This is a genomic window from Streptomyces sp. CC224B (assembly GCF_030010595.1).
Lineage (GTDB): Bacteria > Actinomycetota > Actinomycetes > Streptomycetales > Streptomycetaceae > Streptomyces > Streptomyces longispororuber.
Genome location: NZ_JASCXL010000038.1, coordinates 1 through 57,671 on the forward strand (window position 1 = coordinate 1; position 57,671 = coordinate 57,671).

Below are 57,671 nucleotides of genomic sequence, written 5' to 3' on the forward strand. Positions count from 1 at the left end.
CAAGGGGCTATAGCTCAGTTGGTAGAGCGCTTGCATGGCATGCAAGAGGTCAGGAGTTCAATTCTCCTTAGCTCCACAGGTTGCAGGAACACATTGTAGGAATCGGTCCCGTCCCCGTCAGGGGGCGGGGCCTTTTTCGTCGTGGGGTTTGGTTTGTCGCGAGGGGCTTCGTTGAGAGGCTTCGTTGGGGTGAGGGCCGGGGGCCCGGCGGGAGCTGCCCGGTGGGGCTGCCGTCACCCCGGGGCGCGCTCCGCGCGGCGCAGCTCCCGGAGCCGGAGGACCCTGTCACCGGTCTCCTCGTCGTCCGGGGTGTACGCCACGATCCGGCACTCCGGCATGCCGTTCACGGACAGCGAGACCGATGTCATCCGCAGCTCACCGACCGCCGCGTGCCGGAACGTCTTCACGCGGGGGCCCGGGGGTATGACGTCGCCGCTCGCCCACAGCCGTGCGAAGTGGGGGCTGGCCGCCGACAGGTCGCGGACGAACTTCTCCCAGGCGGGCTCGCCCACGTGCCGGCCGTACGCGCCGCGCAGCGTCGCCACCATCACGGGCAGCTCCGAGTCCCGGAAGACCACCGGGCAGTACCGCTCGGGCACCACGAACAGCGACCACAGGACGTTCGGCACGCCGATCGCCTCTATCTCCGGGATGACGAAGAGGTCGCGGTAGGCCGGGTTCGTGGCGAGGATGTCGTACCGCGCGTTGTAGATCACGGCGGGGTGCGGGTCCAGGGCGTCGATGATGCCCTGGATCTCCTGGCCGACCGTCTCGGCCGCCGCCTCGTACCGCGGGGCGCACGGCACCTCCGCCAGGTGGTACAGGTGCTCGCGCTCGGCCCTGTCCAGGCGCAGGGTGCGGGCCACCGCGTCCAGGACCTGCGCCGAGGCGTTGATAGGGCGGCCCTGCTCCAGCCACGTGTACCACGTCACACCGACGCCCGAGAGCTGCGCCACCTCCTCCCGGCGCAGCCCCGGCGTCCGCCGCCGGGGGCCCGGGGGCATGCCCACGTCCGCCGGGGTCACCCGGGCCCGGCGGCCCCGCAGGAAGGCGGCGAGCTCGGCCCGCCGCCGCGGACGCGCGCCGACGGGGTTCGCGGGAGCGCTGGGGTTTGCGGGAGCCCTGGGGCTTGGGGAGGTGCTGGGGCCTGTGGGCGCACCGGGGCTTGGGGAGGTGCTGGGGCTGGCGGGAGCTCTGGGGCCTGCGGAGGTGCTGGGGCCGGCAGGAGTTCTGGGTCCTGTCGATGCTCCGGACCCGACGGCAGTCGCTCGCTCCATAGGGGCCCGGGGCTCGACGGCAGCCGCTCGCTCCACGGGCGCCCGGGGCCCGACGGCAGCTCCGGACTCCCTGGCCGCTCCACGCCCCACGGGTGCTCCGGGGCGTGCCGCCGGAGCCCCGGTCGGCCTGCTCGTCGTCTCCATCGTCGTCACGTCCCCCATCGTCGACGCCCGCCCGAACCCGTGCCAGGTGCTGTCAGTACCAGCATCCGCAGGCTCTCACTACCTGTACCGGCCGCTCGTCACGCTCGCTGGCATGACCACCACCACCCCGTCGGCACCGAGTCCGTCCTCGGCCCCCACAACCAGTAAAGACCCCGGCACTGACAATCGGCCGGGACGCGTCCTCGCGGCCGTCCTCGCCGCCCAGTTCATGGCGCTGCTCGACGTGTTCATCGTCAACGTCGCGGCCCCCACGATCCGTACGGACCTGCACGCGTCGGGCGCCGGGCTCCAACTCGTGATCGCCGGCTACACCATCACCTACGCCGTCCTGCTCATCACCGGCGCGCGGCTCGGCGAGCGGCTCGGGCACCGGCGCGTGTACCTGGCGGGGCTCGCCGTGTTCACCGCCGCGTCGCTGGCCTGCGGGCTGAGCCAGAGCACCGGCCAGCTCGTCGCGTTCCGGCTGGCGCAGGGCGCGGGCTCCGCGCTGCTGATCCCGCAGGTGCTGAGCATCATCCAGCGCACCTTCAGCGGCGAGGCCCGGGTGCGGGCGCTCGGCGCGTACTCGGCGGTGCTCGCCACCGGCGCCGCCGCCGGGCAGGTGCTGGGCGGCATCCTCGTCAGCGCCGACCTGTTCGCCGCCGGCTGGCGCCCGGTGTTCCTCGTGAACGTGCCGGTCGGCGTGGTCCTGCTGGCCCTCGCGGCCCGCGTGCTCCCCGCCGACAAGCCGTCACCGGCCGGGCGCGCCCGCGGCCTGGACCTGCCCGGTCTCGTCCTGCTCGGCGCGGCTGTGACGCTGTTCACCGTGCCCCTGGTCCTCGGCGAGCAGGAGGGCTGGCCGCTGTGGACCTGGCTCTCCCTGGCCGCCTGCGCGGTGTTCCTCGCCCTGTTCTGCGGCTACGAGTCCCGCCTCGCCCGGCGCGGTGGGGCCCCGCTGATCTCGCCGCGCCTGCTGCGCGCCCCCGGCATGGGCGTCGCCGTCCTCCGCCTCGCCGCGGTCATGGCGGTCAACGCGGGCTTCCTGTTCGCGCTCACCCTGCACGTGCAGGGCGGGCTCGGCTACAGCGCGCTGCGCGCCGGACTCACGTTCGCGCCGTCCGCGCTGGTCTTCGGCGCGGTCGGTCTGACGTGGCGGAAGTGGCCCCGCGCGCTCCAACCGGCGCTGGTGCCGGGCGGGTTCGCGCTCGCGGCGGCGGGGAGCCTCGCGGTGGGCCTGCTGCTGCGGGACGGCGGGGACGGCGGCGTGGGGCTGTACGCGGCGCTCGTCGGCGCGGGCGCCGGGATGGCGCTCGGCTTCAGCCCGGTCCTCACCCGCGCGCTGGCCACGGTCGCGCCCCAGGACGCGGCGGACGCCAGCGGGTTCCTGGCGACCGTCACGCAGCTCGGGCAGGTGACCGGCGTCGCCGTGTTCGGCGCGCTCTTCCTCGGACAGCTCGAGTCACCGGAGGCTCCTGGGGCGTATGCGTCGGCCGACGCGCTCCTGGTGTGCTCCTGTGCGCTCGCCGCGGCGGCCGCCCTGGGGGCCGTGTCCGGACTGGTACGTAGGCGTCGCTGACCGTTCCGCCGCGGTCGTGGCAGAATTCGGTGGGCCGGAAGGGGACTGCACCAGTGCGCCGACGGTGACCCGACGGGAGGGAGAGCGCGATGCCTGCGAGCATCCTCGAGGAGGCCGGCGGCCTCCCCGACGTGGCGGCGAAGATATGGTCCGGCGACGCCACGCTCCTCAACTGCCCTTCCTGCGGCTCGTCCCACGTCGCCCAAGTCCTCGGTGACAACGGCGGAGTCAGTTACGTGTGCACGGCCTGCGGCCACAGCTGGAGCTGATCGATGGGTGCACACAGGCGTAAGTGCGACTGGTGCGGCAGCGGTACGCCGATCGTCCGCGACATGGAACCGGTCAACCCGGAGTACCAGTACTGGTGCGAGGAGTGCGCGCGGGCGCTGATCATAAAGGGCGACCCGATCGAGACGTACCGCGAACTCGAAGGCGAGCCCATCTACGGCCGTCTCCTGGACGAGCACTGCACGCTCAAACGGTTCTACTCCTTCGCCACGGCCTGAGCGGGACGACGACGGCGGCGGTCAGCACGAGGAAGGCGCAGGCGGCCAGGGGATAGAGCGCCGACAGCGCCATCTGGCCGACGTGCTGGTCGAGTTCGGGCCGCCCGGGACGGTGCGGCACCCACCACAGCGCGTACGAACAGAACAGCAGGGCGAAGCCGGCCGCGCCGGCCCGCCGCACCCGCCCGCCCAGCCGCTCGGCCCGCGCCCACCACAGCAGCGCCATCGGCACGCACCACACCCAGTGGTGCGACCACGACACCGGGCTGACGAGCAGCATCGTCGCCGCGCACGCGGCCGCGCCCCAGGCCCGCTCCCCGCACACCGCCGCCGCGACGGCCACCCCCAAGCCCGCCGCGCACACCAGGACGGCACCCGCCGCCCACCACGAACCGGGGTCCCCGGTGTGCAGCAGCCGGGCGAGGACGCCGCGCAGCGACTGGTTCGCGGTCTGCTCCGCGTGCCCGGCCCGGTCCGCCTCGAAGAGCACGCGGGTCCAGAAGCGCCGGGAGTCGTCCGGCAGCACCACGGCCGCGAGCAGCGTCGCCCCCAGGAAGCCGGCGGCGGCCACGCACGCGTGCCGCACGGCGGGCTGCCACAGCTCCCGCCACGCCCCCCGCCGCGCCCCGCGGCGCACGGCCTGCACGGCGCCGACGAGCAACAGGAACACCGCGAACAGCGCGGGCGTGAGCTTGATCGCCGCCGCCACCCCGGTGCCCACGCCCGCCCACCGGTGCCCCGGCCGCCGGGTCAGGTCCCACAGCACCAGCACGGCCAGCAGCAGGTTCACCTGCCCGTAGCGCAGCGTCGTCCACACCGGCTCGGACCAGACGGCGATCGCGGACACCCACAGGGCGCCCTCCACGCGCGCGTGCCCCCGCCGGTCGGCCAGGCGCAGGGACAGGTGCGCGAAGGCGACCAGCAGCGCCAGGTTCCCCGCGGTCGCGAGCGGCCGCAGGGTGGCCGTGTCCGGCAGCGTCAGCGGCGTGAAGAGCAGCCCGGCGAACGGCGGGTACGTCATCGGCAGGCGCGCCTCGGTCGCGCGCAGGGCGTACAGGTCGCCGCCGTCGCGGACCGCCCGGCCCTCCGCGCGGTAGACCATCAGGTCGACCAGCGACACCTCGGCCGCGCGCTGGGCGGCCCAGAAGGCGACGAAGGAGCACAGGCAGACCCCGGCGGCCAGCGGCACACGGCCCCGGGCGGCGACGGACACGGGCACGGTCACGAGGCGGGACAGTAGCGGCCCCGTCCGGCCGGACCGGAAACGATTTGGTGGAGCACGGGGGTGACCGTGTAATGTTGGCGTCGCCGCCGGGGAAACCGGGCGGACACAGCAAGGGGCTATAGCTCAGTTGGTAGAGCGCTTGCATGGCATGCAAGAGGTCAGGAGTTCAATTCTCCTTAGCTCCACAGCAGATGACAGAGCGGGCCACCCGGATCGGGTGGCCCGCTCTTTCGTCGTCCCCCAGCGGCTCCCAGTCTCTCAGGGGCGCCCGCCAGTCCCTCAGGGGCGCCGCTAGTCCCTCAGAGGCGCCCGCTGCCCAGGGCCCTGCGTCCCCGGCCCCGCGGGAGCGCCGGCAGGCCCCGGGGCGTCGCCGCCGGGTCCTCCTCTACGCGCAGGGCGAGCGCGGGACAGCGGCGTACGGCCCGCTGGGCGCGCGCCTCCGAGTATCGCGGCACCGCGGCCTCCGCGGCCGACGGGAAGCCGTCAGGGCCCAACTGGATCAGCTCCGGGACGATGTCCGCGCACAGGCCGTGCCCCTGGCACAGGGTCCAGTCGACGGCGAGCTTGCGGCCGCTGGGCGCCTCCGCGTCCGGGGTCTCGTCCTGGAGCGGCAGCACGCCCTCGACGGGGCGCCCGCAGCCGGTCCCGAGGACATGGGCCGCCAGGTCGTCCGTGAAGGCCGAGACCGCCGACTCCAGGAAGGCGGCCGAGCCGTCCGGGTGCTTGCAGGCGCCGCGCCGCTTCACCGCCCTCGTCACCTCGCGCAGCGCCTCAAGGGCGGTGGGACCGCCGCCCTCCAGGACGTCCGCGAGGCCGCGCGCCGCGGCGGGCAGGCCCAGGTAGCAGGGGCCGCACTGACCCGTGCTCTCGGCCGCCAGCCAGTGCGCCACACGCAGGGACTCGCCCAGCGGACAGGTGCCGGCGCCCAAGGGCAGCACCGCGCCCGCGCCCAGGGAGCCGCCGCAGGCCTCCAGGGCGGCCCGGGAGACGACCGCGTCGTGCGCGGTGGCCGCGTCCAGCCACCTGCCGTGGTAGCCGCCCGTCAGGACGCCCTGGAGCAGCGGGGGAGCGCCCGCGAGCTGGAGCACGTACCGCAGGGGGACGCCGGTGGGAACCTCCAGCACCATGGGGCGTGCGACGGCCCCGGAGAGGGTCAGCAGGACGGTGCCGGGCTCGTCGCGCAGGCCGGTGCGGCGGTAGCGGTCCGCCCCCATGCGGGCGGCCACGGCCAGTTGCGCGAACGTCTCGGCGTTCGACAGCAGGGTCGGCGCGCCACCGACCCCGGAGTCGGAGGTGCGTACCTTGCGCCCCGGGGGCAGCGGCGGGCCGCCGTCGGCGGAGCGGACGAGCGCGGAGGACTCGCCGGTCACCATGCGCACGGGGTTGCGCTGCACGCGCGCGCGAAGGTGCGCGCCGCGGCGGTTGCCGAGGCCCCGTTCGCCGAGCGCGGAGCGCACCGACGCCTCCGTGGAGTCCCGGGTCACCCCCACGACGAGGGTGCGCGCCCCCAGGGCCTCGGCCGCGAGCAGGGCGCCGTCCAGGATGAGGTGCGGCGCGCGGTTGAGCAGGACGGTGTCCTTGCGGCAGGCGGGCTCGTCCTCGCTGCCGTTGACGACCACGACGGGGCGTACGCCGCGGCGGATCGCGGCCTCGGCGACCGCCCGCAGCTTCGCGGCGAAGGGGAAGCCCGCGCCGCCGCGGCCGCGCAGGGCGACCGCCTCGGCGAGCGCGGCGAGGTGCTCCCCGGCCAGCGGCTCCAGCGGTCCGTGGACCTTCAGGTGCATGGCCAGGTCGAGCCGCTCGACCAGGTCGAAGCCCGCGGTCAGCAGCGGCAGCCCCACGACGCGGACCTCGGGGACGTCGGGCAGGGGCGCGTTCACGTGCTGCCTCCGGTGGATGCGGCGTTCCAGGGCTCGCCGCCGCTGGGCGCCTGGAAGGGGGTCGGCAGGGGCTGTGTGGCCGTGCTGTCGCCGTCGTGGACGTGCGTGCGCGGCGGTTCACCGACGCTCCCGTGGGCGGGCGCGTGTTCGGCTGTGTGCCCGGGACCGTGCACAGGGTCGTACGGCGGGACGTACGGAGGCTCGTGCGGAGGCGGTGGACAGACGGGCCGTGCGCCGGTGTCGTACGGGACCTCGGCGCCCGGGAACGGGGCTGCGGTCCCGCACGGGGTGGCCCGGTGGTCGTACCGGGGGTCCCCGTAGCCGTACCGGGTGTCTCCGTAGTCGTGCTGTTCGTCGTGGAGGGCCGTGGAGTCGTACGGGAAGGGGATGTCCGGCGCCTCGGCGGGCGGCGGGGGCGACGGCGTGGGCCAGGGAGGCGTGGCCGTGGGCAGGACCTCGGTGGCCGTGAGGTCCGGCGGCGGGCCGGGGGTATGCCGGTCGGAGGGGGTGGCGAGCGCGCGGTAGGCGGCGGCGATCCCGGCGACGGGCACCGGCTCGGACGGGGCGCCCCGGGGCGGTGGGACCGTACCGGGAAGCGGGGTGGAGGCGGTGTCCCTGGCCGGCCCCGAGGCGTGGCGGCGGGCCGCCGAGGGTGCCCCGCGGCCGTCGGGTTCCAGGACGGCGAGGACGCGGGCGGCCACCTCGCGCTTGACCGGACGCGGCGCCGCGCGCAGCGCCACCGCCCCGGCGACCGCGACGAGGCACAGGCAGTACAGGGCGACGACCCACGGCTTCGGCGGCCGGCCCGCGTACAGGCCGTGGAGCAGGGCCGCGCACCAGGCCGGGTAGGCGAGCATGTGCACCGCACGCCAGCGTCCGGCCACCTGGACCGGTGCGGCGAAGGCGCTGCGCAGGGCGCCGGTGACGCCGGTGGCGACCATCAGCAGCCCGGCGAGCGAGCCCAGGCCGATGAGGCCGGCGGCACCGGTGAAGCCGAGCCCGAAGGGCACCAGGGCGCCCAGGAGGGACACGTGATCCAGGGCGAGCTTGACGGTGCCGTGCAGCAGCAGGAAGCCCACGGAGGCGATCGCGGTGGCCCGGTGCACGGCCTGGGCGAGCAGCCGCTGGCGGGGGCGCAGGAAGAGCCGGTCCGAGGCCACCAGGCCCCAGGCGACGGACGCGGTCAGGGCGACCAGGGAGAGGACGCCGGTGGTGTGGTCCAGGGCGGCGCGGAAGTCGTCGTCTCCCGCGAACACGAGCAGGGGTATCAGGAGCAGGCAGGCCGCGGACACGAGGCCGCGGGCCGCTCTGCCGGGTCCGGCGGACGAACCGTCGAACAAGTCGGCGAACGATCCGGTGGGGGAGCGGAGCGAGGAGGAACCGGGTGCTACGGGGGTCTGGGGGGTTGGGTGGTGCGGGTGCAGACGGCTCATGAGGGCGACTCCGAAATGGTCCGGTCGCCGCATGCTAGGTCGCTCCATACCGGTGGGTACGTGGTTTGAGTTATTGCGTTGTTATCAAAGCGCGACTCGATCTTGGTGTTGCCCCGATAGAGGGCGGTACGCGGGGTAATCCTTGGCCAAGGGTGCGGCGGCTCAGAGGGGCGCGGCGCGTTCCGGACCCGCCCGGCGGAGGGGCGCGGAAGCGGGCAAAGCGCGTCGCCCGGCTCCGGAGGCCTGCGGTACCCTGACGCCATGCGTGCCGTACGCCTTCTGCTTAGCGGGCCGCGCTGATCAGTCCCGACCTCCCAGTGAGCGTGGTCGGAATCGGCGCGGCGTCCCCTCCTGTGCGAGGGGCATTTTTATTTGGCCGCACGGCCGTTTCCGCAGGCAGAGACGATCGATGGAGCTTTGAAGACGATGAGCGAGACGAATTCCTCCGCCACCGCCGAAGGCGCGGGGGGCACCCCCTCGGCCGCCGAGGCGGCCGCGCCGCACCGCTACACAGCCGCCCTGGCGGCCGAGATCGAGGCGCGCTGGCAGGACTTCTGGGACGCCGACGGCACGTACGAAGCACCCAACCCGTCCGGCGGCCTGGCCGGTGACCCGGAGCTGGCGGGGCGCCCCAAGAAGTTCATCATGGACATGTTCCCGTACCCCTCGGGTGCGGGCCTGCACGTGGGCCACCCCCTGGGGTACATCGCCACCGACGTGTTCGCGCGCTTCCAGCGCATGACGGGCCACAACGTCCTGCACTCCCTGGGCTTCGACGCCTTCGGCCTGCCCGCCGAGCAGTACGCGGTGCAGACGGGCACCCACCCGCGCGTGTCCACCGAGGCCAACATCGTCAACATGAAGGCGCAGCTCCGCCGGCTGGGCCTGGGCCACGACAAGCGCCGCTCCTTCGCGACGATCGACCCCGAGTACTACAAGTGGACCCAGTGGATCTTCCTGCAGATCTTCAACTCCTGGTACGACGACGAGCTGCGCAAGGCCCGCCCGATCGCCGACCTGGTCGCCCAGTTCGAGAGCGGTGAGCGCGCCGTACCGGGCTCCACGCGCGCGTGGAGCGAGCTGTCCGCCAAGGAGCGCGCCGACGTCCTGAGCGGCTTCCGCCTGGCGTACGCCTCGGACGCGCCCGTCAACTGGTGCCCCGGCCTGGGCACCGTCCTGGCCAACGAAGAGGTCACCGCCGACGGCCGCTCCGAGCGCGGCAACTTCCCCGTCTTCAAGGCCAAGCTGCGCCAGTGGAACATGCGCATCACGGCCTACGCGGACCGCCTGCTGGAGGACCTGGACGCGCTGGACTGGCCCGAGGCCATCAAGCTCCAGCAGCGCAACTGGATCGGCCGCTCCGAGGGCGCCCGCGTCGACTTCCCCGTGACCGACTCCACCTCGATCACGGTCTTCACGACCCGCCAGGACACCCTGTTCGGCGCCACGTACATGGTCCTGGCGCCCGAGCACGAGCTGGTCGACACACTGGTCCCGGCCGCCTGGCCCGAGGGCACCCGCGAGGCGTGGACCGGCGGCCACGCGACGCCCGCCGAGGCCGTCGCCAAGTACCGCGCCACCGCCGCCGCCAAGTCCGACGTCGAGCGCCAGGCCGACGCCAAGGAGAAGACCGGCGTCTTCACCGGCGCGTACGCCACGAACCCGGTCAGCGGCGAGCGCGTGCCGGTCTTCATCGCCGACTACGTCCTGATGGGCTACGGCACCGGCGCGATCATGGCCGTCCCGGCGCACGACACCCGCGACTTCGCCTTCGCGCGCGCCTTCGAGCTGCCGATGCGCTGCGTCGTCGAGCCCTCGGACGACCGCGGGACCGACCCGTCCACCTGGGACGACGCCTTCTCCTCGTACGACGCGAAGATCGTGAACTCCTCCGGCGAGGAGATCCGGCTGGACGGCCTGGGCGTCGTCGACGCCAAGGCCCGCGTCACCGAGTGGCTGGAGCGCAAGGGCATCGGCCGGGGGACCGTCAACTTCCGGCTGCGCGACTGGCTGTTCAGCCGCCAGCGCTACTGGGGCGAGCCCTTCCCGATCGTCTACGACGAGGACGGCGTGGCCCACGCGCTGCCCGAGTCGATGCTGCCCCTGGAGCTGCCGGAGGTCGACGACTACAGCCCGCGCACCTTCGAGCCGGACGACGCCGACACCCAGCCCGAGACCCCCCTGTCCCGCAACGAGGACTGGGTCAACGTCACGCTGGACCTGGGCGACGGCCCGAAGAAGTACCGCCGAGAGACCAACACCATGCCCAACTGGGCGGGCTCCTGCTGGTACGAGCTGCGCTACCTGGACCCGCACAACGACCAGCGGCTGGTCGACCCGGACATCGAGCGCTACTGGATGGGCCCGCGCGAGGGGCAGCCCACGGGCGGCGTCGACCTGTACGTCGGCGGCGCCGAGCACGCCGTGCTGCACCTGCTGTACGCGCGCTTCTGGTCGAAGGTCCTGTTCGACCTGGGCCACATCTCGTCGGCCGAGCCGTTCCACAAGCTGTTCAACCAGGGCATGATCCAGGCGTACGTCTACCGCGACAGCCGTGGCTTCCCGGTGCCGGCCGCCGAGGTCGAGGAGCGCGACGGCCGGTACTTCTTCCAGGGCGAGCCGGTCAAGCGCGAGCTGGGCAAGATGGGCAAGTCCCTGAAGAACGCCGTCACCCCGGACGAGATCTGCGAGGAGTACGGCGCGGACACCCTGCGCCTGTACGAGATGGCGATGGGCCCGCTGGACGTCTCCCGCCCCTGGGACACGCGCGCGGTCGTCGGCCAGTACCGCCTGCTGCAGCGCCTGTGGCGCCTGATCGTCGACGAGGCGACCGGCGAGGCCACCGTCGTGGACACCGAGCCCGGCGAGGACACGCTGCGCGCGCTGCACAAGGCGATCGACGGCGTCCGCCAGGACCTGGAGGGCCTGCGGTTCAACACCGCCATCGCCAAGATCACCGAGCTGAACAACCACCTGACCAAGGCGGGCGGGGCCGTGTCGCGCACGGTCGCCGAGCGGCTGGTCCTGCTGGTGGCGCCGCTGGCCCCGCACATCGCCGAGGAGCTGTGGCGCCGCCTGGGCCACACCGACTCCGTCGTCCACCAGGACTTCCCGGTCGCCGACCCGGCGTACGTCGTGGACGAGGCCGTGACCTGCGTCGTGCAGATCAAGGGCAAGGTCAAGGCGCGCCTGGAGGTGCCGCCGGCCATCTCCGACGAGGAACTGGAGAAGCTGGCCCTGGCCGACGAGCGGGTCGTGGCCGCGCTGGGCGGCGCCGGCATCCGCAAGGTCATCGTGCGGGCGCCGAAGCTGGTGAACATCGTTCCCGCCTGATCGGCGGGGTGGCGCGAACCTTCCCTGGCTGAGCGGCCGGGTCCCTCCGGGGCCCGGCCGCTCAACTGTTCTCCCCGCTGCCGGTGTTGACGGGGCGCAGGGGGCGTGCGGACCCGGCGTCTCGGGGTAGTCCCCTACGGGCAGGTTCGGGGTTCGGCTGGAACCCTCGACGAGCTTGCTGCGTTTACCGTGGAGAGGCGGACAGCCAGTGGCCGCCCCGACCCCGCCGACCGTCCCGCCGGCCGAAGGAGAAGCATCGTGGAAGCCGTGATCGCAGTGGTCGCAGTGCTCTTCGTGCTGTTCCTGGTGGCCGGGGCGTACGCGGCGGTCAAGGCCGTCGGCGCCGCCAGACGCGGCGTGGACCGGACGCTCACGCAGGCCCGCCGCACGGTCGAGGACACCACGCTGCGCGCGCGGACGTTCGCGCAGCCGGGTGCCGTCGGTGAGCTGGCCCAGCTCCGGCTCAAGCTGCGCACGTCGATGCGCGCCACCCAGGACGCGCTGCGCGCGGGCGTCGCCGCCGACGCCTCACTGCACGAGTCCCTCGCCCTGTTCGAGCGCCTGAGCGCGCACGGCCACGAGCTGGACGACGAGCTGAAGCGCCTGGAGAGCGAGCCGGACCGGATCACCCTGAGCCAGCGCCTGCCCGCCCTGAAGGAGCGCACGGAGCAGATCACGAAGGCCGCGGACTCCCTGCGCTGGGCCGCCCGCGACCGGGCCGACAAGTTCGCGGACGACGACCTCGACCTGCTGAGGTCGCAGATCGACATGGAGGCGGGCGCGCTGCGGCACTGGGCGACGGAGCCGTCCGGGACCCAGCAGCCCTCACCGCCCACGCCGCCTGCCTCGTCCTCCGCGTCCAGCTCGTCCTCGGGTTCGTCCTCGCCTTCGGGTTCGTCCTCGTCTCCGGCGTCCTCCGCTTCCTGGGCCGAGCAGTCGGCAACAGGTGCGGCGACCCCGGCGGAGGGGACCGACCGCGCCGCACAGGAGCCGACGAGACCGGCGATCAGCCCGGTGGCACCGCGGCCGACGTACCCGTGGGAGAAGAAGGCCAAGCCGGAGAACACCACCTGACGCCGACTGCGCGGATGCCGAAGCCGACGCCCCTGTGAGTATCGGCCGTCGCTGGTGCGCGCGCTCGGGCCGTCCGGACCTCGTCGCCCCGGTGACGGGGTCGGCCTGCCGCGTCCGGGTTCCTGCGGGTAATCTCCAGCCCATGTCCCGCCATGTCGCGATCGTCACGGATTCAACGGCCTACCTGCCGCAGGGGACGATGGAGCGGCACGGCATCACCGCGGTGCCACTGACGGTGGTGCTCGGCAACGAGGCGCTCGAAGAGGGCACCGAGATCTCGGCCCGCTCCCTCGCCCTGGCGCTCCAGAAGCGCCGGTCCGTGACCACCTCGCGGCCCAGCCCCGAGGTCTTCGCCCGCACCTACCGGAAGATCGCCGAAGCGGGTGCGACGGGCATCGTCTCGCTGCACCTGTCGGCGGAGTTCTCCGGAACCTACGACGCGGCCGTCCTGGCGGCGCGTGAGGCGCCGGTCCCGGTGCGCGTCGTCGACACCGGCATGGTCGCGATGGCGCTCGGCTTCTGCGCCCTCGCCGCAGCCGATGCCGCCGAGGCGGGCGGCTCCCTGGACGAGGCGGTCTCCGCCGCGGAGAAGCGGGCCGCGGGTACGTCCGCGTACTTCTACGTCGACACGCTCGACTACCTCCGCCGGGGCGGGCGCATCGGCGCGGCCCAGGCGCTCCTCGGCTCCGCGCTCGCCGTCAAGCCGCTGCTCGAACTGGACGGCGGACGCATCGAACTCCTGGAGAAGGTGCGCACGGCGTCGAAGGCCATCGCGCGCCTCGAGGAGATCACGGCCGAGCGGGCCGGGGGCCACCAGGTCGACATCGCCGTCCACCACCTCGCGGCGCCCGAGCGGGCCGCGGCGCTCGCGGACCGGCTCAGGGCCCGGGTGCCGTCGCTCGCGGAGCTGCACGTCAGCGAGGTGGGCGCGGTGATCGGGGCGCACACGGGGCCGGGGCTGCTGGGCGCGGTGGTGTCGCCTCGCTGAGGGGTGCTCGGTGGGGCTGTCGGGTCGGGCTGATCGGCGGGGCGCTCTCGGTGGGGCTGTCGGGTCGGGCTGATCGGCGGGGTGCTCTCGGTGCGGTGTTCTCGGCGGGGTGCTCTAGCTGGGGTGCGAGGTCCGCGGGAGAGGTATTGGGCCTCGTGTGGGTGACGGAGTTTTCCACAACGGCCGGGTAGTCCCCGGGAATTGAGCAAGATCAGCTAGGCGTCCGCTGGGCGCCTAGCGTCTCTGACATGGGACTTCGATCACCTTCACGGGTAGCACGGGATGAATCGCACGACCGTACGCACGCCTCTCCTCAGACGCGTGTGAACCGTCGGCACGTTCGACGACGGGTCCGGCGTCGGCGCGCCGTGTTGGAGGCGACGCGCCTGCGGGCGGAGAGGGTCTTCGCGGGGGTGGGTGGTGTGGGGCTTGGACCTGTTAAGCGGGCGGGACTGAACCCGATAGGGCCTGAGCGCATGGGGCCCGGGCGGTCGGGGCTTGGGCGTACGGGTTCCAGTCCGAGAGGGCTCGGGTCGACGGGGGCGGGCTTGGCGGTGCCTGGCGGGGCGGATCCCGGCTGGGTGGGGCCTGCCTGGGTGGGGTCGAGGGCCGGGCCCGATGGCGTGGACTTCGGCGGCGGGTCGGCAGACGAGACGCCGACGGTGACGGGGGCTCGCGCGACGCTGCCCGGCCGTGCTGCCCTCCCTCCCGTGGCTGTGCCGCCTCGAAAGGGGGCCACAGCGGCGCCGGACCGCGGAGATCATCTGCCTGGGGTGGCCCCGTCGACGCCGGACGACGAAGGCGACCCGTCCGCGAAGGTGGAGCCCTCGCGGCGGGCGCGGTTCGGGCCGGCGGTGCGGGAGCGGCTGCCGGTCTGGCTGCAGGTGAGGTGTGGCCTGGAGCGACGGAGCGTGCTCGCGCTCGGCGTGGTCCTGCTCGTCGCGGCGGTGTTCGCGGCCCAGCACTTCTGGAGCGGTCGGGCGCAGTCGGTGGGGGCACCGGAGGTGGTGGGCGGGGCGGCCGGGTCGGACCGTGCGGCGGGACCGTCCCCCTCGCCCGGGATGCCGCCCGATGCGGGGCTTCCCGCCGGGGCGCAGGGCGTCGGCACGGGGGAGAACGGCGCCGCCGGAGCCACGGGCGGCGCAGCCGGTGCCTCCGCCGACGCGGCGGCCGGAGGGGTCGTCGTGGACGTCAGCGGCAAGGTCCGCAACCCCGGCGTCCAGCGTCTTCCGGCCGGTTCCCGGGTCGCCGACGCCCTGCGGGCCGCGGGCGGAGTGCGCCCCGGCACGAAGACCGACGGCCTCAACCGGGCACGGCTGCTCGTGGACGGCGAGCAGTTGGTGGTGGGTGCCGCAGCGCCGACCGCACCCGCCGTGCCGGGCGCGGCCTCGGGCGGCGCCACGGCCGGAGCTGCCGGACCGGCCAGTGGCCCAGGCCCGACCGGTGGGCCCGGGGCGACCACTGGCCCTGTCGCGCTGAACACGGCCACCGCCGAGCAGCTCGACACCCTGCCGGGCGTGGGCCCCGTCCTCGCGCAGCACATCATCGACTACCGCACGGAGCACGGGGGTTTCCGCTCGGTGGACGACCTCCGCGAGGTCACCGGCATCGGCGACCGGCGCTTCGCCGACCTGCGCGACCTCGTACGGCCATGAGGAGGGAGGGCATGGCCGGGCAGGCGGGCGCGGGGCCCGGGCCTGCGGGGCGCGGCTATGCGGGGCCCGGACCCGCGAGGCCCGCTGTCGGTCAAGCCCCCGCGGCCGGCCGACCCGGCACCGCGAGCCCGCGCTCGGAGGGTCCGGCGGACCTGCGTCTGGTGCCACCGGCCCTGGCGGCCTGGGCGGCGGCCGCACTGGCCCTGGACGCTCCGCCCCGCTGGGTGGCGGGGGCGGTGGCGGCCTGCGTGACGGTCGCCGGTGTTCTCCTGGTGACGTGGACGGCACGGTCGCGGCGGCAGCCATGGACGCGCAGGATCCCTGGGCGACGGGGCGGTGCTGCCTGGGGACGGATCAGCGTGGCGGCGGCCCTGCTGTGCGCGGCGGCAGCGGCGACCTCCGCCGGCCTGCACGGAGCGGACGTGCACCGGGGACCGGTCCCGGCGCTGGCCCAGGAGTACGCCAAGGTGACGGCGGAGCTGGAGGTCACATCGGACCCACGGCGGACGAGACCACGCGTGACCGGGGACCGCCCGATACCACCGGCGGTGCTGGTGAACGCGGACGTGGTGCGGGTCACGAAGGCGGACGGCACAGTCACGAAGACGCGCACACCGGTGCTGGTCATCGTGCGGGATGTGGATGCGGACGCGGACGCGGCGCGGACGACCAGTGCCGCGGGCACCGGAACGGGCGGCACGCAGAAGGGGGACGAGGCGCAAAAGGGAGACGAGACGCAGGAAGGCGACGGTACGCAGGAAGACGACGGTACGCAGAGCGGCGACGGCACCCAGCATGGAGGCGGCCCCGGAAGCGCGAACGTCCCACACACGCGAGGGCGTACGGCGGGCAAGGAGCACATCCCGCCCTGGCTCCGCCTGTTGCCGTCCACGAGGGTGCGCGTACGGGCGGACCTGGTGCCGCCCATGCCGGACAGCGACCGGATCGCGGCGGTGCTGCGGGTGCGCGGGGACCGGGCGCCGCAGGTGATCGGGGAGCCGTCGACGGCGCAGCGGTTCGCGGGGGAGCTGCGTGGCGGGCTGAGAAAGGCCACGGAAGGGCTGTCCCCCGATGCCCGGGCGCTGGTGCCGGGGCTGGTGATCGGCGACACCTCCCGGGTGGTGCCGGAGCTGGAGCAGGCGTTCCGGGCGACCGACCTCACGCACCTTCTGGCCGTAAGTGGAGCCAATTTGACCATCGTGCTCGCGCTGCTGATCGGCCCGCCGGGTACGGCGCACCGGGCCGAGCGGCGCGGCCTCGCCCCGCGGCTGGGCATCCCGCTGCGGACGACGGCGGTGCTCGGGGGCGCGCTGACGCTCGGCTTCGTGATCGTGTGCAGGCCGGAGCCGAGCGTGGTGCGCGCGGCGGCCTGTGGCCTGGTGGTGCTGCTGGCCATCGCCACCGGCCGGCGCAGGTCGCTGATCCCGGCACTGGCCACGGTGGTCCTGGTGCTCGTGCTGTACGACCCCTGGCTGTCGCGGAGTTACGGTTTCCTGCTGTCCGTGCTCGCCACGGGGGCACTCCTGACACTGGCGCCGAGATGGAGCGCCGCGCTGCGACGCCGCGGTGTGCCGGGGCGGCTCGCGGAGGCGCTGGCGGCCGCGGCGGCGGCGCAGGCGGTATGCGCGCCGGTGGTGGCCGTGCTGGCGGCGCGGGTGAGCCTGGTGGCGGTGCCGTGCAATCTGCTGGCGGAGTTCGCGGTGGCACCCGCCACGGTGCTCGGGTTCGCGGCGCTCGCGCTGGCGCCGGTCGCGATGCCGGTGGCCAAGGCCTGTGCGTGGGGCGCCGGTTGGCCGGCCGAGTGGATCGCGAGCATCGCGCGGACGGGTGCGGCGCTGCCCGGGAGCGGCGTGGACTGGCCGGGCAGTTGGAGCGGGGCGCTGCTGCTCGCCGTGGTCACGGTGGTGGTCGTGCTGGTCGGGCGGCGGCTGATACGGCACCCGTGGTGGTGTGCGGCGTGCGCGCTGCTGCTGTGCGTCGTCATCGTGCAGCCTCCGCCGGTCACCCGGGTCATCGCGGGCTGGCCGCCGTCCGGATGGCGTCTGGTCATGTGTGACGTCGGTCAGGGGGACGCGCTCGTGCTGGCTGCCGGGTCCGGGGCCGGGGTGGTCGTGGACGCGGGGCCGGACCCGTTGCTCGTCGACCGCTGCCTGCGGTCGCTCGGGGTGACGAGGGTGCCGTTGGTGCTGCTCACGCACTTTCACGCGGACCATGTGGCGGGGCTGCCCGGGGTGTTGAGGGGCCGTTCGGTGGGGGTGGTCCAGACGACGGGGCTGGGGGAGCCGCCGGGGCAGGTGGCGTTCGTGCGGGCGCAGGCGGCCGCGCACGGCGTGCCGCTGACGCGGGCCGTGGCCGGGGAGCGGCGACGTACGGGCGCGCTCGACTGGCAGGTGCTGTGGCCCCCGCCGGAACCGGCGCCAGACCCCGAGGGCCCGAACGACGCCAGTGTCACGCTGCTGGTTCGCGTCGAAGGCCTCACCCTGCTGCTGCTCGGTGACCTCGAACCGCCCGCTCAGCGGGACCTGTTGCGCACCCCGGCGGGGGCCGCGCTCGGCCGGGTGGACGTGCTGAAGGTCGCTCACCACGGTTCGGCGTACCAGGACCCGGCGCTGCTCCGGCGGGCGGGGCCGCGCCTGGCACTGATCTCCTGCGGGGCGGACAACAGCTACGGGCACCCGTCACCGCGCACGGTCGGCGCGTTGCGCGCGGTGGGGGCGACGGTGCTGCGGACGGACACGGACGGTGCGATCGCGGTGGTCGGCGGGCGGCACGGCGAACGGCCGGGCGAGGGGCCCGGCGGGGCGGCCAGGGGCGGCCTCGGCGGGGAAGAGCAGGCGGAGTTGGGGGTGGTCACGCGGAGGGCATGGGGACGACCGCGGCGGGCTCGTGCGCCAGGGCCGGAGCGGGGGCCGGGTGCCGGGCGCGGGCCTCGGTTTCGATCGGCATGCGGGGGTCGACCAGGCCGCACACCATCATCGTGGCGGCCGGGCGGACCTCGCCGAAGACCTCGCTGAGCCAGCAGGTCCGGGGGCTGAGGGAGGAGGCCGGGCACGCGCTGTTCGGGCGGGAACCGGGGCGGCCCGTCGCGCCCCGGTGGGCCGGGAGCTGTTGCCCGCCGCGCGGCGGGTGCTGGCCGGGCTCGCGGCCGGGCTGGCCGCCGCGCGGGCCGTCGGCAGCGGCCGGGCCGGGTGCCTGCGGATCGGCTGCGCGGTGTCGCTCGCGTGGACCGTGCTGCCCGGGCTGCTGCGCGGCTTCGGCGGATGCGTCTCAAGGGGGTCGCGTTCCGGCGGGTCGCGATCGGTGGCGTCCGCACCCGCGTCGCCGTCGGCCGGTGCGACGGCGACCGTGACCGGAACCCCCTGATCGTGAACCTCCTGGTCGTGAACCTCCTGGCCACGGTCGGCGGAGGAGGGGCGAGGCCTGCCTGAGGGGCGGTCGTGGGGGAGATCGATTCGGGGCACTCGGGGCTGTACCGGCAGTTGTCCTGTTTATGCAATGTTCTTGTTGAAGTAGTCCCGTTTGCATCGAATGCCGCAACGGTGATCGAATGTCTCTTCGTTAGACGTGTTGTCAAGGCCCGCGGGGGTGTGTCGCAGTGTTCGGCCGTTGGCTGGGAGACCGTACGAGCCGGGGAAGGCGGTCCGGACCGCTGTCGGTGGTGTCGGTTCCGCCCTCCGCGGGAGCGCTGAGCTGCCGGGTCCTCGACCCCGTGAACGAGCCGGTGCGGCATGCGGAGCTGTCCGTCACCGACACCATGGGGCGCAAGGTCGTCAGCGGCGGGACGGACCCGTTCGGCTCGTTCGTCACGGCCGTGCCCGCGGGGGAGTACCGGCTCGCGGTGTCGGCGGAGGGCTTCACGCCGTACCGGGCGAACGTCACCGTCGGTGAGGGCGCGCACGCCTCGATGGGGGACGTGACGCTCCAGGTGGCGCAGTTGCCGACGCTGCCGGAGGCGGGCGACTGGGAGATCGACCCGATGCATTCCTCGATCGGGTTCACGGCGCGGCACATCGGGCTCGCGCGCATCCACGGCCGTTTCAACACCTTCGCGGGGGCGATCCGGCTCGCCGACCGGATGGAGCAGTCCGCGATGCACGTCGTGATCGACGCCGCGTCCATCGACACGGCCGTCAAGATGCGCGACGACCACCTGCGGTCGGGTGACTTCCTGGACGTGGCGCGGTTCCCGACGATGGAGTTCTACAGCGACAAGTTCGTGCACAAGGGCAGCAACCGCTGGGCCGTCACCGGCGCGCTGTCGCTGCACGGCGTGACGCGGACGGTCACGCTCGACACGGAGTACCTGGGCGTCGGGCACGGCATCGAGGGCGAGACCCGCGCGGCCTGCCGGGCCACGACCGAGCTGCACCGCGACGACTTCACGATCACCTGGCAGACGATGCTCGCCCGCGGCATCGCCGCCGTCGGCGCCAGCATCACCATCGAGCTGGACATCCAGATCGTGCCGAAGAGCGCCACGGCCGCCGCGGCCGCGTAGCCGTCAGGGGGCCTCCAACCAGCCCTCATACTCCGCCGCCAGGTCGTCGAGCGCCGCCGGGTCCAGGCGCCGCTCCGGGTCCTCGACGACGACCAGCCACTGCGCGTCCTCGGCGTCGTCCTCGCCCGCCAGCGCGTCCCGTACGAGCTGGGGCTCCTCGGGCACCGCGAAGCGGTCGGGCAGCTCTTCGGCGACTTCCTCCGCAGCGTCGCGGTCGGGCAGTACCAGGACATGTCGTACGTCGGTCACCTGGACATTCTCCCCCACGCCTCGCTCGCGCGGTCGGGGCGGTCCGGTCGGCGCCGCCGGCTGTCAGTGGCGCGTGGGATGCTTGACCGCGATGGCCAGGAAGAACGCAACCGACAATCCGCTCGCCCCCGTCACGCTCGCCGTGGGGCAGGAGGACCTGCTGCTCGACCGCGCCGTGCAGGAGGTCGTCGCCGCCGCCCGCGCCGCGGACGCCGACACCGATGTACGCGACCTCGCCCCCGACCAGCTCGGCCCCGGCACGCTCGCCGAGCTGACCAGCCCGTCGCTGTTCGCCGAGCGCAAGGTCGTGGTCGTGCGCAACGCGCAGGACCTGTCGGCGGACACGGTCAAGGACGTCAAGGCGTACTTCGGCGCGCCCGTCGAGGAGATCACCCTCGTGCTGCTGCACGCGGGCGGCGCCAAGGGCAAGGGCCTGCTCGACGCGGCCCGCAAGGCCGGGGCGCGGGAGGTCGCCTGCCCCAAGATGACCAAGCCCGCGGACCGGCTCTCCTTCGTACGGGGGGAGTTCCGGGTGCTGGGGCGCGCGGCCACGCCGGAGGCCTGCCAGGCCCTGGTCGACGCGATCGGCAGCGACCTGCGGGAGCTGGCCTCGGCCGTGACGCAGCTCGTCGCGGACGTCGAGGGGACCATCGACGAGGCGGTCGTCGGGCGGTACTACACCGGGCGGGCCGAGGCCTCCAGCTTCACCGTGGCCGACCGGGCCGTGGAGGGGCGGGCCGCCGAGGCCCTGGAGGCGCTGCGGTGGTCGCTCGCCACCGGGGTGGCGCCCGTGATGATCACGAGCGCGCTGGCGCAGGGGGTGCGGGCGATCGGGAAGCTGTCGTCCGCCCGGGGCGGGCGGCCCGCGGACCTCGCGCGTGAGCTGGGGATGCCGCCGTGGAAGATCGACCGTGTGCGGCAGCAGATGCGGGGGTGGACTCCGGACGGGGTCGCGCTCGCGCTGCGGGCCTGTGCGGAGGCTGACGCCGGGGTCAAGGGGGGCGGGGACGATCCCGAGTACGCGTTGGAGAAGGCGGTTGTCGCTGTGGCTCGGGCGGCGCGGGTTCGCCGTAGCTGACCTTTCCTGGCCGCTCGGCCTCGGGCAGGGCTACGCGCCCTGGCCACGCTGCCCCGCCGACCGCCCTGGCCCCGTCCTGGCCTGCCGGCCGCGCCCTGCCGGGTTGTCCTGACCGTGCTGGCTGCCCTGGCCCGGCCACGCCGGTTGACCTGGCCGTTCTGATGTCCTGCCGGGTTGCCCTGGGGTAGGCGCCGCCGCCCCCTGGTCGCGGGCCGTTCGCGTTCCGTCGCCCGTCGCCCGTCGGCCGTCGTCCTTCCATGGCCCCTCTACGGGTGAGTTCGGCACCGCCGGGCTACTTCGTCGTGGTTGCTCGCCGTCGCGGCGGGGTTTTTCTTCCCCAAGCCCGCCCCTTCCCGAAACTGGGGGCTCCGCCCCCAGCCCCCCGCCCCGGTCGCCCGCGTCGAAGCCCCAGCCCCGGCCTCGCCCCGGCCGCAGGCAGCTCCCGCAGGGTGGGGCGGGTGGACTCAGGCCCCGGCGGCGCCCCAGCCACCACCCCCACCACGCCGAAAACCCCGCCCCCCGCCCCGGAAAAGGGCGAGGAACGGGGTTCCGGTCACGCTGGGTGTGAGCTCGTACCCGCGTGGCGAACGCAGGCCGCGTACGAGCTCGGGGGCCGGTCGGGAGCGGATGAGAGAGGGCCCGCTCTGGTCCTTCCGGCGGTTACATCACGAGTCAGCCCTGGAGGGACGCGACCTTCGAAGCAAGCGCCGACTTCTTGTTGGCGGCCTGGTTCTTGTGGATGACGCCCTTGGAGACGGCCTTGTCCAGCTTGCGCGTGGACTCGCGCAGCGCGGCGGCGGCCTTCTCGACGTCACCCGCGGCAATGGCCTCGCGGGTCTTGCGGATCGACGTCTTCAGCGAGGACTTGACCGCCTTGTTGCGCAGCCGAGCCTTCTCGTTGGTCTTGTTCCGCTTGATCTGGGACTTGATGTTCGCCACGAAAGAGCCTTCTCAGGTTCAGGTACCGCTGGTTTCTCTGACATGCGCCTCGCGCTGAGAGGGCTACGAGACACAGCCGCCCACGATACCAGTCGCCGTCCTGGCGGCCCAAACCGATGTGCGCGGCCCGACCGTGGGACGATGGAGGCTACGTATCGATCCGACCCGAGGCATAAGGCGCCTCAAGAGACAGGACCCTGCGTGCCCGCGACCCCTAAGAATGTGCCCGAGCCGAGCCGCACCGACCCGGCTCTGATCCGCAATTTCTGCATCATCGCGCACATCGACCACGGCAAGTCCACGCTCGCCGACCGCATGCTCCAGCTGACCGGCGTGGTCGAGCAGCGCCAGATGCGCGCCCAGTACCTCGACCGCATGGACATCGAGCGTGAGCGCGGCATCACGATCAAGTCCCAGGCGGTGCGTCTGCCCTGGGCCCCCAGTGAGGGGCCGGACCAGGGCAGGACCCACATCCTCAACATGATCGACACCCCGGGCCACGTGGACTTCACGTACGAGGTCTCGCGGTCGCTCGCCGCGTGTGAGGGGACGGTCCTGCTCGTCGACGCCGCCCAGGGCATCGAGGCGCAGACCCTCGCCAACCTGTACCTGGCGATGGAGAACGACCTCAAGATCGTCCCGGTGCTCAACAAGATCGACCTGCCGGCCGCCCAGCCGGAGAAGTTCTCCGAGGAGCTCGCGAACCTCATCGGCTGCGACCCCGACGACGTCCTGAAGGTCTCCGCGAAGACCGGCCTGGGCGTCGAGGCGCTGCTCGACCGGGTCGTGGCCGAGGTCCCGGCGCCCGTCGGCGTCGCCGACGCCCCCGCCCGCGCGATGATCTTCGACTCGGTCTACGACTCATACCGCGGCGTGGTGACGTACGTCCGTGTCGTTGACGGCCAGCTCAACAAGCGTGAGCGGATCCGGATGATGTCGACCGGCGCGACGCACGAGCTGCTTGAGATCGGGACGAACTCGCCCGAGATGCTCGCCGCCGACGGCCTCGGCGTCGGCGAGGTCGGTTATCTGATCACCGGTGTGAAGGACGTCCGCCAGTCCAAGGTGGGTGACACGATCACCTCACTCAGCAAGGGCGCCACGGAGGCGCTCGGCGGCTACAAGGACCCGAAGCCGATGGTCTTCTCCGGCCTGTATCCGCTGGACGGCTCGGACTACCCGGAGCTGCGCGACGCCCTGGACAAGCTCCAGCTCAACGACGCCGCGCTGGTGTACGAGCCGGAGACCTCCGCCGCGCTCGGCTTCGGCTTCCGCGTGGGCTTCCTCGGCCTGCTGCACCTGGACGTGATCCGCGAGCGCCTGGAGCGCGAGTTCGGCCTCGACCTCATCGCCACCGCGCCGAACGTGGTCTACCGCGTCGTCATGGAGGACGGCACGGAGCACACGGTCACCAACCCGAGCGAGTTCCCCGAGGGGAAGATCGACGAGGTGCACGAGCCGGTGGTCCGGGCGACCATCCTCGCGCCCTCCGAGTTCATCGGCTCGATCATGGAGCTGTGCCAGAACCGGCGCGGCACGCTGCTCGGCATGGACTACCTCTCCGAGGACCGCGTCGAGATCCGCTACACGCTGCCGCTCGCGGAGATCGTCTTCGACTTCTTCGACCAGCTCAAGTCCAAGACCCGCGGCTACGCCTCGCTGGACTACGAGCCCACCGGCGAGCAGAGCAGCTCCCTGGTCAAGGTCGACATCCTGCTGCACGGCGACAAGGTCGACGCGTTCTCCGCGATCACGCACAAGGACCAGGCGTACGCGTACGGCGTGCGGCTCGTCGCCAAGCTGAGGGAGCTGATCCCGCGGCAGGCGTTCGAGGTGCCGGTGCAGGCGGCCATCGGCTCGCGGGTCATCGCCCGCGAGACCATCCGCGCCATCCGCAAGGACGTCCTCGCCAAGTGCTACGGCGGTGACATCTCGCGGAAGCGCAAGCTGCTGGAGAAGCAGAAGGAAGGCAAGAAGCGGATGAAGATGGTCGGCTCCGTGGAGGTCCCGCAGGAGGCCTTCATCGCGGTGCTCTCCAGCGACGAGAGCGCCAAGAAGAAGTAGCGGCGCCGTTCCAAGGGGTGCAGCCGTCCCGCGGGGTGCAGCCGTCCCACCGGCCTCGCGGCCCCGGCCGGTGCCCCTACGCTCAGCGAAAAGCGCTCTAAGCGCTCGTCCGCTCCGCGAAAAGCGCTCGTCCGTCGCCCGGACGGGCGCTTTTCGCGTGCCCGGACGGGCACCGCCGAGCCGCCCGCGCCGTCCCGCGCCGTCCCCAAAGACGGCTCAGAACCGCCGTGGCCAGGCGTTTCCGGCCCGTACGTGTCGGTGCTTCCCGCGGCCGGGGGAGTGCCGGGCCGGCCCGCGCTCCTCGTGGCCGCGGCCGCCGCCCGTGGCCCCTGCCGCGGAAAGTGACAGGCAGCAGCCCCTTACGCCGTGGACGCCTGGGCTCTACCCTGATCACTGCTCGGAGGTTACTCGCAAGTTAAACAACGTGCCTCGAGTGGCATCGGAGCAGAGCAGCCACACGCAGCCAGCCAGTAGGACGCACCGTAGCGGGCCCCGGAGGATGTCGTGAGCGACACACAGACCTTGATCGAGAACCGACCGCCTTCGGTGGCGCACCTCCTGCTGGAGCGCGTCGCGGCCACACCGGACGCCGAGGCGTACCGCTACCCCGTCCCCGCGGCCTCCGGCGAGGGCCCGGACGACTGGAAGTCGCTGAGCTGGGCGGAGGCCGCCGAGCGGGTCCACGCCGTCGCGGCCGGCCTGATCGACCTGGGGCTGCTGCCCGAGGACCGGGTCGCCCTCGCCTCCTCCACGCGGATCGAGTGGATCCTCGCCGACCTCGGCATCATGTGCGCGGGCGCCGCCACGACGACGGTCTACCCGCAGACCAACGCCGAGGAGTCCGCGTTCATCCTCGCCGACTCGGGCAGCCGGGTCCTGGTCGCCGAGAACGCCGAGCAGCTCGCCAAGGCGCGCGCGCAGCGGGAGAAGCTGCCCGAGCTGAGGCACGTCGTCGTCCTCGACGCCGAGGGCGCCGGGCCCGCCGACGACGACCCCGAGGGCTGGGTGCTCACGCTCGCCGAGCTGGAGGCGCGCGGCGCCGCCCACCTGGAGAAGAACCCGGACGCGGTCGAGCAGCGCATCAAGGCCATCCGGGCCGACCACCTCGCGACGATCATCTACACGTCGGGGACGACGGGCCGCCCCAAGGGGGTGCGCCTGCCGCACGACAACTGGTCGTACATGGCCAAGGCCATCGCGGCGACCGGGCTGCTCTCGGCCGACGACGTGCAGTACCTGTGGCTGCCGCTCGCGCACGTCTTCGGCAAGGTGCTCACCAGCGGCCAGATCGAGCTCGGCCACGTCACCGCCGTCGACGGCCGCGTGGACAAGATCATCGAGAATCTGCCGGTCGTGCAGCCCACGTACATGGCGGCCGTGCCGCGCATCTTCGAGAAGGTCTACAACGGCGCCGCGGCCAAGGCCCGGGCCGGCGGCAGCACCAAGTACAAGATCTTCCTGTGGGCGGCGGAGGTCGCCCGCGAGTACGCCAGGACCAGCCAGGACAACTTCCGCAGGACCGGCGTGGCCTCGGTGCCGTTCGGGCTCGGGGCCAAGCACAAGGTCGCCGACAGGCTCGTGTACGCGAAGCTGCGCGAGGCGTTCGGCGGGCGGCTGCGGGCGGCGGTGTCCGGCTCGGTGGCGCTCGCGCCGGACATCGGCTTCTTCTTCGCGGGCGCGGGCATCCACGTCCTGGAGGGCTACGGGCTCACCGAGACCTCCGCGGCCTCCTTCGTCAACCCCGGTGAGGCCTACCGCACCGGCACCGTCGGCAAGCCGCTGCCCGGCACCGAGGTGCGGATCGCGGACGACGGGGAGATCCTGCTGCGCGGCCCCGGCATCATGGAGGGCTACCACGGCCTGCCGGACAAGACCGCCGAGGTCCTGGAGCCCGACGGCTGGTTCCACACCGGGGACATCGGCGAGCTGTCCGCCGACGGCTATCTGCGGATCACCGACCGCAAGAAGGACCTGTTCAAGACCTCCGGCGGCAAGTACGTGGCGCCGACGGAGATCGAGGGCCGGTTCAAGGGCGTGTGCCCGTACGTCTCCAACGTCCTGGTGCTCGGCGCGGACCGGAACTTCTGCTCCGCCCTCATCGCCCTGGACGAGGCGGCCGTCATGGGCTGGGCGAAGGAGAACGGCCTGGACGGCAAGAGCTACGCCGAGGTCGTCGCCGACCCCGCCACCGTCGCCCTCGTCGACGGGTACGTGCAGCAGCTCAACGAGGGCCTCCAGCGCTGGCAGACCGTCAAGAAGTTCAAGCTGCTCCCGCGCGACCTCGACGTCGAGCACGGTGAGCTGACGCCCAGCCTCAAGCTGAAGCGCCCGGTCGTGGAGCGGGAGTTCAAGGGCCTGATCGAGGAGATGTACGCGGGCACGCGCGAGGCCTGAGTCACGCGCGGGGCGCGCACGCCCGCGCCCGGAACCCGGCGGACGCGCGCCACCGGGCCCCGGGCGCGACGCCCGGACGCGACGCCCGCGCGGGCCCCGGCGGGCGGGGTGGTCACGCGCCCCGTCCGCGCCGCATCTCCACGAGCAGTTCCTCCAGGTGCGTGAGCTGCCGCCGCAGGTCCGCCACGTCCGCGAGGGTGTTGTCCGCGAGGCGTCCCTCGATCGCGGACAGGCGCTGGGACAGCTCGTCGAAGTGCTCCTGCTCGCGCACCAGCATGTGTTCGAGCTGCTGGTTCTTGCGGTGCAGCTCCAGGAAGACGGTGACCTTCGCGCGCAGCACCCACGGGTCGAAGGGCTTGGTGAGGTAGTCGGCGGCGCCGGTGGCGTAGCCCCGGAAGGCGTAGCCCGCGTCGTTGTCCGTGCCCGTCAGGAAGATGATCGGGACGTCCTTCGTCTGGTCCAGGCGCTTGATGTTGGACGCGGTCTCGAAGCCGTCCATGCCCGGCATGCGGACGTCGAGGAGGATCACGGCGAACCGCTGCCGCAGCAGCGCCTTCATCGCCTCCTCGCCGGAACGGGCGCGGACCAGCGGTTCGTTGAGGGATCCCAGGACGGCCTCCAGGGCGACCAGGTTGTCCTCCATGTCGTCCACGAGGAGGATGCTGGCGCGCTCACTGACGGTGGCCTGTGTACTCATGGTGACGATGCCTCATTCGGTCGTCGGTGGAGCCGCGGTCTCGCCATGAGTGCCGCGCGGCTCCGCTTCGGTGGGTTCCGTGGGCCCCACGGGTCCCGTGTCGCCCGTGTCGCCCGTGTCGCCGGTGTCGACAGACTGCCCGGGCCCGACGGTCTCCGTGGGGGCGGACGCGTCCCGTACCGCCGGTTCGCCCTCCGGGTCCAGGAGGGCACAGACGACGGTGAGCAACTGGTCCACATCCACCGGTTTCGGTACGTAGTCGGTGGCTCCCTGCGAGATGGCCTTCTCGCGGTCGCCCGGCATGGCCTTGGCGGTCAGGGCCACGATCGGCAGCCCCGCCCAGCGAGGGGAGCGGCGGATGGCGGCGATGGTCTCATAACCGTCCATCTCCGGCATCATGATGTCCATCAGGATCAGGTCGGTGTCGGCGTTGCGCTCCAGCGTCTCGATGCCCTCGCGGCCGTTCTCCGCGTACAGGACGATCAGGCCGACGCGGCTCAGGACGTGGGTGAGCGCGAAGACGTTGCGGATGTCGTCGTCGACGATGAGGACGCGGCGGCCCGGCAGGATCCGGCCCGCGCGCCCGGCCTTCCACGCCTCGAGCTTGGTCGGCGCGGGCCAGTTGTCCTCCGGCTCGGACAGCGCCTGGGCCGACAGGGCCGTCTGGCTCTGCGGCCCGGGCGCCGGGAGCGCGCGCGAGGTCGCGTACGCCACGGCCGCCGCGCCGTGCCCGGGGTGCACCACCGGCACGTACAGCGTGAAGACGGAGCCCTCGCCGGGGCGGGACTGGGCGGTGATGCGGCCGCCGAGCAGGCCCGCGATCTCGCGGCTGATGGACAGGCCGAGGCCGGTGCCGCCGTACTTGCGGTTGGTGGTGCCGTCGACCTGCTGGAACGCCTCGAAGATCACGGGGAGCTGCTCGGGCGGGATGCCGATGCCGGTGTCCTTGACGGTGAAGCTGATCAGGTCGCCGCGGTCGCTGAGCATCGGGTCGGTGGACTGCTTGACGTGCTGGACGCTCAGCTCGACGCGGCCGTTGGCGGTGAACTTCACCGCGTTCGACAGCAGGTTGCGCAGGATCTGCTGGAGCCGCTGCTCGTCGGAGAACATCTCGCGCGGCACGTCCTGGCCGACCGTCACGTCGAAGGCGAGGCCGCGGTCGAGGGTGAGCGGGCGGAACGTGGCGTGCACGTAGTCCAGGACCTTGATCAGCGGCAGCTTCTTCGGGCGGACGTCCATGCGGCCCGCCTCGATCTTCGACAGGTCGAGGATGTCGTTGATCAGCTGGAGCAGGTCGGAGCCGGACCGGTGGATGGTGGTGGCGAACTGCACCTCCTGGTCGGAGAGGTTGCCGTCGGGGTTGTCGGAGAGCAGCCGGGCGAGGATCAGCAGCGAGTTCAGCGGGGTGCGCAGCTCGTGCGACATGTTCGCGAGGAACTCCGACTTGTACTGCGAGGAGGTGGCGAGCAGCGCCGCCTTCTCCTCCAGCTCGGCGTTGGAGCGGCGCAGCTCCGCCTGCTGGCGCTGGAGCTCGTCGGAGCGCTCCTGGAGCTGGGTGGCGAGCCGCTGGGACTCGCTGAGCAGGGACTCCGTACGGGAGTTGGCGATGATCGTGTTGATGGCGACGCCGATGGTGTTGACGAACTGGTCGAAGAACGCCAGGTGGACGTCGGAGAAGCGGGAGAACGTGGCCAGCTCGATCACGCCGAGCAGCTTGTCCTCGAAGAGGATCGGGATGATGACGACGCTCGCCGGGGACGCGTCGCCGAGCCCCGAGTGGATCTTGATGTAGTCGGGCGGCACCTCGTCGAGGAGGATGCGCTTCTTCTCCAGGGCCGCCTGGCGCACCAGGCCGTGCGCGGGCATGCCGCCGGTGTCGACGAGGAAGCCCTCCTCCTCGGTGCCGGAGCCCTGCGCCGAGCCGTACCCGGCGATGAAGGCGAGGCCCTTGGCGGGGGAAGTCTGCAGCGGGGCGGTGCCGTCGGCGTCCGGGTTGGCCAGGAAGAACGCGCCGTACTGGGCGTTCACCAGCGGTGTCAGCTCCCGCAGGATCAGGTCGGCGACCTCCATCAGGTCCCGGTGGCCCTGCATCAGGCCCGCGAGCCGGGCCAGGTTGGACTCCAGCCAGTCCTTGGCGCGGGTGGTCTCGCGCAGGTTGGACACCATCAGGTTGATGTTGTCCTTCAGCTCGGCGACCTCGCCGCGGGTCTCGACGGTGATGGACCGGGACATGTCGCCCTGCGCCACGGCGGAGGCGACCTCGGCGATGGCGCGGACCTGGGTGGTCAGGTTCAGCGCCAGTTCGTTCACGTTCGTGGTGAGGCGCTTCCAGGTGCCGTACACGCCCTCGACGCGGGCCTGGCCGCCGAGCTGCCCCTCGGAGCCGACCTCGCGGGCCACGCGGGTGACCTCCGAGGAGAACGAGGACAGCGTGTCCACCATGGTGTTGATGGTGGTCTTCAGCTCCAGGATCTCGCCGCGCGCGTCCACGTCGATCTTCTTGCTCAGGTCGCCCTGCGCCACCGCCGTCGCGACCTGGGCGATGTTGCGGACCTGCCCGGTGAGGTTGTCCGCCATGTAGTTGACGTTGTCGGTGAGGTCCTTCCACACGCCGGACACGCCGAGGACCTGGGCGCGCCCGCCGAGGCGGCCGTCGGTGCCGACCTCGCGGGCCACGCGGGTGACCTCGTCGGCGAAGGCGCGGAGCTGCTCCACCATCGTGTTGACGGTGTCCTTGAGCTCCAGGATCTCGCCGCGCGCCGTCACGGTGATCATCTTGGACAGGTCGCCGTTGGCGACGGCGGTGGTCACCTGGGCGATGTTGCGCACCTGGGAGGTGAGGTTCGACGCCATGAAGTTGACGTTGTCCGTCAGCTCCTTCCAGACGCCGGACACGCCGCGCACCTGCGCCTGGCCGCCGAGGTTGCCCTCGGTGCCGACCTCGCGGGCGACGCGGGTGACCTCGTCGGCGAAGGCGGAGAGCTGGTCGACCATCGTGTTGATCGTCGACTTCAGCTCAAGGATCTCGCCCTTCGCCTCGACGGTGATCTTCTTCGACAGGTCTCCCTGGGCGACGGCCGTCGACACGAGCGCGATGTTGCGCACCTGCGAGGTGAGGTTGTCCGCCATGAAGTTGACGTTGTCGGTGAGGTCCTTCCACACGCCGCTGACGCCGCGTACGTGGGCCCGGCCGCCGAGGTTGCCCTCGGTGCCGACCTCGCGGGCGACGCGGGTGACCTCGTCGGCGAAGGCGGAGAGCTGGTCGACCATCGTGTTGACGGTGTCCTTGAGCTCCAGGATCTCGCCGCGCGCGTCCACGGTGATCTTCTGGCTCAGGTCGCCGTTGGCGACGGCGGTGGTCACCTGGGCGATGTTGCGCACCTGGGAGGTGAGGTTCGACGCCATGAAGTTGACGTTGTCCGTGAGGTCCTTCCACACCCCGGACACCCCGCGCGCCTGGGCCCGCCCGCCGAGCCGGCCCTCCGTACCCACCTCGCGGGCCACCCGCGTGACCTCGGCGGCGAACGCGGACAACTGCTCGACCATGGTGTTCACGGTGAGCTTCAGCTCGAGCAGCTCACCGGTGGCCTCGACGGTGACCGTGCGGGTCAGGTCGCCCTGCGCCACGGCCGTCGTGACCAGGGCGATGTCGCGGACCTGCGCGGTCAGGCGCGAGGCCATCGTGTTCACCGCCTCCGTCACGTCCCGCCAGCTCCCCGACAGGCCCCGGACCTTGGCCCGGCCGCCCAGCCGGCCCTCGGTGCCGACCTCCCGGGCCACCCGCGTGACCTCGCCGGTGAACAGGGAGAGCTGGTCGACCATGGTGTTCACGGCGCGGCCGAGGCGCCGCAGGTCCCCCCGCAGCTCCCGGGACCCGTCGTGCAGGTCGACGCGCTGGGTGAGGTCGCCGCCCGCCACCGCGTTCAGCACCCGGGTGGCGTTCGTGGCGGGCGCGACCAGGGAGTCCAGGAGCGAGTTCACCTCGATGACCCGGGTCGCCCAGCTCCCCTGGCCCGGGCTCGCCGTGAACCGCTCGTCGAGCCGCCCGTGGCGCACCATCTCGCGGCGCACGCGGTGGAGTTCGGAGTCGAAGTGGGTGGAGCGGTCGACGAGCTCGTTGAAGACGCCGATGAGCTCGGCCGTCAGGCCCGAGCCGATCAGCGGTGCCTTCACGAAGTTCCCGTCCCGCGCGGCCCGCATGGCCGCGAGCAGCGTCCGCAGGTCGGCCGATTCGGCCGAGTCGGTGCCGTCGCCCCGGCCTGCCGCCTCGCCCGCCCGGCCGCCGGGAGCCGGGCCGGACCCGCCCGGCGTACGCGGACCGGGGGCCGGGAGCGCCGCGGACGCCGGGAGTGCCGCGGACGCCGGAGGCGGCGGCGACGCGGCGCCGAGGGCGGCGGGCTGGGACGGAATCCGGCCACGCCGCGACCTGGACGCGCCCGGGGCGTCGGCGGAGGGAGGGTGCGGAAGGGGGCCGGGGGCTTTCGCGGAGGCGGGCGCCGAGGTCCGGGCGGAATCCCCTGTTTCGGCCGATGCCGGAATCTGACCGTGTCCGGCCCCGGGCGTAGCACTGTTCTCACTCATGATGGCCCACTTCGGTGACTCGGCGCTTATGGGCCCAGTCAGTCTGTCACTCTGTCCGTGTCGCCTGAGGCGTATTCGTCCGAACTGCTCAGGAGCCGCACCGTGGGGGCCATTCCGATGCAACGGGAGACCGCGTTCCGCGCCTCCGCCGAGCCCGGGGGGCGCCCCGGGCAGTCGCCGGTGGTCCGCACCTCCCTGCCCGGAAACCCGCTTGCGCCCTCCGCCGCGCGTCGGTTCATGCGCGCGGCGCTCGCCGACTGGGCGGAGCTCGCGGCGCCCGCCGCCGCCGGGATCGGCGACCGGCTCGCCAACGACGCGGTCCTTGTGGTCAGCGAACTGGTGACGAACGCGGTGGTCCACGCGGGCACGTCCGTGGAGATCCTGTGCCGCCTTGACGGGGCGGCGGCGACCGAGGACGCCGTCGACGTCGTGGTCATCGAGGTCTCCGACCACCACCCCGCCCGCGCCGTCCGCAGCACGCCGCGCGCCCCGAAGCCCGACATCCCCGAGTACGGCCGCGGCCTGCACCTCGTCGCCACGCTCGCCGAGTCCTGGGGCATCACGTACCGCTCGGGCACCAAGACGGTCTGGGCGCGGCTGCCCGTGGACGGCGAGCAGATCCTCGCCGGCCTGCCCGAGGCCGAGCCGCACACCGGCGACCGGGCGGTCCAGCGCAGCCTGCGCGCCGCGGAGATCCTCGCCCCGCTCCCCAAGCGCGCCCCGCACGACGCGGAGTGGGTCAACCGGGGTGCGCTGACGTTCCTCGCCGAGGCCTCGGACCTGCTCGCCGGGCAGTTCGACGAGAACCTGGTCGCCGCCCTCGCCGGGCAGCTCCTCGTGCCGCGGCTCGCCGACTGGTGCGCGGTCTGGCTCGACGACGAGGCGGAGTCCGCCGGGCGCCTGGCGGGCGACCGCGCGCCGGGCACGCGCCTCGCGCGCGTGTGGCACACCAGCGAGCAGCGGATAGAGGAGCTGCGCCAGCTCCTGGAGAAGGAGCCGCCGCGCCTCGCCGACCCGGCGGGCCCCGGCGCGGTCCCGGTGCCCTGGCCCGGCGAGGCCGTCGCCGGCACGACCGGCGGCGCGGCCGTCGCCTACCGCCTGCTGGCGGGCGGCCGGCAGCTCGGCACGCTGGTGATAGGGCGGGCCGGGCTCGCCCGCTTCGCCGACGAGGTCACCGGCCTCGTCGAGGACTTCTGCCGCCGCGTCGCCCTCGCCATCGGCGCCGCCCGCCGCTACCAGCGCCAGGCCACCATCAGCCGCGTCCTCCAGCGCGGCCTGCTGCCGAGCGCCGTCGCGGAGATCCCCGGCGTGCAGAGCGGCATCGTGTACGAGCCGCGTGAGCAGGGCGGCCCGGGCGGCGACTTCTACGACGTGTTCCAGGCGGGGCGCGGCCGCTGGTGCTTCGCCCTCGGCGACGTCCAGGGCAAGGGCCCCGAGGCAGCCGTCGTCATCGGCCTCGCCCGGCCCTGGCTGCGGCTGCTCGCCCGCGAGGGCTACGAGGTCGCCGAGGTCCTCGACCGCCTGAACCAGCTCCTCCTCGACGACGCCACCGAGGCCGCGGACGCGGCGGCGGCCGTCATGGCCGTCGCGGGCGGCCAGGGCGTGCCGCCCGAGGGGACCACCGCGCGCTTCCTGTCCCTCCTGTACGGCGAGCTCGTCCCCCACGAGGACGGGGTGCACTGCACCGTGGCGAGCGCCGGGCACCCGCTGCCGCTGCTCCTGGACACCGCGGGGCAGGTGCGGGCCGCGGCCGAGCCGCAGATGCTCCTCGGCGTCGTCGACGACGAGACGTACGTCAGCCAGACCTTCGACCTGCGCCCCGGCGACACGCTGCTGTGCGTCACGGACGGCGTGACCGAGCGCCGCGCGGGCGGGCGCCTCTTCGACGACGGCGACGGCCTCGCCGCGGCCCTCGCGGGGTGCGCGGGCCTGGACGCCGCCCTGGTGGCGGAGCGCGTCCGCCGCCTCGTCCACGAGTTCTCCAGCCGGCCGCCCGACGACGACCTGGCCGTGCTGGTCCTCCAGGCGCGCTGAGCGGTCCCCCAGGCTCCCGGGCCCTCAGGCTCCCGGGCCCTCAGGCCCCCGGCCCCCCAGGCCCGCAGGCCCGCTGCCGGACGCGCAACGGGCCCCGACATCCGGGGTCGCGCGGGCCCCGCGCCCCCGGGAAACGGAGCGGAACAGGGGAAACGCGGCGCGGCCGCATAATGGAACGCATGCCTTCCGCTCTCCCCGACGGGGAACCCGTGCCCCAGGACGGGGCGCTTCCCCCCGCCGCCCTCGCGGGGACGGCACCGCTCGGCTTCTACCTGCACGTGCCGTACTGCGCCACCCGCTGCGGCTACTGCGACTTCAACACCTACACCGCCACCGAGCTGCGCGGCACCGGCGGCGTCCTCGCCTCCCGCGACAACTACGCCGACACCCTCGCCGAAGAGGTCCGCCTGGCCCGCAAGGTCCTCGGCGACGACCCGCGCCCGGTCCGGACCGTCTTCGTCGGCGGCGGCACGCCCACGCTGCTGGCCGCCGACGACCTGGTGCGGATGCTGCGCGCGATCCGGGACGAGTTCGGCCTCGCCGACGACGCGGAGATCACCACGGAGGCGAACCCGGAGTCCGTGGACCCGGCGTACCTCAGCACGCTGCGCGAGGGCGGCTTCAACCGGATCTCCTTCGGCATGCAGAGCGCCCGGCAGCACGTCCTGAAGGTCCTCGACCGCACGCACACCCCCGGCAGGCCCGAGGCCTGCGTCGCCGAGGCGCGCGCGGCGGGCTTCGACCACGTGAACCTGGACCTGATCTACGGCACCCCCGGCGAGAGCGACGACGACTGGCGGGCCTCCCTCGACGCGGCCGTCGGCGCCGGGCCCGACCACGTGTCGGCGTACGCCCTGATCGTCGAGGAGGGCACGCAGCTCGCCCGCCGCATCCGGCGCGGCGAGGTCCCCATGACGGACGACGACGAGCACGCCGACCGCTACCTGATCGCCGAGGAGACCCTCTCGGCCGCCGGGTTCCAGTGGTACGAGGTGTCGAACTGGGCCACCTCCGAGGCCGGCCGCTGCCTGCACAACGAGCTGTACTGGCGGGGCGCCGACTGGTGGGGCGCGGGCCCCGGCGCGCACAGCCACGTCGGGGGCGTGCGCTGGTGGAACGTGAAGCACCCCGGCGCGTACGCCGCCGCCCTCGCCCAGGGGCGTTCGCCCGGGGCCGGGCGGGAGGTCCTGGCGGACGAGGACCGGCGCGTCGAGCGGATCCTCCTGGAGCTGCGGCTGCGGGAGGGGTGCCCGCTGGGCCTCCTCAAAGAGCAGGGCCTGGCGGCGTCGCGCCGCGCTCTGGCGGACGGGCTGCTCGACCCGGGGCCGTACGAGGAGGGGCGGGCGGTGCTGACCCTGCGGGGGCGGTTGCTCGCGGACGCGGTGGTGCGGGACCTGGTGGACTGAGGGGGCTCTCCCACCCGCCCGCCCTCTCGGGGCTGCCGCCCCGGGGCCCGTGTTTCGGCTGGGGCTGCGCCCCTTTCCCCGCTCCATAGGCGCTCCGCGCCTCGTCCTCAAACGCCGGACGGGCTGAGTGCCCACTGGTCGTCCCGCCGTTGCTGATCGCCGGGTGGGCCGACGGTGGCTACGGGGCGGTCACGAAGTCGATCAGCTCCTCCACTCGACCCAGCAACGCCGGCTCCAGGTCCTTGTAGCTGCGCACCGAGCCCAGGATGTGCTGCCAGGCGGCGCCCGTGTTCTCCGGCCAGCCGAGGGCGCGGCACACCCCGGTCTTCCAGTCCTGGCCGCGTGGGACGCGGGGCCAGGACGCGATGCCCAGGGACGACGGCTTCACCGCCTCCCAGATGTCGATGTAGGGGTGGCCGACCACCAGCGCGTGCGGGCTGGAGACCTCCGCCGCGATGCGGAACTCCTTCGAGCCGGGCACCAGGTGGTCGACCAGGACCCCGAGGCGCGCGTCCGGCCCGGGGGAGAACTCGGCCACGATCGCGGGCAGGTCGTCGACGCCCTCCAGGTACTCGACGACGACGCCCTCGATGCGCAGGTCGTCGCCCCACACCTTCTCCACGAGTTCCGCGTCGTGGCGCCCCTCCACGTAGATGCGCCCGGCGCGCGCCACCCGCGCCCGCGCGCCCGGTACCGCGATCGAGCCGGACGCGGTGCGCGCGGGGCGCCGGGGCGCCGCGGCCGTCGGGCGGACGAGGGTGACGACCCTGCCCTCCAGGAGGAAGCCGCGCGGCACCATCGGGAAGACGCGGTGCTTGCCGAAGCGGTCCTCCAGGGTCACCGTCGGGCCCTCGGCGGTCTTCTCACAGCGGACCACGGCTCCGCAGAACCCGGTCCCCACCTCCTCCACCACCAGATCGGCCTCGGCGGGCACCTCCGGGACGGGGGCCGACTTCTTCCACGGGGGAGTGAGATCCGGGTTGTAGCTGCGCATTCGACAGACGGTAGGACATCGGGTGACGTTCCGTCACTCCACGGGGCGGGTGTCCCGTCGTGCAGGACCCGCGGGAGCCCCGGAACCGCCCGGCCCGGTGGCCCGGTGGGTCAGCCCGTGGCGAAGCGCCGCGCCAGTTCCTCCCGTTGGGCGCGGACGAACGCCGCGTCCACCGCCGCCCCGTGCCCCGGCACGTACACCGCGTCCTCGCCGCCCAGGGCGAGCAGCCGGTCGAGGGCGGCGGGCCACCGGCCCGGCACCGCGTCGGGTCCGGCCTGCGGCTCCCCGGACTCCTCGACGAGGTCGCCGCAGAAGACGACATCGGGCTCGCCGGGCACCAGGACCGCCAGATCGTGTCCGGTGTGCCCGGGGCCGGCGTTCGCGAGCAGCACCTGGACCCCGCCGAGGTCCAGCGTCCACTCGCCGCCCACCAGGTGCCGGGGGCGGACCAGCAGGTCGGCGGCCTCGGCGGCGGCGCGCCCGTCCAGGCCGTGCGCGACGGCGTCCGCGCGCAGCTCGTCGCGGCCCCGGTCGAGGACCGCGTCGACGCCGGCCGCGCCGAACACCTCGACCCCCGCGAACGCCGCCGCCCCCAGGACGTGGTCGAAGTGCGGGTGCGTCAGCGCGAGATGCGTCACGCGGCGGCCGCCACCGAGCAGCCGCCGGGCCTCGGCGCGCAGCTCCGCGCCCTCCCGCAGGCTGGACCCGGCCTCGATCATCAGCGCGGCGTCGTCGCCGGCGACCAGGCCGGCGGTGCAGTCCCAGACGGGCAGCCGCCGCCGTCCCACGCGGGGCGCGAGCCGTTCCCAGCCCGCCGTGCGCCAGTCCGGCGCCGGGGTGGCAGGTGCGTTCATACGGCGACGCTAACGCCCTCCGGGACGACGGGCAGCCGTTACCCCCGGCCACACGTGGGCATGACGACAGGGGTCGGCCCTTGCCGGGGCTATACCCACCGGCCGTACACTGGCTCGACGAAGGTTTGGCACTCGCATGTGGTGAGTGCCAGGGTGGGGCCGCCGCGGGGGCTCGGGACGAGGGACGACGCTGGAGGTGTGCGCGATGCTGAGTGAACGCAGGCTTGAGGTGCTGCGCGCCATCGTCCATGACTACGTCGGCACGCAGGAGCCCGTCGGCTCCAAGGCGCTCACCGAGCGTCACAGCCTGGGCGTCTCCCCGGCCACGGTCCGTAACGACATGGCGGCGCTGGAGGAGGAGGGGTTCATCGCCCAGCCGCACACCAGTGCCGGGCGCATCCCCACCGACAAGGGGTACCGGCTGTTCGTGGACAAGCTGGCGGGCGTCAAGCCGCTGAGCGCCCCCGAGCGCCGGGCGATCCAGAACTTCCTCGACGGCGCCGTCGACCTGGACGACGTCGTGGGCCGTACGGTGCGGCTGCTCGCGCAGCTCACCCGGCAGGTCGCGGTGGTGCAGTACCCGTCCCTGACGCGGTCGACGGTGCGCCACGTGGAGTTGCTGTCGCTCGCCCCGGCCCGGCTCATGCTGGTCCTGATCACGGACACGGGGCGGGTCGAGCAGCGCATGATCGACTGCCCGGCGCCGTTCGGTGAAACGTCTCTCGCGGACCTGCGCGCCCGGCTGAACAGCCGGGTCGCGGGCCGTCGTTTCACGGACGTGCCGCAGCTCGTTCAGGACCTGCCCGACTCCTTCGACAAGGAGGACCAGGCCACGGTGGCGACAGTCCTGTCCACCCTCCTCGAGACCCTGGTCGAGGAGAACGAGGAGCGGATGATGATCGGCGGCACCGCCAATCTCACCCGCTTCGGACATGACTTCCCTCTCACGATCCGGCCGGTCCTCGAGGCCCTGGAGGAACAGGTCGTCCTCCTCAAGTTGCTGGGCGAGGCCACGGATTCGGGCATGACCGTGAAGATCGGTCACGAGAACGCCCATGAGGGGCTCAGCTCCACGTCCGTGGTCTCCGTCGGCTACGGTTCGGGAGGCGAGGCAGTGGCCAAGCTCGGCGTGGTCGGACCGACCCGCATGGACTATCCGGGAACGATGGGAGCAGTACGCGCAGTGGCACGTTACGTCGGACAGATCCTGGCGGAGTCGTAAGTGGCCACGGACTACTACGCCGTACTCGGCGTGCGCCGCGACGCTTCCCAGGACGACATCAAGAAGGCCTTCCGGCGGCTCGCCCGCGAGCTGCACCCGGACGTCAACCCCGATCCGAAGACGCAAGAGCGCTTCAAAGAGATCAACGCCGCTTACGAGGTGCTCTCGGACCCGCAGAAGAAGCAGGTCTACGACCTCGGCGGTGACCCGCTGTCCCAGTCGGGCGGCGGCGGTGCGGGCGGTTTCGGAGCCGGTGGCTTCGGCAACTTCTCGGACATCATGGACGCGTTCTTCGGTACGGCGGCGCAGCGCGGGCCGCGCTCGCGCACCCGCCGCGGCCAGGACGCCATGATCCGCCTGGAGATCGACCTCGACGAGGCGGCCTTCGGCACGACCAAGGACATCCAGGTCGACACGGCCGTCGTCTGTACGACGTGCTCCGGCGAGGGCGCCGCGCCCGGCACCTCCGCGCAGACCTGTGACATGTGCCGGGGCCGCGGTGAGGTGTCCCAGGTCACGCGGTCCTTCCTGGGCCAGGTCATGACCTCGCGGCCGTGCCCGCAGTGCCAGGGCTTCGGCACCGTGGTGCCCAACCCCTGCCCGGAGTGCGCGGGCGACGGCCGCATCCGGTCCCGCCGGACGCTCACGGTGAAGATCCCGGCCGGTGTGGACAACGGCACGCGGATCCAGCTCGCGGGCGAGGGCGAGGTCGGCCCGGGCGGCGGCCCGGCGGGCGACCTGTACGTGGAGATCCACGAGCTCCCGCACCCCGTCTTCCAGCGGCGCGGCGACGACCTGCACTGCACCGTCACCATCCCGATGACAGCGGCGGCGCTCGGTACGAAGGTGCCGCTGGAGACGCTGGACGGGGTCGAGGAGGTCGACATCCGGCCGGGCACGCAGTCCGGGCAGTCGATCCCGCTGCACGGGCGGGGTGTCACCCACCTGCGCGGTGGGGGGCGCGGCGACCTGATCGTGCACGTGGAGGTCCTCACGCCCACGAAGCTCGACCCCGAGCAGGAGCGGCTGCTGCGCGAGCTGGCCAAGGCCCGCGGCGAGGAACGCCCCACGGGCCAGTTCCAGCCGGGCCAGCAGGGCCTCTTCTCCCGCCTGAAGGACGCGTTCAACGGGCGGTAGCGCCTCGAACGGGCGGGCCCCGGCTCTTGGGTGCGCAGCACTTGAGGGCCGGGGCCCGCCCTTGTCCCGGCAGACGGCGGTCAAGCGCTCCGCGTCGGGGCCGGGCGGGCGAAAGCCGGGGTGGTACGGGTGGGCGGGTGGGAAAGAATCCGGCCGCGGCAGCGGCAGGGAAGTACCCCGCACAAGGCGCCCCCGCCAGACGTGGCACGATGCCTCCCATGCCCTCCCCACCCCAAGCCCTCTGTCGCCACCCGATCGTGCAGGCCCCGATGGCGGGCGGCGCCTCGACACCGCGGCTCGCGGCGGCCGTCAGCGAGGCCGGGGGGCTCGGTTCGCTCGCGGCCGGGTACAAGACCGCCGACGGGATGTACCAGGAGATCAAGCAGGTCAGAAGCCTGACGTCGCGCCCCTTCGGGGTGAATCTCTTCATGCCGCAGCCGGAGTACGCCGACCCGGCCGCCGTCGAGGTGTACCGCAACCAGCTCGCCGGCGAGGCCACCTGGTACGAGACCGAGCTCGGCGACACCGACGTCAAGCGCGACGACGGCTACGAGGCCAAGCTGGCGATCCTGCGCGACGACCCGGTGCCCCTGGTGTCGTTCACGTTCGGCTGCCCGACGCGCAAGGAACTGCAGGCCCTCGCCCGGGTCGGCACCACGACCGTCGTCACGGTCACCACGCCCGAGGAGGCGCTCGCCGCGCAGGACGCCGGCGCCGACGCCGTGTGCGTACAGGGCGTCGAGGCGGGCGGCCACCAGGGCACGCACCGGGACAACCCGGAGACGGACCGGGCCGGGATCGGCCTGCTGAGCCTGCTCACGCAGGTGAGGGAGGCCGTACGGCTGCCCCTGATCGCCACCGGCGGCCTGATGCGGGGCGCGCAGATCGCCGCGGTGCTCGCCGCGGGCGCGGACCTCGCGCAGCTCGGCACGGCGTTCCTGGTCACCCCGGAGTCCGGCGCGCACGCCCTGCACAAGCAGGCCATGACCGACCCGCGGTTCGTCCGCACGGAGCTGACCCGCGCCTTCTCGGGCCGCCCCGCGCGCGGCCTCGTCAACCGCTTCCTGCGCGAGCACGGCCCGTACGCGCCCGCCGCCTACCCGCAGGTCCACTACCTGACGGCCGGCCTGCGCAAGGCGGCGGCCAAGGCCGGCGACCCGCAGGCCATGGCGCTGTGGGCGGGCCAGGGCCACCGCCTTGCGCGGGAGCTGCCCGCGGCCGAGCTGGTGGAGGTGCTCGTGGCCGAGCTCGACGCGGCGCGGTCCGCCCCGGCGGGGTCCGCCCCGGCCGGGCCCGACGAGGCCGGGCGCGGTGCGGACGGTGCGGCATGACGGCGCCGGTGTTCGTCGTCGACGGCTTCGCGGGCGCCGCGCCGGGACGTACGTACGTACTCGAAGGCCCCGAGGGGCGCCACGCGGTGTCCGTGAAGCGGCTGCGCGCCGGTGAGGACGTCGTGCTCACCGACGGCGCCGGGAGCTGGGCGCACGGCACGGTCGCCGGCACCGAGGGCAAGGACCGGCTGCTCGTCGCCCTCGACGGCGACGGCGTACGGGAAGAGGAACCGCAGAGCCCGCGGATCACCGTCGTCCAGGCCCTGCCCAAGGGGGACCGCGGGGAACTCGCCGTGGAGACCATGACGGAGACCGGCGTGGACGCGGTCGTGCCGTGGGCCGCCGCCCGCTGCATCACGCAGTGGAAGGGCGAGCGCGGCCTGAAGGCGCTCGGCAAGTGGCGGGCGACGGCCCGCGAGGCGGGCAAGCAGTCGCGCCGGGTCCGCTTCCCCGAGGTCGCCGAGCCCGCCACCACCAAGCAGGTCGCCGCGCTGCTCGCGGACGCCGACTTCGCGGGCGTCCTGCACGAGGAGGGCAGCGAGCCGCTGGCCACGGCGGAGCTGCCCGCTTCCGGGCACATCGTGCTCGTCGTGGGCCCGGAGGGCGGCGTGTCCCCCGAGGAGCTGAAGGTGTTCGCCGAGGCGGGCGCCCGGCCGTACCGCCTCGGCCGCAGCATCCTGCGTACGTCGACCGCGGGCACCGCGGCCACCGCCCTGCTCCTCGGCCGCACGGGCCGCTGGTCCTGACGGCGCCCGGCGGGGGCGCCGGGCCGGGGACCGGGGCGCTCGGACAGCGCCCCGCGCCCCGTATCCGGCGCCCCGCGCCCCCGTGCGCCGGGGCCCGCTGGACAGATGGCCGCAAGCGGTCTACCGCGGCGCCCTTACCGGTGGCACCCTGCCGCTCATGGGGGCTGTGAGGCGGTTACCGCGAACGGGCCAACTCCCGCGTGTGGCGGGCCGGTCGGCGAGACGGCGCGCCCTGGCGGCCGTGGCCGCCGCGGGGGCCGCCGGGCTCGCCCTGGTGGCCTGCGACCCCGTCGAGGGCGACATGAGCACCTCCGCCATCGCCGTCACCACCGACAAGACGGGCACCGCCGAACTGGAGCGGCAGCACCTCGACGTGGCCTGGCTCAACTGCACGGCGTCGTTCGTGAACAAGGGGGACGGCGCCGACGACCGCACCGCGAAGGACGAGCCGCGCGAGGCGGAGGTCGACTGCCAGGGCAAGTCCAAGGGCGACGACGGCGAGCAGGACATCACCGTCAAGGGCCGCGTCACCGAGGTCGTCAACGGGCGCTGCGTCCGCGGGAACCTGGTCGCGCGCGTCGAGGGGAAGGAGTGGTTCCGCGCCGACGTGCTCGGCAACTGCGCGGGCGGCGGCGGCAACGACGGCGACCACGGCGACGGCGACCACGGCAACGGCGACCACGGCAACGGGGACAACGGGGACGACGGCCATGACGACCCGCCCGTCACCCACGACCCCGACCCCGACCCGGAGGAGCCGGAGGAGCCCGCGCCCACCGCCACCGTCACCGTGACCGAGCGGCCGGACCCCACGTGCGACTGCTATCCGGGCAAGTGATCCAAAGCGGTGCCCCGGGCGCCTCCGCCTGCTTAGGCTGACGGTGTGACACAGCCTGCCTACCTCCGGTTTCCGCACCCGCACGGCGAGTTGATCGCCTTCACCGCCGAGGACGACGTCTGGGTCGCGCCTCTCGACGGCGGTCGCGCCTGGCGGGTCAGCGCCGACGACACGCCCGTCAGCCACCCGCGGATCTCCCCCGACGGCACCACCGTCGCGTGGACGTCGACCCGCGACGGGGCGCCCGAGGTGCACGTCGCGCCCGTCGACGGCGGCCCCTCCAGACGCCTGACGTACTGGGGCGGCTCCATGACGTCCGTCCGCGGCTGGACACCCGACGGGCGGGTCCTCGTGGTCGGCGCCCACGGCCAGGCCTCCTTCCGCCGCACCTGGGCGCACGCCGTCCCGCTCGACGGCGGGCCCGCCGAGAGGCTCCCGTACGGCGTCGTCGGCGGCGTCGCCCACGGCCCCGACGGCCAGGTCCTGCTGCTGTCCGCGCCGATGGGCCGCGAGGCCGCCTGGTGGAAGCGGTACCGCGGCGGCACCGCGGGCAAGCTGTGGATCGGCACGGCCCCCGGCACACAGCCCGAACCCGGTACGGAGCCCGCCCCCGGCAAGCAGCCCGAACCCGGCGCGAGGAAGCCCGAGCCCGGCACGGACCCCGGCGCGCAGGACGGCACGGACCCCGCCGACGGCCACCGCTTCGTCCGCCTCCACGCCGGCCTGGACGGCAACATCGAGTACCCCTTGTGGGTCGGCGGCCGCGTCGCCTTCCTCTCCGACCACGAGGGCGTCGGCGCGCTCTACTCCTCCCTGCCCGACGGCACGGACCTGCGCCGCCACACCCCGCTCGAAGGCTTCTACGCCCGGCACGCCGCCACCGACGGCACCCGGGTCGCGTACGCCTGCGCCGGTGAGCTGTGGCTCCTGGACGACTTGGCGGACGCCGCGCCGCGCCGCCTCGGCATACGGCTCGGCGGCCAGCGCGCCGACCTCCAGCCGCGCCCCGTCAACGCCGCCCGCTGGTTCGGGGCCGCCGCGCCCGACCACACCGGCCGCGGCAGCGCCGTCTCGGTGCGCGGCGCCGTGCACTGGGTCACCCACCGCGAGGGGCCCGCCCGCGCGCTCGCCGCCGCGCCCGGCGTACGGGCCCGGCTCCCGCGCACGTTCCGCGTGGACGGCGAGGAGCACGTGGTGTGGGTGACGGACGCCGAGGGCGACGACGCCCTGGAGTTCGCGCCCGCCACCGGCCTTGCCCCCGGCGCCACCCCGCGCCGCCTCGCCGCCGGGCAGCTCGGCCGCGTCCTCGCGCTCGCCGTGGCGCCCGACGGCAGCCGCGCCGCCGTCGCCTCCCACGACGGCCGGGTGCTGCTCGTGGAGCGCGAGAGCGGCGAGGTCCGCGAGGTCGACCGGGCCGAACACGGCGACGCCACCGGCCTGGTGTTCTCGCCGGACTCCGCGTGGCTCGCCTGGTCCCACCCCGGGCCGCGCCCGCTGCGCCAGCTCAAGCTCGCCAACACCGGCGACCTGTCGGTGTCGGAGGCCACCCAGCTCCGCTTCCGCGACTACAGCCCGGCGTTCACGCTCGACGGCAAGCACCTGGCCTTCCTGTCCGCGCGCGCCTTCGACCCCGTCTACGACGACCACGTCTTCGACCTCGCCTTCGTCGGCGGCGCCCGGCCGCACCTGCTCACCCTCGCGGCCACGACGCCCTCGCCGTTCGGGCCCCAGCGCCACGGCCGCGCCTTCGACTCCTCCGACGGGCCGCACGCCGAGACCCCCGACAGCGAGGGCTCCCCGGTCACCCGCATCGACCTCGACGGGCTCCCCGAGCGCGTCGTGCCGTTCCCCGTCGAGGCCGCCCGCTACAGCACGCTGCGGGCCGCCAAGGACGGCCTGCTGTGGCTGCGCCACCCGGTGCGCGGCGTGCTCGGCGCCTCCCGCGCCACCCCCTCGCGGCCCGAGCCGTGCTCGGCCCTGGAGCGCTACGACTTCGGCCAGCGCCGCGTGGAGGAACTCAGCGGCGACGCCGACCACTTCGCGGTCACCGGCGACGGCAAGCGCGTCCTGCTGTGGGCCGACGGCAAGTTCAAGGTGGTGCCCAGCGACCGGCGCGCCTCCGGCGACGAGGACAGCGACACGAACATCACCGTCGACCTCGGCCGGGTCCGCCAGGACGTCGACCCGGCCGCCGAGTGGCGGCAGATGTACGCCGAGGCGGGCCGGCTGATGCGGGACAACTTCTGGCGGCCCGACATGGGCGGCGTCGACTGGGACGGCGTCCTGGAGCGCTACCGGCCGGTCCTGGACCGCGTCGCCACCCACGACGACCTCGTCGACCTGCTCTGGGAGGTCCAGGGCGAACTGGGCACCTCGCACGCCTACGTGGTGCCGCGCGGCGCCCGCGGCAGCCGCCAGGGCCTGCTCGGCGCGGACCTCGCGCGCGGCGCGGACGGCCTGTGGCGGGTGGAGCGCGTGCTGCCCTCCGAGACCTCCGACCCGGCGGCCCTGTCCCCGCTCGCCGCGCCCGGTGTCGCCGTGCGCGCGGGCGACGCGATCCTCGCCGTGGGCGGGCGCCCCGTCGACCCCGTGACCGGGCCGGGCCCGCTGCTCGTCGGCACCGCGGGCAAGCCCGTGGAGCTGACCGTGTCCCCGGCGGGCGGCGGCGACCCCCGGCACGCGGTGGTGGTCCCCGTGGACGACGAGGAGCCGCTGCGCTACCACGCGTGGGTCGCCGACCGCCGCGCCTACGTCCACGAGCGCTCCGGTGGCCGCCTCGGCTACCTCCACGTGCCCGACATGCAGGCCCCCGGCTGGGCGCAGATCCACCGCGACCTGCGGATCGAGGTCGCCCGCGAGGGCCTGGTCGTGGACGTCCGGGAGAACCGCGGCGGGCACACCTCGCAGCTCGTCGTGGAGAAGCTGGCCCGGCGCATCGTCGGCTGGGACCTGCCGCGCGGCTCTGGCCCCAACAGCTACCCCGGGGACGCCCCGCGCGGGCCCGTCGTCGCCGTCGCCAACGAGTTCTCCGGCTCCGACGGCGACATCGTCAACGCGGCCATCAAGGCCCTCGGTATCGGCCCCGTCGTCGGCACCCGCACCTGGGGCGGTGTCGTCGGCATCGACAGCCGCTACCGCCTGGTCGACGGCACGCTCGTCACCCAGCCCAAGTACGCCTTCTGGCTGGAGGGTTTCGAGTGGGGCGTGGAGAACTACGGCGTCGAGCCGGACGTCGAGGTCGTCATGACCCCCGACGACCACGCGGCCGGACGGGACCCGCAGCTCGACGAGGCCGTCCGGATCGCGCTCGCCGCGCTCGCCGAGAACCCGGCCCGCACGGCCCCGCCGCTGCCCTGAGCGCTACCGCCGCCCTGAGCGATACCGCCCCGGCGGTCAGGAACGGGCGGATAGCATGCCGACGTACGCAAACATGATCAGGAGGCTGGAGCATGGCGGGCGAACCGCAGGACGACTGCTTGTTCTGCAAGATTGTCGCGAAGGAGGTCCCGGCGACGATCGTGCGCGAGACGGAGACCACCCTCGCCTTCCGGGACATCAACCCCCAGGCGCCGACGCACGTCCTGGTGATCCCCAAGGCGCACTACGCCGACGCCGCGGCCCTCGCCGCCGGTGACCCGGCCGCCGCCGCGGACGTGCTGCGCGAGGCGGGCGAGGTCGCCGCCGAGGAGGGCGCGGACAGCTACCGCATCGTCTTCAACACCGGCGCCGGCGCCGGGCAGACCGTGTTCCACACGCACGCGCACGTCCTGGGCGGCCGCGGCCTCCAGTGGCCGCCCGGATAGCTGCCACGAGCCACCGTGTCCGTACGTGAACTGGTGGTGCTCGGCACCGCGAGCCAGGTGCCGACCCGGCACCGCAACCACAACGGGTACGTCCTGCTGTGGGACGGCGAGGGCATCCTGTTCGACCCCGGCGAGGGCACGCAGCGGCAGATGCTGCGTGCCTCCGTCGCCGCGCACGACCTGCACCGCATCTGCGTCACGCACTTCCACGGGGACCACTCCCTCGGCCTCGCGGGTGTCATCCAGCGCATCAACCTGGACCGCGTGCCGCACCCCGTGACCGCCCACTACCCGGCCTCCGGCGAGCACTTCTTCGACCGCCTGCGGTACGCGACCGCCTACCGCGAGACGGTCCGGCTCGGCCAGGTCCCGGTGGCCGCCGACGGCGTCCTGGCCAGCACGCCGTCGTACCGCCTGGAGGCGGCGAAGCTCTCCCACCCCGTGGAGTCCTACGGCTACCGCCTCGTCGAGCCCGACGGGCGGCGCATGCTGCCCCGGCTCCTCGCCGAGCGCGGCATCGCCGGGCCCGACGTCGGCGTGCTGCAACGCGAGGGCAGCCTGCGCGGGGTCACGCTCGACGAGGTGAGCGAGGTGCGGCGCGGCCAGCGCTTCGCCTTCGTGATGGACACCCGCCTGTGCGACGGCGTGCACGCGCTGGCCGAGGGCTGCGACATGCTCGTCATCGAGTCCACGTTCCTCGACGAGGACGGCGGGCTCGCCGCCGACCACGGCCACCTGACCGCCGGGCAGGCCGCCGGGGTGGCCCGGGACGCGGGCGTGCGCCACCTCGTCCTCACCCACTTCAGCCAGCGCTACGCCGATCCCGACGCCTTCGCGCGGCAGGCGCGCGCCGCCGGCTTCACGGGCGAGCTGACGGTGGCGCGCGACCTGATGCGCGTCCCCGTGCCCAAGCGCAGCCCCTGACCCACCGCCCCGGAGCTCCCGGAAACTTCCGGAAGCTCCCAAGCTCCCTGAAGCTCCACGAAGAGAAAAGCACCACATGCCCCTCCCCAAGGCCGAACTGCACCTGCACATCGAAGGCACCCTGGAGCCCGAACTCGCCTTCGCCCTCGCCGCCCGCAACGGCGTCACCCTCCCGTACGCCGACACCGACGCCCTGCGCGAGGCCTACCGCTTCCAGGACCTCCAGTCCTTCCTCGACCTGTACTACGGCCTCATGGCCGTGCTGCGCACGGAGGCCGACTTCGAGGAGCTCGCCGACGCGTACCTGGCCCGGGCCGCGGCCCAGGGCGTGCGCCACGCCGAGATCTTCTTCGACCCCCAGGCCCACACCGCGCGCGGGGTGGACATCGGCACCGTCGTCGAAGGCCTCGGCAGGGCGCTCGACGGCGCCCGCGAGCGCCACGGCGTCACCACCCGCCTCATCATGTGCTTCCTGCGCGACCAGTCCGCCGAGTCGGCCCTGGAGACGCTGGAGGCCGCCAAGCCGCACCTCCACCGCATCACCGGCGTCGGCCTCGACTCGGCGGAAGTCGGCCACCCGCCGCGCAAGTTCGCCGCCGTGTACGAGGCGGCCGCCGCCCTCGGCCTGCGCCGGGTCGCCCACGCGGGCGAGGAGGGGCCCGCCGACTACGTCCGCGAGGCCCTGGACGTCCTGGGCGTCGAGCGCGTCGACCACGGGCTGCGGTGCGTGGAGGACCCCGGCCTGGTGGCCCGGCTCGTCCGCGACCGCGTCCCGCTGACGCTGTGCCCGCTGTCCAACGTCCGGCTGCGCGCCGTGGACGTCCTGGAGGAGCACCCGCTGCCGCGGATGATGGACGCGGGGCTGCTGTGCACCGTCAACTCCGACGACCCCGCGTACTTCGGCGGGTACGTCGAGGACAACTTCGCGGCGGTGCGCCGGGCGCTGGGCCTGGGGGAGGAGCGGCTGCGGGAGCTGGCGCGGAACTCCTTCGAGGCGGCGTTCCTGGACGACGACGAGGCCCTGCGGGCCGCGTACCTGGCCGAGGTGGACGCCTACACGTTCCCGTGACGGCCTGCACCAGCCGTACGCGCCCCGCCTGATACGGAGCCTGATACGGACGGCGTCTCCGCGGGCGCCCACCGCGTGGACACCGCCCCGACGGGGGCGGCCTGCGCGGCGGCCGTGCGGCGCGCAGGCCCCGCCCCGGCGACCCCGGTCGGGCCGCGCTGGGAGCGCGGTCGTGTCGCGCTGGGAGCGGGGGCGGCCTGTCGGAGGCTTCGGTTACGTTGCCCTCATGGCCGTACCACCTGCCGTACCACTCAAGACAGCCGCCGCACCGGGAGCCGCGGACCACGAGCCGGTCGTCGATCCGCTCAAGTCGGCCCGGCGCGCGGGCGATCCGCCCTGCGACGTGTATCTGACCGGCACCGTCTTCCTCGACATCATCTTCACCGGGCTCGACTCGGCGCCGGTGCGCGGCACCGAGTCCTGGGCGCGGGGCATGGGGTCGAGCCCCGGCGGCGTCGCCAACATGGCGACCGCGCTCGCCCGCCTCGGGCTGCGCACCTCCCTCGCCGCCGCCTTCGGCGACGACCACTACGGGGAGTACTGCTGGGACGCCCTGGAGCAGGGCGAGGGCATCGACCTGTCCTCCTCGCGCACCGTGCCCGGCTGGCACTCGCCGGTCACGGTCTCCATGGCGTACGAGGGCGAGCGGACCATGGTCAGCCACGGGCACGAGCCGCCGCCCGACACGGACTCCTCCGAGGGCGTCGCCCCCGCCTGCCCGCCCCGCGCGCGGGCCGCCGTGGCCTCCCTGGTCCCCGGCAGCAGCGCGCCGTGGATCGAGTCCGCCGCCCGCCGCGGCACGACGATCTTCGCCGACGTGGGCTGGGACGAGTCCGGCCTCTGGGACCTCGCCCGCCTGCCCGACCTGCGCCACTGCGAGGCCTTCCTGCCGAACGCGCAGGAGGCCATGCGGTACACCGGCACCCGCTGCCCCCGGGCCGCGGCCCACGCCCTGACCGAGCACGTGCCGGTCGCCGTGGTCACCCTCGGCCCCGAGGGGGCGTACGCGGTGGACCGGCGCACGGGCGAGACCGCGGACGTGCCCGCCATCGAGGTCGAGGCCCTGGACCCCACCGGCGCGGGCGACGTGTTCGTCGCGGGCTTCGTCACCGGCACCCTCGCCGGCTGGCCGCTCGCCGACCGGCTGGCCTTCGCCGGGCTCACCGCCGCGCTCTCCGTGCAGGAGTTCGGCGGCTCCCTCTCGGCCCCCGGCTGGGAGGAGATCGGCGCCTGGTGGCGGCGCGTACGGCAACTGGACCGGCAGGACCCGGCCGCCCTGGAGCGCTACGGCTTCCTCCAGGCGCTGCTCCCGGAGGCCGCGCGCCCCTGGCCGCTGCGGCGCGCCGTCCCCACCATCGGCTTCCGGCGCTCCGCCTGAGCCGCCCGCGCGTCTCCGGCGGCTTCCCCGGCCGCGTCCCCGGCCGTGTCCCCGGAGCGGCTCCGCCCGGCCGCGTTTGCGGCCGGGCGGAAAAGTCCTACGGGGTTGTCGGCGGCGCGTCGTACTCTTGGCAGTACGTAAGGACGCCGAACGGCGAGTCCGCGACGAGGAGGACGTGCAGGCCTTAAGCGCCGGCCCATGACTCACACACCCACAGCTCACACCCCTGCGCAGGCACAGGCGCGAGCCCACTTCACGGTCCCGGCCAAGCACCCCATGGTGACCGTCCTTGGCTCCGGAGACACGCTGCTGCGCGTGATCGAGAAGGCCTTCCCGGCGGCCGACATCCACGTCCGGGGCAATGAGATCAGCGCCGTGGGCGAGGCCGGCGAAGTGGCCCTCGTCCAGCGCCTGTTCGACGAGATGATGCTGGTGCTCCGCACCGGACAGCCGATGACGGAGGACGCAGTGGAACGCTCGATCGCCATGCTCAGAGCGAGCGAGACCGGCGAGGGACCGGACGAGACCCCCGCCGAGGTGCTCACGCAGAACATCCTCTCGTCGCGCGGCCGCACGATCCGCCCCAAGACGCTCAACCAGAAGCGGTACGTCGACGCGATCGACAAGCACACGATCGTCTTCGGCATCGGCCCCGCGGGCACCGGCAAGACCTACCTGGCCATGGCCAAGGCCGTCCAGGCCCTCCAGTCCAAGCAGGTCAACCGCATCATCCTGACCCGCCCGGCCGTCGAGGCCGGCGAGCGCCTCGGCTTCCTGCCCGGCACGCTCTACGAGAAGATCGACCCGTACCTGCGCCCGCTGTACGACGCGCTGCACGACATGCTCGACCCCGACTCGATCCCCCGCCTGATGGCGGCCGGGACCATCGAGGTCGCGCCGCTGGCGTACATGCGCGGCAGGACGCTGAACGACGCGTTCATCATCCTGGACGAGGCGCAGAACACGAACCCCGAGCAGATGAAGATGTTCCTCACCCGGCTCGGCTTCGACTCGAAGATCGTGATCACGGGCGACGTCACGCAGATCGACCTGCCGAACGGCACGAAGTCCGGTCTGCGCCAGGTCCAGGACATCCTGGACGGCGTCGACGACGTGCACTTCTCGCGGCTCACCTCGCACGACGTCGTCCGGCACAAGCTGGTCGGCCGTATCGTCGACGCGTACGAGAAGTACGACAGCGAGAACGGCACGGAGAACGGCTCCCACAAGGGCCGGCCCAGAGGAAAGTAGACACCAGAGCGCATGTCGATCGACGTCAACAACGAGTCCGGAACCGAGGTCGACGAGCAGGCGATCCTCGACATCGCCCGCTACGCGCTCGCGCGGATGCGGATCCACCCGCTCTCCGAGCTCTCGGTGATCGTCGTGGACGCCGACGCCATGGAGCAGCTCCACATCCAGTGGATGGACCTGCCCGGCCCCACGGACGTGATGTCCTTCCCGATGGACGAGCTGCGCCCGCCGAGCCGGGACGACGACGCCGCGGAGCCCCCGCAGGGGCTCCTCGGCGACATCGTGCTGTGCCCCGAGGTCGCCCGCAAGCAGGGCGAGCAGGCGCCCACCAACCACTCCATGGACGAGGAGCTCCAGCTCCTGACCGTGCACGGCGTGCTGCACCTGCTCGGGTACGACCACGAGGAGCCCGACGAGAAGGCCGAGATGTTCGGCCTGCAGGCCGCCATCGTCGACGGCTGGCGCGCCGAGCGGGGCATGACCGGCCCCTCCCCGGCCCCGACCGTCTCGTAAGCCCATGTCCCTCCAGCTCATCGCCGGCGCCGTCGCCCTGATCGTGGTGGCCTGGCTCGCCGCCTGCGCCGAGGCGGGCCTCGCCCGCGTCTCCAGCTTCCGCGCCGAGGAGGCCGTCCGCTCCGGGCGGCGCGGCAGCGCGAAGCTCGCCCAGGTCGCCGCCGACCCCACCCGCTACCTGAACGTGGCCCTGCTGGTCCGCGTCGCCTGCGAGATGGCGGCCGCGGCCCTGGTGACGTACGCCTGCCTGAAGGCCTTCGACGTCACCTGGGAGGCGCTGGCCGTCGCCATCGCCGTCATGGTCCTCGTCAGCTACGTCGCCGTCGGCGTCTCCCCGCGCACCATCGGCCGCCAGCACCCGCTGAACACGGCCACCGCCGCGGCGTACGTGCTGCTGCCGCTGGCCCGGATCATGGGCCCGATCCCGCCGCTGCTCATCCTCATCGGCAACGCGCTCACGCCCGGCAAGGGCTTCCGGCGCGGCCCGTTCGCCTCCGAGGCGGAGCTGCGCGCCATGGTCGACCTGGCCGAGAAGGAGTCCCTCATCGAGGACGAGGAGCGCCGCATGGTGCACTCCGTCTTCGAGCTCGGCGACACCCTCGTACGGGAGGTCATGGTCCCGCGCACCGACCTGGTCTCCATCGAGCGCTACAAGACCGTCCGCCAGGCCCTGACGCTCGCCCTGCGCTCCGGCTTCTCGCGCATCCCGGTCACCGGCGAGAGCGAGGACGACGTGGTCGGCATCGTCTACCTCAAGGACCTGGCCCGCAAGACGCACATCAACCGCGACGCCGAGAACGACCTGGTGTCGACGGCCATGCGGCCCGCCGCGTTCGTCCCCGACACGAAGAACGCGGGCGACCTGCTGCGCGAGATGCAGCAGGAGCGCAACCACGTCGCCGTCGTCATCGACGAGTACGGTGGCACGGCCGGGATCGTCACCATCGAGGACATCCTGGAGGAGATCGTCGGCGAGATCACCGATGAGTACGACCGGGAGCTGCCGCCCGTCGAGGACCTGGGCGGTGGCGCCTACCGCGTCACCGCGCGGCTCGACATCGGCGACCTCGGCGAGCTGTACGGCCTGGAGGCGTACGACGACGAGGACGTGGAGACCGTCGGCGGCCTGCTCGCCAAGCAGCTCGGGCGGGTCCCCATCGCGGGCGCGAAGGCAGTGGTGACGCTGCCCGACGAGCGCGAGCTGCGGCTGACCGCGGAGGCCGCCGCCGGACGCCGCAACAAGATCGTGACGGTGCTCGTGGAGCCCGTCGCGCGGGGGAACGCGGCGGCGGCCGCGGCGGGGGAGGAGACCGAGGGATGACGCCGCAGGAGCTGAGGGAGTTCTGCCTGTCGTTCAACGACGCGGTGGAGGACTTCCCGTTCGGTCCCGAGACGTCGGTGTTCAAGGTGGCGGGCAGGCTGTTCGCGCTGAGCGCGCTGGACGCGAAGCCCCTGAAGGTGAACCTGAAGTGCGAACCGGAGATCGCGCTCCAGCTCCGGGCCCGGCACCCGGAGATCGTGCCCGGCTGGCACATGAACAAGCGCCACTGGAACACGGTGACGGCCGACGCGGACCTCCCCGACCAACTGGTCCGCGAGCTCGTCGAGGACTCCTACGACCTGGTGGTGGCGGGCCTGCCCCGCGCCGAGCGGCTGCGCCTGGACCGGCCCTGACCTCGGGGTGCCTGGGCGCCGTACCGGGTGGCCGGGTGCGCCTTCGGCCGGGCCTCCTCCTTATGCTCATGCCATGACTGAGCGCACCGACCTCGGCCCCGAGGACCAGAAGATCGTCACCCTCGCGCGTTCGGCGCGGGCCCGCAACGGCGTCCCGGAGGGTGCCGCCGTACGGGACGAGACCGGGCGCACGTACGTCGCCGGGACGGTTGGCCTCGCCTCGCTGGAGCTGTCCGCGCTGCGCACGGCGGTGGCCATGGCGGTGGCGTCCGGCGCGGAGTCCCTGGAGGCGGCGGCGGTCGTCTCCGCCGCGCAGGCCCTCCCGGAGGCGGACCTGGCCGCGGTCCGGGACCTGGGCGGCGCCGGGACACCGGTGTTCCTGGCGGGACCGGACGGGGCGGTACGGAGCGCCACGGAGGCGTAGCGGCGGGTCGATCGGCGCTCCGCGCCTCGTCCTCAAACGCCGGACGGGCTGGAACGACGTATTTCAGCCCGTCCGGCGTTTGAGGACGAGCGCGGAGCGCGATGAAAGGGCGGGCGGGTGGGAGAGAGCCCGAGCCGCAGGCACAGCCCAAGGCGCCCACGCCAGAAAAGATCAGGGAGAATGGCGGCATGAGCGTGCGTACCCAGTCACCCCAGCCGTCCGAGCAGACCGCCCACCGGGCGGGCTTCGCCTGCTTCGTCGGCCGCCCCAACGCGGGCAAGTCCACCCTCACGAACGCTCTGGTCGGCAAGAAGGTGGCCATCACCTCGAACCGGCCGCAGACGACCCGGCACACCGTGCGCGGCATCGTGCACCGGCCCGAGGCCCAGTTGATCCTGGTGGACACCCCGGGCCTGCACAAGCCGCGCACGCTGCTCGGCGAGCGGCTCAACGACGTGGTCCGCGCCACGTGGGCCGAGGTGGACGTGATCGGCTTCTGTCTGCCCGCGGACCAGAAGATCGGCCCCGGCGACCGGTTCATCGCCAAGGAACTGGGCTCGATCAAGAAGACGCCGAAGGTGGCCATCGTCACCAAGACCGACCTGGTCGACAGCAAGGCGCTCGCCGAGCAGCTCATCGCCGTGGACCAGCTCGGCAAGGAGCTGGGCATCCAGTGGCAGGAGATCGTGCCGGTCTCCGCCGTCGGCGAGAAGCAGGTCGAGCTGCTCGCCGACCTGCTGGTGCCGCTGCTGCCCGAGGGGCCCGCGCTCTACCCCGAGGGCGATCTGACGGACGAGCCCGAGCAGGTCATGGTCGCCGAGCTGATCCGCGAGGCGGCGCTGGAGGGCGTGCGGGACGAGCTGCCGCACTCCATCGCCGTGGTCGTCGAGGAGATGCTGCCACGCGAGGGCCGCCCCGCCGACAAGCCCCTGCTCGACATCCACGCCAACGTCTACATCGAGCGGCCCAGCCAGAAGGGCATCATCATCGGCCCCAAGGGCAAGCGGCTCAAGGACGTGGGCATCAAGTCCCGCCAGCAGATCGAGGCGCTCCTCGGTACGCCGGTCTTCCTCGACCTGCACGTGAAGGTGGCGAAGGACTGGCAGCGCGACCCCAAGCAGCTGCGCCGCCTGGGATTCTGAGCGCCAGGCCCACCGCCAGCTCCCCGGCCCAGGCCCGGTAGCCGTCCGCCGACGGGTGCAGCAGGTCCGGCGCGAACCAGTCGCCCGGGACGTCGGGCGGCCCGGCGGTCGGCAGGTGGAAGACCGCCGTCTCCCGGCGGGCGACGTGCCGCAGCCGCCCGTCCAGGAGCGCGACGTACGCGTGCAGCGGCCCGCGGGCCGCGCGCGGCAGCGCGGCGACGCGGATGAGCGGCGGCAGCCCGGCGAAGACCACGGGCACGTCCTGCCCCAGGCGCAGGCGGACGTCCCGTACCAGCCGGCGGGCGTCCGCCCCGAACGCGCCCGGCCTCCGCAGGGCCATCGCGTCGTTCGAGCCCGCGGCCACCAGGACCACGTCCGGGCGCCAGCGTGTCCGCGGGTCCGTCAGGCCGGGCAGCAGGCCCCGGCGCACGGCGTCCAGGGTCGCGCCCGCGCGCGCCGTCACGCGCCAGGACACCGGGCGGCCCGTCAGCGCCGTCAGGGTGTGGGCCAGGCGGCCGGGCAGCGCCTCCTCGTGGGTGGCCGCGCCCACGCCCGCGGCGAGGGAGTCACCGATGACGGCGAGCCGCAGCGGGGGACCCCCGTACCCCTGCTGCGGCGCCGTCGTCCCCGCGTGCGGCCCGGCCGCCTCCGGAAGCCGGGGCGGCCGTGTGCCCACGGCCCGCCCTGCGCGTCCTCGTCGTCGCCGTACGGACATGACGACTCCTCTCCCGGCCGGTACGCATAACGGTGTTATGCGGGGACGGCTCTATAACAGCGTTATGCTGGCGGTCGTGTCAACCGGGAAACGCGCCTCCGCCGACGTACGCCGCCTCCTCCTCGACGAGGCCGCGCGCGTCCTGGCCGAGCAGGGCCCCGCCGCCCTGAGCGCGCGGCGCCTGGTCCAGGCGGTGGGCGCGTCCACGATGGCCGTCTACACGCACTTCGGCTCCATGCCGGGGCTGGTGCGCGAGGTCATACGGGAGGGCTTCGCGCGGTTCCACGCCCGGGCCCTGGCCGTGGAGCAGGGCGGCGACCCCGTGGTCGAGCTGGCCGGGCTGTGCCGGGTGTACCAGGAGTTCGCCCGGGCCGAGCCCGCGGTGTACACCGTGATGCTGGGCGGGTCCGCGATCGCCGGGTTCACGCTGACCGAGGAGGACCGGCGGACCGGGGCCTTCATGCTGCGGATGCCGCGGGACGCCATCCGGCGGTGCGCGGGGGCGGGGCGGTTCCGCGTCGACGCCGACGCGGACCTGCTGGTGCGGCAGCTGTTCAGCTCCATGCACGGCCTGGCGCAACTGTCCCGCGGCGGGTACGTCATGGGGGGTTACACCTCGGAGCAGGTGCTGCGCGGGGTCCTCGTCGACTTCGCCGTCGCGGCGGGCGACGACCCGGCCCGGGCGGAGGCCTCGGTGGCGGCGGCCCTGAGCGCCTGACCCACGCGGAGGCGCCACAGTCGCCGGACGGGCTGAAACCCTCGGTAGTTCCAGCCCGTCCGGCGACTGAGGACGAGGCCGAAGGGCGATGACGGGGTCTGGGGCGGAGCCCCAGTTTCGGGAAGGGGCGGGTCAGGGGCGCCCCGCGAGGGCTTAGCCGTGCTGCTCGGTCAAGGCGGCGCGGAGCCAGTGGTAGGACGACCTCGGTGTGCGGTGCTGGGTGGCGTGGTCCACGTGGACGAGCCCGAACCGCTGCCCGTACCCCTCCGCCCACTCGAAGTTGTCCAGAAGCGACCAGACGAAGTAGCCGCGTACGTCGACCCCCTGCTCCATCGCCCGGTGCAGCGCCCGCAGATGACCGTCCAGGAAGGCGATGCGGTCCTGGTCGTCCAGCTCCTCGTAGGAGCAGCCGTTCTCCGTGACGACGACCGGCGGCAGGCGGTCCCCGTAGCGCTCGCGCAGGGTCAACAGGAGCTCCGTGAGGGCCTCGGGGACGACGGGCCAGCCGAAGTCCGTGACCGGGTAGCCGGTGATCTCCCGCAGGGAGAAGGGGAGTTGCGGCGGTAGGGCGAGGCCGGACACCGGGGTGGGGTGCGCCACGGGGGCGCCCACCTTGGTCGGCTGGTAGAAGTTCACGCCGTACCGGTCGAGCGGCGCGGAGATCACCTTCAGGTCCGCCACCGGGTCCGGGACGTGGGCGGCGAGCAGCTCCAGGACGGCGTCGGGGTAGCGGCCGAGGAGCAGCGGGTCGGCGAACAGCCGGTTCAGGAGGGTGTCGTAGAAGCCGGCGGCCTCGTGGTCCTCCGGCGCGTCGGAGGCGGGCCAGGTCGGGCCGTGGGAGTTGGCGATGCCGACCTCCGGCGCGCCCGCCGCGCGCAGGGCGGCGACGGCCAGGCCGTGGCCCAGGAGCTGGTGGTGGGCCGCGGGCAGCGCGTCGAAGAGGAGCTGCCTGCCGGGCGCGTGCCGGCCGAGGGCGTGGCCGAGCAGGGTGTGCTCGGCGGGCTCGTTGAGGGTGAGCCAGGTGGTGACGCGGTCGCCGAGCCGCGCCGCGACCACGGCCGCGTACTCCGCGAACCGCTCCGCCGTCGCCCGGGCCGGCCAGCCGCCCGCCTCCTCCACGGCGAGCGGCGTGTCCCAGTGGAAGAGCGTCGGCACCGGGCGGACGCCCGCCGCGCACAGCTCGTCGACGAGCCGGTCGTAGAAGTCCAGGCCCCGCTCGCTGACGGCGCCCGAGCCGGTGGGCAGCACCCGCGGCCAGGAGACCGAGAAGCGGTACGCGCCCACGCCGAGGTCGCGGACCAGCGCCACGTCCTCGCGGTAGCGCCGCACGTGGTCGCAGGCCACGGCGGCGGTCGTGCCGTCCTTCACGTTCCCCGGCAGGGCGGTGAAGGCGTCCCACACCGACGGGCCGCGCTCGTCGGCGGCGCCCTCGATCTGGTGGGCCGACGTGGACACGCCCCACAGGAAGCCGCGCGGGAACCGGGGGAGAGGGCTCGCTGCCATGGGCGGGATCTTCCGTACCGCCGCGGGCGGAAGTCAACGCCCGTGCGCGGGAAAGCGGCCACCACGAGCCACGAGGGGCCGGAAGGAGCCGCGCGGAGCCGCGAGGAGCAGTGAAGAGCCGAAAGGTGCCGCCGGGACCCGAGCCGGTGGAGCCGTTACGAGCCGCTACGAGCCCTCCTTCAGGACCCGGGTGATCAGCTCCCGCTGGTCCTCCGTCAGGCCCGGGTCCGCGCAGTACACGGTGCGTCCGTCGACGGTGATCTCGTAGCTGAAGCCGTCGGGCACGCCGACCGGGGGCGTGCCCCGGCACGTGGCCAGGGCACGCTCGGCCAGGGTGTGCCACTCCTGGGCGTCCGGGCGCGCGGTCGTGTCGACCTCCGCGTGCCGCTCGATGCCGCCGA

Annotated in this window: 44 protein-coding genes, 2 tRNA genes and 1 pseudogene (1 of these 47 running past the window's edge); 34 read left to right on the top strand and 13 right to left on the bottom strand. The window is 73.6% G+C overall.

Going from position 1 to position 57,671, the window contains the following annotated elements; translation table 11 throughout:
* Positions 1–3 precede the first annotated feature (3 nt).
* A tRNA-Ala gene (locus QK440_RS17095) sits at positions 4–76 on the top strand.
* Positions 77–233: 157 nt separating this feature from the next.
* Here the strand turns inward: QK440_RS17095 and QK440_RS17100 are convergent.
* Positions 234–1,073 (bottom strand): annotated as a pseudogene (locus QK440_RS17100) (helix-turn-helix transcriptional regulator); the annotation flags it as partial.
* Positions 1,074–1,533: 460 nt separating this feature from the next.
* Here QK440_RS17100 and QK440_RS17105 point away from each other — a divergent pair.
* From QK440_RS17105 to QK440_RS17115, 3 genes are all read left to right on the top strand, one after another.
* Positions 1,534–2,997 (top strand): MFS transporter, encoded by a 1,464-nt coding sequence (locus QK440_RS17105; RefSeq protein WP_282793967.1) that lies wholly within the window; start codon positions 1,534–1,536, stop codon positions 2,995–2,997.
* Between the two features lie 89 nt (positions 2,998–3,086).
* Entirely contained in the window at positions 3,087–3,266 is a 180-nt protein-coding gene (locus QK440_RS17110; RefSeq protein WP_282793968.1) for a hypothetical protein, read from the top strand.
* Positions 3,267–3,269: 3 nt separating this feature from the next.
* Positions 3,270–3,503 (top strand): hypothetical protein, encoded by a 234-nt coding sequence (locus QK440_RS17115; RefSeq protein ID WP_023588762.1) that lies wholly within the window; start codon positions 3,270–3,272, stop codon positions 3,501–3,503.
* Here the strand turns inward: QK440_RS17115 and QK440_RS17120 are convergent.
* Positions 3,472–4,722, bottom strand: coding sequence for a glycosyltransferase 87 family protein (locus QK440_RS17120; RefSeq protein WP_282794018.1), 1,251 nt, complete (start codon positions 4,720–4,722; stop codon positions 3,472–3,474). The two genes, QK440_RS17115 and QK440_RS17120, sit on opposite strands and share 32 nt — an antisense overlap.
* A 118-nt stretch (positions 4,723–4,840) precedes the next feature.
* Between QK440_RS17120 and QK440_RS17125 the strand changes: the two genes are divergently transcribed.
* Positions 4,841–4,913, top strand: a tRNA-Ala gene (locus QK440_RS17125).
* 114 nt (positions 4,914–5,027) lie between these two features.
* Here QK440_RS17125 and QK440_RS17130 read toward each other — a convergent pair.
* Complete coding sequence (locus QK440_RS17130) at positions 5,028–6,608, bottom strand: NADH-quinone oxidoreductase subunit NuoF family protein (RefSeq protein WP_282793969.1); 1,581 nt, start codon at positions 6,606–6,608, stop codon at positions 5,028–5,030.
* Entirely contained in the window at positions 6,605–8,041 is a 1,437-nt protein-coding gene (locus QK440_RS17135) for a cytochrome b/b6 domain-containing protein (protein WP_282793970.1), read from the bottom strand. The genes QK440_RS17130 and QK440_RS17135 overlap by 4 nt, the downstream gene beginning before the upstream one ends.
* A 426-nt stretch (positions 8,042–8,467) precedes the next feature.
* Between QK440_RS17135 and leuS the strand changes: the two genes are divergently transcribed.
* The 7 genes from leuS (at position 8,468) to QK440_RS17170 (ending at position 19,589) form a co-directional block, all read left to right on the top strand.
* Positions 8,468–11,374: a leucine--tRNA ligase gene (gene leuS, locus QK440_RS17140; RefSeq protein ID WP_282793971.1), complete on the top strand. Its 2,907-nt coding sequence runs from the start codon at positions 8,468–8,470 to the stop codon at positions 11,372–11,374.
* A 258-nt stretch (positions 11,375–11,632) separates the two neighbouring features.
* Positions 11,633–12,448 carry a hypothetical protein gene (locus QK440_RS17145; RefSeq protein ID WP_282793972.1) on the top strand — a complete coding sequence of 272 codons (816 nt, stop codon included), beginning with the start codon at positions 11,633–11,635 and terminating at the stop codon, positions 12,446–12,448.
* A gap of 142 nt (positions 12,449–12,590) precedes the next feature.
* Positions 12,591–13,436: a DegV family protein gene (locus QK440_RS17150; protein WP_282793973.1), complete on the top strand. Its 846-nt coding sequence runs from the start codon at positions 12,591–12,593 to the stop codon at positions 13,434–13,436.
* Positions 13,437–13,912: 476 nt separating this feature from the next.
* The gene (locus QK440_RS17155; protein ID WP_282793974.1) at positions 13,913–15,091 is read left to right on the top strand and encodes a helix-hairpin-helix domain-containing protein; all 1,179 of its coding nucleotides are present in this window, start codon (positions 13,913–13,915) and stop codon (positions 15,089–15,091) included.
* A gap of 422 nt (positions 15,092–15,513) precedes the next feature.
* Positions 15,514–18,105: a ComEC/Rec2 family competence protein gene (locus QK440_RS17160; RefSeq protein ID WP_282793975.1), complete on the top strand. Its 2,592-nt coding sequence runs from the start codon at positions 15,514–15,516 to the stop codon at positions 18,103–18,105.
* Positions 18,106–18,351: 246 nt separating this feature from the next.
* Positions 18,352–18,519: a hypothetical protein gene (locus QK440_RS17165; protein WP_282793976.1), complete on the top strand. Its 168-nt coding sequence runs from the start codon at positions 18,352–18,354 to the stop codon at positions 18,517–18,519.
* A gap of 167 nt (positions 18,520–18,686) precedes the next feature.
* Positions 18,687–19,589: a YceI family protein gene (locus tag QK440_RS17170; protein ID WP_282793977.1), complete on the top strand. Its 903-nt coding sequence runs from the start codon at positions 18,687–18,689 to the stop codon at positions 19,587–19,589.
* A gap of 3 nt (positions 19,590–19,592) precedes the next feature.
* Here QK440_RS17170 and QK440_RS17175 read toward each other — a convergent pair whose 3' ends face one another.
* On the bottom strand, positions 19,593–19,838 hold the full coding sequence (locus tag QK440_RS17175; RefSeq protein WP_282793978.1) for a hypothetical protein: 246 nt from the start codon (positions 19,836–19,838) through the stop codon (positions 19,593–19,595).
* Between the two features lie 91 nt (positions 19,839–19,929).
* On the opposite strand from QK440_RS17175, the gene holA reads away from it, so the two are divergent.
* Positions 19,930–20,916 carry a DNA polymerase III subunit delta gene (gene holA, locus QK440_RS17180; RefSeq protein WP_282793979.1) on the top strand — a complete coding sequence of 329 codons (987 nt, stop codon included), beginning with the start codon at positions 19,930–19,932 and terminating at the stop codon, positions 20,914–20,916.
* A gap of 672 nt (positions 20,917–21,588) precedes the next feature.
* Here holA and rpsT read toward each other — a convergent pair.
* Entirely contained in the window at positions 21,589–21,855 is a 267-nt protein-coding gene (gene rpsT, locus QK440_RS17185) for a 30S ribosomal protein S20 (RefSeq protein ID WP_282793980.1), read from the bottom strand.
* A 201-nt stretch (positions 21,856–22,056) separates the two neighbouring features.
* Here rpsT and lepA point away from each other — a divergent pair, with 201 nt between their 5' ends.
* Positions 22,057–23,919 (top strand): translation elongation factor 4, encoded by a 1,863-nt coding sequence (gene lepA / locus QK440_RS17190; protein WP_282793981.1) that lies wholly within the window; start codon positions 22,057–22,059, stop codon positions 23,917–23,919.
* 504 nt (positions 23,920–24,423) lie between these two features.
* Positions 24,424–26,313: a long-chain fatty acid--CoA ligase gene (locus QK440_RS17195; protein ID WP_282793982.1), complete on the top strand. Its 1,890-nt coding sequence runs from the start codon at positions 24,424–24,426 to the stop codon at positions 26,311–26,313.
* Positions 26,314–26,425: 112 nt separating this feature from the next.
* Here QK440_RS17195 and QK440_RS17200 read toward each other — a convergent pair whose 3' ends face one another.
* Positions 26,426–27,010, bottom strand: a complete 585-nt coding sequence (locus QK440_RS17200) for a response regulator (protein WP_282793983.1) — start codon at positions 27,008–27,010, stop codon at positions 26,426–26,428.
* 12 nt (positions 27,011–27,022) lie between these two features.
* Complete coding sequence (locus QK440_RS17205) at positions 27,023–31,210, bottom strand: HAMP domain-containing protein (protein WP_282793984.1); 4,188 nt, start codon at positions 31,208–31,210, stop codon at positions 27,023–27,025.
* A gap of 483 nt (positions 31,211–31,693) precedes the next feature.
* Here QK440_RS17205 and QK440_RS17210 point away from each other — a divergent pair, with 483 nt between their 5' ends.
* Complete coding sequence (locus tag QK440_RS17210; protein ID WP_282793985.1) at positions 31,694–33,625, top strand: ATP-binding SpoIIE family protein phosphatase; 1,932 nt, start codon at positions 31,694–31,696, stop codon at positions 33,623–33,625.
* A 179-nt stretch (positions 33,626–33,804) separates the two neighbouring features.
* Positions 33,805–35,031, top strand: coding sequence for a radical SAM family heme chaperone HemW (gene hemW / locus QK440_RS17215; RefSeq protein WP_282793986.1), 1,227 nt, complete (start codon positions 33,805–33,807; stop codon positions 35,029–35,031).
* A 178-nt stretch (positions 35,032–35,209) separates the two neighbouring features.
* Here hemW and QK440_RS17220 read toward each other — a convergent pair whose 3' ends face one another.
* Entirely contained in the window at positions 35,210–36,025 is an 816-nt protein-coding gene (locus QK440_RS17220; protein ID WP_282793987.1) for a DUF3097 domain-containing protein, read from the bottom strand.
* Between the two features lie 110 nt (positions 36,026–36,135).
* Positions 36,136–36,879: an MBL fold metallo-hydrolase gene (locus QK440_RS17225; RefSeq protein ID WP_282793988.1), complete on the bottom strand. Its 744-nt coding sequence runs from the start codon at positions 36,877–36,879 to the stop codon at positions 36,136–36,138.
* Positions 36,880–37,084: 205 nt separating this feature from the next.
* On the opposite strand from QK440_RS17225, the gene hrcA reads away from it, so the two are divergent.
* From hrcA to era, 16 genes are all read left to right on the top strand, one after another.
* Positions 37,085–38,101 carry a heat-inducible transcriptional repressor HrcA gene (gene hrcA / locus QK440_RS17230; RefSeq protein ID WP_282793989.1) on the top strand — a complete coding sequence of 339 codons (1,017 nt, stop codon included), beginning with the start codon at positions 37,085–37,087 and terminating at the stop codon, positions 38,099–38,101.
* Positions 38,102–39,238, top strand: a complete 1,137-nt coding sequence (gene dnaJ, locus QK440_RS17235) for a molecular chaperone DnaJ (RefSeq protein WP_282793990.1) — start codon at positions 38,102–38,104, stop codon at positions 39,236–39,238.
* A gap of 218 nt (positions 39,239–39,456) precedes the next feature.
* Positions 39,457–40,569, top strand: a complete 1,113-nt coding sequence (locus tag QK440_RS17240; RefSeq protein WP_282793991.1) for a nitronate monooxygenase — start codon at positions 39,457–39,459, stop codon at positions 40,567–40,569.
* On the top strand, positions 40,566–41,315 hold the full coding sequence (locus QK440_RS17245) for a 16S rRNA (uracil(1498)-N(3))-methyltransferase (RefSeq protein ID WP_282793992.1): 750 nt from the start codon (positions 40,566–40,568) through the stop codon (positions 41,313–41,315). Before QK440_RS17240 ends, QK440_RS17245 begins: the two co-directional genes overlap by 4 nt.
* A 241-nt stretch (positions 41,316–41,556) precedes the next feature.
* Entirely contained in the window at positions 41,557–42,153 is a 597-nt protein-coding gene (locus QK440_RS17250; protein WP_282793993.1) for a hypothetical protein, read from the top strand.
* Between the two features lie 45 nt (positions 42,154–42,198).
* Positions 42,199–45,510, top strand: coding sequence for a S41 family peptidase (locus QK440_RS17255; protein ID WP_282793994.1), 3,312 nt, complete (start codon positions 42,199–42,201; stop codon positions 45,508–45,510).
* 92 nt (positions 45,511–45,602) lie between these two features.
* Positions 45,603–45,956 carry a histidine triad nucleotide-binding protein gene (locus tag QK440_RS17260; RefSeq protein WP_282793995.1) on the top strand — a complete coding sequence of 118 codons (354 nt, stop codon included), beginning with the start codon at positions 45,603–45,605 and terminating at the stop codon, positions 45,954–45,956.
* A 15-nt stretch (positions 45,957–45,971) separates the two neighbouring features.
* The gene (locus QK440_RS17265) at positions 45,972–46,880 is read left to right on the top strand and encodes a ribonuclease Z (RefSeq protein ID WP_282793996.1); all 909 of its coding nucleotides are present in this window, start codon (positions 45,972–45,974) and stop codon (positions 46,878–46,880) included.
* 76 nt (positions 46,881–46,956) lie between these two features.
* Entirely contained in the window at positions 46,957–47,949 is a 993-nt protein-coding gene (locus QK440_RS17270) for an adenosine deaminase (protein ID WP_282793997.1), read from the top strand.
* 226 nt (positions 47,950–48,175) lie between these two features.
* Complete coding sequence (locus tag QK440_RS17275; protein ID WP_282793998.1) at positions 48,176–49,327, top strand: PfkB family carbohydrate kinase; 1,152 nt, start codon at positions 48,176–48,178, stop codon at positions 49,325–49,327.
* Positions 49,328–49,525: 198 nt separating this feature from the next.
* Positions 49,526–50,578 (top strand): PhoH family protein, encoded by a 1,053-nt coding sequence (locus tag QK440_RS17280; RefSeq protein ID WP_282793999.1) that lies wholly within the window; start codon positions 49,526–49,528, stop codon positions 50,576–50,578.
* Between the two features lie 12 nt (positions 50,579–50,590).
* Complete coding sequence (gene ybeY / locus QK440_RS17285; protein ID WP_282794000.1) at positions 50,591–51,094, top strand: rRNA maturation RNase YbeY; 504 nt, start codon at positions 50,591–50,593, stop codon at positions 51,092–51,094.
* Between the two features lie 4 nt (positions 51,095–51,098).
* Positions 51,099–52,415, top strand: a complete 1,317-nt coding sequence (locus QK440_RS17290) for a hemolysin family protein (protein WP_282794001.1) — start codon at positions 51,099–51,101, stop codon at positions 52,413–52,415.
* Complete coding sequence (locus tag QK440_RS17295; RefSeq protein ID WP_282794002.1) at positions 52,412–52,768, top strand: MmcQ/YjbR family DNA-binding protein; 357 nt, start codon at positions 52,412–52,414, stop codon at positions 52,766–52,768. The genes QK440_RS17290 and QK440_RS17295 overlap by 4 nt, the downstream gene beginning before the upstream one ends.
* A 73-nt stretch (positions 52,769–52,841) precedes the next feature.
* Positions 52,842–53,192 carry a cytidine deaminase gene (locus tag QK440_RS17300; protein ID WP_282794003.1) on the top strand — a complete coding sequence of 117 codons (351 nt, stop codon included), beginning with the start codon at positions 52,842–52,844 and terminating at the stop codon, positions 53,190–53,192.
* A gap of 188 nt (positions 53,193–53,380) precedes the next feature.
* The gene (era, locus tag QK440_RS17305) at positions 53,381–54,334 is read left to right on the top strand and encodes a GTPase Era (protein ID WP_282794004.1); all 954 of its coding nucleotides are present in this window, start codon (positions 53,381–53,383) and stop codon (positions 54,332–54,334) included.
* Here the strand turns inward: era and QK440_RS17310 are convergent.
* Complete coding sequence (locus QK440_RS17310) at positions 54,216–55,049, bottom strand: SGNH/GDSL hydrolase family protein (protein ID WP_282794005.1); 834 nt, start codon at positions 55,047–55,049, stop codon at positions 54,216–54,218. The genes era and QK440_RS17310 overlap by 119 nt on opposite strands.
* 76 nt (positions 55,050–55,125) lie before the next feature.
* Here QK440_RS17310 and QK440_RS17315 point away from each other — a divergent pair, with 76 nt between their 5' ends.
* Complete coding sequence (locus QK440_RS17315; protein WP_282794006.1) at positions 55,126–55,767, top strand: TetR/AcrR family transcriptional regulator; 642 nt, start codon at positions 55,126–55,128, stop codon at positions 55,765–55,767.
* A 153-nt stretch (positions 55,768–55,920) separates the two neighbouring features.
* Here the strand turns inward: QK440_RS17315 and QK440_RS17320 are convergent, their stop codons facing one another.
* Positions 55,921–57,270 carry a GH1 family beta-glucosidase gene (locus tag QK440_RS17320; protein WP_282794007.1) on the bottom strand — a complete coding sequence of 450 codons (1,350 nt, stop codon included), beginning with the start codon at positions 57,268–57,270 and terminating at the stop codon, positions 55,921–55,923.
* A 165-nt stretch (positions 57,271–57,435) separates the two neighbouring features.
* Positions 57,436–57,671 carry the 3' portion of a protealysin inhibitor emfourin gene (locus QK440_RS17325; RefSeq protein ID WP_282794008.1) on the bottom strand. Its footprint extends 31 nt past the window's final position, so the window shows 236 of its 267 coding nt (coding positions 32–267); the start codon falls outside the window, past its right edge; its stop codon occupies positions 57,436–57,438.

Excerpts from the sequence above, each read along its gene's own strand:
- QK440_RS17105 (WP_282793967.1), top strand. The coding sequence starts at position 1,534 with ATGACCACCACCACCCCGTCGGCACCGAGTCCGTCCTCGGCCCCCACA.
- QK440_RS17110 (WP_282793968.1), top strand. The coding sequence starts at position 3,087 with ATGCCTGCGAGCATCCTCGAGGAGGCCGGCGGCCTCCCCGACGTGGCG.
- QK440_RS17115 (WP_023588762.1), top strand. The coding sequence starts at position 3,270 with ATGGGTGCACACAGGCGTAAGTGCGACTGGTGCGGCAGCGGTACGCCG.
- QK440_RS17135 (WP_282793970.1), bottom strand. The coding sequence starts at position 8,041 with ATGAGCCGTCTGCACCCGCACCACCCAACCCCCCAGACCCCCGTAGCA.
- leuS (WP_282793971.1), top strand. The coding sequence starts at position 8,468 with ATGAGCGAGACGAATTCCTCCGCCACCGCCGAAGGCGCGGGGGGCACC.
- QK440_RS17150 (WP_282793973.1), top strand. The coding sequence starts at position 12,591 with ATGTCCCGCCATGTCGCGATCGTCACGGATTCAACGGCCTACCTGCCG.
- QK440_RS17155 (WP_282793974.1), top strand. The coding sequence starts at position 13,913 with ATGGGGCCCGGGCGGTCGGGGCTTGGGCGTACGGGTTCCAGTCCGAGA.
- QK440_RS17165 (WP_282793976.1), top strand. The coding sequence starts at position 18,352 with ATGCGTCTCAAGGGGGTCGCGTTCCGGCGGGTCGCGATCGGTGGCGTC.
- holA (WP_282793979.1), top strand. The coding sequence starts at position 19,930 with ATGGCCAGGAAGAACGCAACCGACAATCCGCTCGCCCCCGTCACGCTC.
- QK440_RS17200 (WP_282793983.1), bottom strand. The coding sequence starts at position 27,010 with ATGAGTACACAGGCCACCGTCAGTGAGCGCGCCAGCATCCTCCTCGTG.
- QK440_RS17205 (WP_282793984.1), bottom strand. The coding sequence starts at position 31,210 with ATGCGGGCCGCGCGGGACGGGAACTTCGTGAAGGCACCGCTGATCGGC.
- hemW (WP_282793986.1), top strand. The coding sequence starts at position 33,805 with ATGCCTTCCGCTCTCCCCGACGGGGAACCCGTGCCCCAGGACGGGGCG.
- QK440_RS17220 (WP_282793987.1), bottom strand. The coding sequence starts at position 36,025 with ATGCGCAGCTACAACCCGGATCTCACTCCCCCGTGGAAGAAGTCGGCC.
- QK440_RS17225 (WP_282793988.1), bottom strand. The coding sequence starts at position 36,879 with ATGAACGCACCTGCCACCCCGGCGCCGGACTGGCGCACGGCGGGCTGG.
- hrcA (WP_282793989.1), top strand. The coding sequence starts at position 37,085 with ATGCTGAGTGAACGCAGGCTTGAGGTGCTGCGCGCCATCGTCCATGAC.
- QK440_RS17240 (WP_282793991.1), top strand. The coding sequence starts at position 39,457 with ATGCCCTCCCCACCCCAAGCCCTCTGTCGCCACCCGATCGTGCAGGCC.
- QK440_RS17245 (WP_282793992.1), top strand. The coding sequence starts at position 40,566 with ATGACGGCGCCGGTGTTCGTCGTCGACGGCTTCGCGGGCGCCGCGCCG.
- QK440_RS17260 (WP_282793995.1), top strand. The coding sequence starts at position 45,603 with ATGGCGGGCGAACCGCAGGACGACTGCTTGTTCTGCAAGATTGTCGCG.
- QK440_RS17270 (WP_282793997.1), top strand. The coding sequence starts at position 46,957 with ATGCCCCTCCCCAAGGCCGAACTGCACCTGCACATCGAAGGCACCCTG.
- QK440_RS17275 (WP_282793998.1), top strand. The coding sequence starts at position 48,176 with ATGGCCGTACCACCTGCCGTACCACTCAAGACAGCCGCCGCACCGGGA.
- QK440_RS17280 (WP_282793999.1), top strand. The coding sequence starts at position 49,526 with ATGACTCACACACCCACAGCTCACACCCCTGCGCAGGCACAGGCGCGA.
- ybeY (WP_282794000.1), top strand. The coding sequence starts at position 50,591 with ATGTCGATCGACGTCAACAACGAGTCCGGAACCGAGGTCGACGAGCAG.
- QK440_RS17290 (WP_282794001.1), top strand. The coding sequence starts at position 51,099 with ATGTCCCTCCAGCTCATCGCCGGCGCCGTCGCCCTGATCGTGGTGGCC.
- QK440_RS17295 (WP_282794002.1), top strand. The coding sequence starts at position 52,412 with ATGACGCCGCAGGAGCTGAGGGAGTTCTGCCTGTCGTTCAACGACGCG.
- QK440_RS17300 (WP_282794003.1), top strand. The coding sequence starts at position 52,842 with ATGACTGAGCGCACCGACCTCGGCCCCGAGGACCAGAAGATCGTCACC.
- era (WP_282794004.1), top strand. The coding sequence starts at position 53,381 with ATGAGCGTGCGTACCCAGTCACCCCAGCCGTCCGAGCAGACCGCCCAC.
- QK440_RS17310 (WP_282794005.1), bottom strand. The coding sequence starts at position 55,049 with ATGTCCGTACGGCGACGACGAGGACGCGCAGGGCGGGCCGTGGGCACA.
- QK440_RS17320 (WP_282794007.1), bottom strand. The coding sequence starts at position 57,270 with ATGGCAGCGAGCCCTCTCCCCCGGTTCCCGCGCGGCTTCCTGTGGGGC.